44 protein-coding genes and 3 pseudogenes (2 of these 47 only partly in view) are annotated in these 57,671 nt (G+C 62.8%); 16 read left to right on the top strand and 31 right to left on the bottom strand.

The window, feature by feature from the left end:
- The 4 genes from rhmD to F6X37_RS06735 form a co-directional block, all read right to left on the bottom strand.
- Window positions 1-1,173, bottom strand: the 5' portion of a protein-coding gene (gene rhmD, locus F6X37_RS06750) for an L-rhamnonate dehydratase (protein ID WP_184066173.1). 6 nt of this gene lie to the left of the window's left edge; the window shows 1,173 of its 1,179 coding nt (coding positions 1-1,173); it begins with the start codon at window positions 1,171-1,173; the stop codon falls past the left edge of the window.
- Window positions 1,174-1,283: 110 nt separating this feature from the next.
- Complete coding sequence (locus tag F6X37_RS06745; protein WP_090810144.1) at window positions 1,284-2,036, bottom strand: SDR family NAD(P)-dependent oxidoreductase; 753 nt, start codon at window positions 2,034-2,036, stop codon at window positions 1,284-1,286.
- A 162-nt stretch (window positions 2,037-2,198) separates the two neighbouring features.
- Window positions 2,199-2,432, bottom strand: a complete 234-nt coding sequence (locus F6X37_RS06740; protein WP_187610756.1) for a hypothetical protein — start codon at window positions 2,430-2,432, stop codon at window positions 2,199-2,201.
- 144 nt (window positions 2,433-2,576) lie between these two features.
- On the bottom strand, window positions 2,577-3,194 hold the full coding sequence (locus F6X37_RS06735) for a copper-binding protein (protein WP_090806574.1): 618 nt from the start codon (window positions 3,192-3,194) through the stop codon (window positions 2,577-2,579).
- Window positions 3,195-4,141: 947 nt separating this feature from the next.
- On the opposite strand from F6X37_RS06735, the gene F6X37_RS06730 reads away from it, so the two are divergent.
- On the top strand, window positions 4,142-4,417 hold the full coding sequence (locus tag F6X37_RS06730; protein WP_090806576.1) for a hypothetical protein: 276 nt from the start codon (window positions 4,142-4,144) through the stop codon (window positions 4,415-4,417).
- A 118-nt stretch (window positions 4,418-4,535) separates the two neighbouring features.
- On the opposite strand, the gene F6X37_RS06725 is transcribed toward F6X37_RS06730, so the two are convergent.
- Window positions 4,536-4,844 (bottom strand): hypothetical protein, encoded by a 309-nt coding sequence (locus tag F6X37_RS06725; RefSeq protein WP_167368698.1) that lies wholly within the window; start codon window positions 4,842-4,844, stop codon window positions 4,536-4,538.
- A gap of 787 nt (window positions 4,845-5,631) precedes the next feature.
- Between F6X37_RS06725 and F6X37_RS06720 the strand changes: the two genes are divergently transcribed.
- The gene (locus tag F6X37_RS06720) at window positions 5,632-5,958 is read left to right on the top strand and encodes an H-NS family nucleoid-associated regulatory protein (RefSeq protein ID WP_184011295.1); all 327 of its coding nucleotides are present in this window, start codon (window positions 5,632-5,634) and stop codon (window positions 5,956-5,958) included.
- On the opposite strand, the gene F6X37_RS06715 is transcribed toward F6X37_RS06720, so the two are convergent.
- Complete coding sequence (locus F6X37_RS06715) at window positions 5,955-6,758, bottom strand: arsenate reductase ArsC (RefSeq protein ID WP_316251944.1); 804 nt, start codon at window positions 6,756-6,758, stop codon at window positions 5,955-5,957. The two genes, F6X37_RS06720 and F6X37_RS06715, sit on opposite strands and share 4 nt — an antisense overlap.
- 91 nt (window positions 6,759-6,849) lie before the next feature.
- Window positions 6,850-7,563 (bottom strand): J domain-containing protein, encoded by a 714-nt coding sequence (locus F6X37_RS06710; RefSeq protein ID WP_176078937.1) that lies wholly within the window; start codon window positions 7,561-7,563, stop codon window positions 6,850-6,852.
- 725 nt (window positions 7,564-8,288) lie between these two features.
- On the opposite strand from F6X37_RS06710, the gene F6X37_RS06705 reads away from it, so the two are divergent.
- The 3 genes from F6X37_RS06705 to F6X37_RS06695 all read left to right on the top strand — a co-directional run bounded on the left by F6X37_RS06705 (window position 8,289) and on the right by F6X37_RS06695 (window position 11,054).
- Window positions 8,289-8,504 carry a hypothetical protein gene (locus F6X37_RS06705; RefSeq protein WP_008917353.1) on the top strand — a complete coding sequence of 72 codons (216 nt, stop codon included), beginning with the start codon at window positions 8,289-8,291 and terminating at the stop codon, window positions 8,502-8,504.
- Window positions 8,505-8,707: 203 nt separating this feature from the next.
- A complete protein-coding gene (gene iaaH / locus F6X37_RS06700) occupies window positions 8,708-10,162 on the top strand; it encodes an indoleacetamide hydrolase (protein WP_187610755.1) in 1,455 nt (484 codons plus the stop codon).
- Window positions 10,163-10,265: 103 nt separating this feature from the next.
- Window positions 10,266-11,054, top strand: coding sequence for a CDP-diacylglycerol diphosphatase (locus tag F6X37_RS06695; RefSeq protein WP_187610754.1), 789 nt, complete (start codon window positions 10,266-10,268; stop codon window positions 11,052-11,054).
- Window positions 11,055-11,105: 51 nt separating this feature from the next.
- Here F6X37_RS06695 and F6X37_RS06690 read toward each other — a convergent pair whose 3' ends face one another.
- The 18 genes and pseudogenes from F6X37_RS06690 to F6X37_RS06610 all read right to left on the bottom strand — a co-directional run bounded on the left by F6X37_RS06690 (window position 11,106) and on the right by F6X37_RS06610 (window position 36,755).
- Window positions 11,106-12,770: a glycoside hydrolase family 44 protein gene (locus F6X37_RS06690; protein ID WP_187610753.1), complete on the bottom strand. Its 1,665-nt coding sequence runs from the start codon at window positions 12,768-12,770 to the stop codon at window positions 11,106-11,108.
- The gene (locus F6X37_RS06685) at window positions 12,748-13,923 is read right to left on the bottom strand and encodes an alginate O-acetyltransferase AlgX-related protein (protein ID WP_187610752.1); all 1,176 of its coding nucleotides are present in this window, start codon (window positions 13,921-13,923) and stop codon (window positions 12,748-12,750) included. The genes F6X37_RS06690 and F6X37_RS06685 overlap by 23 nt, the downstream gene beginning before the upstream one ends.
- Window positions 13,924-13,927: 4 nt before the next feature.
- The gene (locus F6X37_RS06680; RefSeq protein ID WP_187610751.1) at window positions 13,928-15,337 is read right to left on the bottom strand and encodes an MBOAT family O-acyltransferase; all 1,410 of its coding nucleotides are present in this window, start codon (window positions 15,335-15,337) and stop codon (window positions 13,928-13,930) included.
- A gap of 153 nt (window positions 15,338-15,490) precedes the next feature.
- Window positions 15,491-16,186 (bottom strand): cell division protein FtsQ, encoded by a 696-nt coding sequence (locus tag F6X37_RS06675; protein ID WP_187610750.1) that lies wholly within the window; start codon window positions 16,184-16,186, stop codon window positions 15,491-15,493.
- Window positions 16,187-16,236: 50 nt separating this feature from the next.
- On the bottom strand, window positions 16,237-16,887 hold the full coding sequence (locus F6X37_RS06670) for an SGNH/GDSL hydrolase family protein (RefSeq protein WP_090806600.1): 651 nt from the start codon (window positions 16,885-16,887) through the stop codon (window positions 16,237-16,239).
- 52 nt (window positions 16,888-16,939) lie between these two features.
- On the bottom strand, window positions 16,940-20,941 hold the full coding sequence (locus F6X37_RS06665) for a cellulose biosynthesis protein BcsC (protein ID WP_187610749.1): 4,002 nt from the start codon (window positions 20,939-20,941) through the stop codon (window positions 16,940-16,942).
- Window positions 20,942-20,998: 57 nt separating this feature from the next.
- Complete coding sequence (gene bcsB / locus F6X37_RS06660; RefSeq protein ID WP_187610748.1) at window positions 20,999-23,365, bottom strand: cellulose biosynthesis cyclic di-GMP-binding regulatory protein BcsB; 2,367 nt, start codon at window positions 23,363-23,365, stop codon at window positions 20,999-21,001.
- A gap of 82 nt (window positions 23,366-23,447) precedes the next feature.
- Window positions 23,448-25,835, bottom strand: coding sequence for a cellulose biosynthesis cyclic di-GMP-binding regulatory protein BcsB (gene bcsB / locus F6X37_RS06655; RefSeq protein ID WP_187610747.1), 2,388 nt, complete (start codon window positions 25,833-25,835; stop codon window positions 23,448-23,450).
- Entirely contained in the window at window positions 25,832-28,087 is a 2,256-nt protein-coding gene (bcsA, locus tag F6X37_RS06650) for a UDP-forming cellulose synthase catalytic subunit (RefSeq protein WP_187610746.1), read from the bottom strand. The genes bcsB (F6X37_RS06655) and bcsA overlap by 4 nt, the downstream gene beginning before the upstream one ends.
- Before the next feature lie 103 nt (window positions 28,088-28,190).
- Complete coding sequence (bcsR, locus tag F6X37_RS06645) at window positions 28,191-28,613, bottom strand: BcsR/BcsP family cellulose biosynthesis protein (RefSeq protein WP_187610745.1); 423 nt, start codon at window positions 28,611-28,613, stop codon at window positions 28,191-28,193.
- A 482-nt stretch (window positions 28,614-29,095) separates the two neighbouring features.
- A pseudogene (locus tag F6X37_RS36725) lies at window positions 29,096-29,290 on the bottom strand (hypothetical protein); the annotation flags it as partial.
- A gap of 91 nt (window positions 29,291-29,381) precedes the next feature.
- Complete coding sequence (locus tag F6X37_RS06640; protein WP_187610744.1) at window positions 29,382-30,521, bottom strand: mannitol dehydrogenase family protein; 1,140 nt, start codon at window positions 30,519-30,521, stop codon at window positions 29,382-29,384.
- A 25-nt stretch (window positions 30,522-30,546) separates the two neighbouring features.
- The gene (locus F6X37_RS06635; RefSeq protein WP_187610743.1) at window positions 30,547-31,557 is read right to left on the bottom strand and encodes a zinc-binding alcohol dehydrogenase family protein; all 1,011 of its coding nucleotides are present in this window, start codon (window positions 31,555-31,557) and stop codon (window positions 30,547-30,549) included.
- Window positions 31,558-31,670: 113 nt separating this feature from the next.
- Complete coding sequence (locus tag F6X37_RS06630) at window positions 31,671-31,985, bottom strand: L-rhamnose mutarotase (protein ID WP_090806617.1); 315 nt, start codon at window positions 31,983-31,985, stop codon at window positions 31,671-31,673.
- 57 nt (window positions 31,986-32,042) lie between these two features.
- Window positions 32,043-33,059 (bottom strand): aldo/keto reductase, encoded by a 1,017-nt coding sequence (locus F6X37_RS06625; RefSeq protein ID WP_187610742.1) that lies wholly within the window; start codon window positions 33,057-33,059, stop codon window positions 32,043-32,045.
- A gap of 114 nt (window positions 33,060-33,173) precedes the next feature.
- Window positions 33,174-34,118 (bottom strand): ABC transporter substrate-binding protein, encoded by a 945-nt coding sequence (locus tag F6X37_RS06620; RefSeq protein ID WP_184066235.1) that lies wholly within the window; start codon window positions 34,116-34,118, stop codon window positions 33,174-33,176.
- A gap of 68 nt (window positions 34,119-34,186) precedes the next feature.
- The gene (locus F6X37_RS06615) at window positions 34,187-35,215 is read right to left on the bottom strand and encodes an ABC transporter permease (RefSeq protein ID WP_090806623.1); all 1,029 of its coding nucleotides are present in this window, start codon (window positions 35,213-35,215) and stop codon (window positions 34,187-34,189) included.
- Window positions 35,208-36,755, bottom strand: a complete 1,548-nt coding sequence (locus tag F6X37_RS06610; protein ID WP_262419829.1) for a sugar ABC transporter ATP-binding protein — start codon at window positions 36,753-36,755, stop codon at window positions 35,208-35,210. The genes F6X37_RS06615 and F6X37_RS06610 overlap by 8 nt, the downstream gene beginning before the upstream one ends.
- A gap of 244 nt (window positions 36,756-36,999) precedes the next feature.
- Between F6X37_RS06610 and F6X37_RS06605 the strand changes: the two genes are divergently transcribed.
- The 5 genes from F6X37_RS06605 (at window position 37,000) to F6X37_RS06585 (ending at window position 44,553) form a co-directional block, all read left to right on the top strand.
- Complete coding sequence (locus F6X37_RS06605) at window positions 37,000-37,740, top strand: FadR/GntR family transcriptional regulator (RefSeq protein ID WP_090806625.1); 741 nt, start codon at window positions 37,000-37,002, stop codon at window positions 37,738-37,740.
- Between the two features lie 465 nt (window positions 37,741-38,205).
- Complete coding sequence (locus F6X37_RS06600) at window positions 38,206-39,510, top strand: ATP-grasp domain-containing protein (RefSeq protein WP_090806627.1); 1,305 nt, start codon at window positions 38,206-38,208, stop codon at window positions 39,508-39,510.
- Window positions 39,511-39,520: 10 nt separating this feature from the next.
- Window positions 39,521-42,220, top strand: a complete 2,700-nt coding sequence (locus F6X37_RS06595; RefSeq protein ID WP_187610741.1) for a CoA-binding protein — start codon at window positions 39,521-39,523, stop codon at window positions 42,218-42,220.
- A 198-nt stretch (window positions 42,221-42,418) separates the two neighbouring features.
- Window positions 42,419-43,717: an MFS transporter gene (locus tag F6X37_RS06590; protein ID WP_184066240.1), complete on the top strand. Its 1,299-nt coding sequence runs from the start codon at window positions 42,419-42,421 to the stop codon at window positions 43,715-43,717.
- Between the two features lie 53 nt (window positions 43,718-43,770).
- Complete coding sequence (locus F6X37_RS06585) at window positions 43,771-44,553, top strand: substrate-binding domain-containing protein (RefSeq protein ID WP_187610810.1); 783 nt, start codon at window positions 43,771-43,773, stop codon at window positions 44,551-44,553.
- A gap of 40 nt (window positions 44,554-44,593) precedes the next feature.
- Here the strand turns inward: F6X37_RS06585 and dctA are convergent, their stop codons facing one another.
- Both dctA and F6X37_RS06575 read right to left on the bottom strand, forming a co-directional pair.
- Window positions 44,594-45,916, bottom strand: coding sequence for a C4-dicarboxylate transporter DctA (dctA, locus tag F6X37_RS06580; protein ID WP_187610740.1), 1,323 nt, complete (start codon window positions 45,914-45,916; stop codon window positions 44,594-44,596).
- Window positions 45,913-46,881 carry a LysR family transcriptional regulator gene (locus F6X37_RS06575; protein ID WP_187610739.1) on the bottom strand — a complete coding sequence of 323 codons (969 nt, stop codon included), beginning with the start codon at window positions 46,879-46,881 and terminating at the stop codon, window positions 45,913-45,915. The genes dctA and F6X37_RS06575 overlap by 4 nt, the downstream gene beginning before the upstream one ends.
- An 841-nt stretch (window positions 46,882-47,722) precedes the next feature.
- Between F6X37_RS06575 and F6X37_RS06570 the strand changes: the two genes are divergently transcribed.
- Window positions 47,723-49,870, top strand: coding sequence for a molybdopterin-dependent oxidoreductase (locus F6X37_RS06570; protein WP_187610738.1), 2,148 nt, complete (start codon window positions 47,723-47,725; stop codon window positions 49,868-49,870).
- 386 nt (window positions 49,871-50,256) lie between these two features.
- Complete coding sequence (locus F6X37_RS06565; protein WP_187610737.1) at window positions 50,257-50,568, top strand: hypothetical protein; 312 nt, start codon at window positions 50,257-50,259, stop codon at window positions 50,566-50,568.
- 6 nt (window positions 50,569-50,574) lie between these two features.
- Here the strand turns inward: F6X37_RS06565 and F6X37_RS06560 are convergent, their stop codons facing one another.
- From F6X37_RS06560 to F6X37_RS36715, 4 genes and pseudogenes are all read right to left on the bottom strand, one after another.
- Complete coding sequence (locus F6X37_RS06560) at window positions 50,575-51,468, bottom strand: methyltransferase (protein ID WP_222944776.1); 894 nt, start codon at window positions 51,466-51,468, stop codon at window positions 50,575-50,577.
- 273 nt (window positions 51,469-51,741) lie between these two features.
- A complete protein-coding gene (locus tag F6X37_RS06555) occupies window positions 51,742-52,413 on the bottom strand; it encodes a SagB/ThcOx family dehydrogenase (RefSeq protein ID WP_187610736.1) in 672 nt (223 codons plus the stop codon).
- Between the two features lie 157 nt (window positions 52,414-52,570).
- A pseudogene (locus F6X37_RS36720) lies at window positions 52,571-52,767 on the bottom strand (MFS transporter); the annotation flags it as partial.
- A pseudogene (locus F6X37_RS36715) lies at window positions 52,765-52,908 on the bottom strand (nitrate reductase); the annotation flags it as partial. The pseudogenes F6X37_RS36715 and F6X37_RS36720, both read right to left, overlap by 3 nt.
- A 181-nt stretch (window positions 52,909-53,089) precedes the next feature.
- On the opposite strand from F6X37_RS36715, the gene F6X37_RS06545 reads away from it, so the two are divergent.
- The 4 genes from F6X37_RS06545 to F6X37_RS06530 all read left to right on the top strand — a co-directional run.
- Window positions 53,090-53,923 carry a class II glutamine amidotransferase gene (locus tag F6X37_RS06545; protein ID WP_187610734.1) on the top strand — a complete coding sequence of 278 codons (834 nt, stop codon included), beginning with the start codon at window positions 53,090-53,092 and terminating at the stop codon, window positions 53,921-53,923.
- 309 nt (window positions 53,924-54,232) lie between these two features.
- The gene (locus F6X37_RS06540; protein ID WP_187610733.1) at window positions 54,233-55,525 is read left to right on the top strand and encodes an NRAMP family divalent metal transporter; all 1,293 of its coding nucleotides are present in this window, start codon (window positions 54,233-54,235) and stop codon (window positions 55,523-55,525) included.
- A gap of 212 nt (window positions 55,526-55,737) precedes the next feature.
- Window positions 55,738-57,099, top strand: a complete 1,362-nt coding sequence (locus F6X37_RS06535; RefSeq protein WP_187610732.1) for a metallophosphoesterase family protein — start codon at window positions 55,738-55,740, stop codon at window positions 57,097-57,099.
- A 300-nt stretch (window positions 57,100-57,399) separates the two neighbouring features.
- Window positions 57,400-57,671, top strand: the 5' end (the start) of a protein-coding gene (locus F6X37_RS06530) for an EAL domain-containing protein (protein ID WP_262419826.1). Its footprint extends 1,975 nt past the window's final position; 272 of the gene's 2,247 nt are visible here — the first part of the coding sequence; the start codon lies at window positions 57,400-57,402; its stop codon lies beyond the right edge, outside the window.

The raw sequence follows: 57,671 nt of genomic DNA, 5'->3' as shown, positions 1-57,671 counted from the left end.
CTGATAAGGCCGCACCAGCGCGCATTCCGGATTGAGCCGCACGCCAAAGCCAGGCGTGTCCGGCACCTTCATGCGCCCGTTCACCGGCACCGGCTCGTCGAGCAGCAGCGGATTGAACATCGGCACGACCTCGTCGGCTTTCGGCGCCATCATCAGAAACTCGGAGAACGGCGAGTTATGGCGCGTGACGACGAAGTGATAGCTATACACCGACGACCCATGCGGCACCACCATCACGTTGTGCGCATCGGCGAGCGCGGAAATCTTGATCAGCTCGGTGATGCCGCCGCACCAGCCGACGTCGGGCTGGATCAGATCGCAGCACTGCATCTCCAGCAGCATCCGGAAGCCCCAGCGCGTCGCCTCGTGCTCGCCGGTCGACACCATCATGCCGCGTGGCACGTTGCGGCGCAGTTCGGCGTAACCCCAGTAATCGTCGGGAGGAAGACATTCCTCGACCCATTTGAGGCCGTATTCGTGCGCGCCTTGCGCGAGCCGCGTCGCGTAGCGCAGGTCGAGGCTCATCCAGCAGTCGTACATCAGCCAGAAGTCGTCGCCGACGCGCGAGCGCATGTCGGCGAGCTTGTCGAGGTTTTGCCTGAGTCCGTCTTCGCCTTCCGCGGGACCATGCTGCAACGGCAGCTTGCCGCCGATGAAGCCCATCTCCTTCGCGAGATCGGGCCGCGCGCCGGTCGCATAGAACACCAGCTCGTCGCGCACCGGACCGCCCAATAGTTGATACACGGGCTCCTTGCGAACCTTCGCGAGCAGATCCCACAGCGCGAGATCGACACCGGAAATCGTGTTCAGCACGACGCCCTTGCGCCCGTAGTACAGCGTCGCGAAGTACATCTGATCCCACATCTTCTCGATGTCGGTCACCAGCTGCCCTTCGAGAAAACGCGCGAGATGCTTTTCGACGATGAACGCGCCGATCTCGCCGCCGGTCGTCACCGCGAAGCCCACGGTGCCGTCGCTCGCTTCGATCTCGACGACCAGCGTGCCGAGCACATTGATGCCGAACGACTGGCGGCTCTGGCGGTACTCGGGATAACGCGCCATCGGCGTCGCGATGTGATCGTCGATCCAGTGTCCGCCGGCCTGGTCGTGATAGTCCGCGCCGCCGCCGCGAACGATGAAGGCACGCACGTGCCGGATGGTAGGCATGGCCATGAAAGGGCTCCGTGAGAGAGGCGTCGAAGCGGCTCGACAACGCGCGTTCGACGCGTGTGCAATACGCTGCCGGACGTGAGCACTGCGTGAGCAATGCGCGAGCAGCGCGCTCAATAGGTGGCGCGGCCGCCCGACAGGTCGAATACCGAGCCGGTGCTGAACGCGCAGTCTTCGGAAGACAGCCACAGGATCAGCGACGCCGCTTCTTCCGGCAGCAGGAAACGGTTCATCGGAATCTTCGACAGCATGTAGTCGATGTGCTGCTGCGACATCGAATCGAAGATTTCGGTCTTGGCCGCGGCCGGCGTGACCGCATTGACGAGGATGTTTCTGGTCGCGAGTTCCTTGCCGAGCGACTTGGTGAGCCCGATCAACCCCGCTTTCGATGCGCTGTAGTGCGAAGCATTCGGATTGCCCTCCTTGCCCGCCACCGACGCGATATTGACGATGCGGCCGTAGCCCTGCTTCAGCATCTGCGGCACGACCGCGCGGCAGGTCAGGTAAGGGCCGATCAGATTCACGTCGATCACGCGGCGCCACATGTCGGGCGCAAGCTCCCAGGTCGTGCCGTTGCCGCCGGTGATGCCCGCGCAGTTGATCAGCACGTCGATCGAGCCGTGCCCGGCGACCGTTTGCGCGGTGGCCTGCTGAACCGCGGCGTCGTCGGTCAGCTCGACCGTGATGGCGCTGACCTTACCGAGTTCGCTCAGCTCGCGCTGGCTGCGCGCGAGCCGTTCGCTGTCGACGTCCCACAATGCGACCGACGCGCCCGAGCGCAACGCCCGCTGCGCGACCGCGTAGCCGATGCCACGCGCGCCGCCGGTGATGACGACCGTGCGCCCCTCCAGATCGATCCGATTCATTGCTGTGCTCCTGTAGGCCGCCGTGCGGCGTGCCATCGAGTTGTTGTATATCGCTGCAGTCAATATACGGGCGGTGCGATGCGCCAACAATTCGACTATTCGCGGGGGCGATAGCAAAAGTGGATCGGCAGCGGGAGCGGGCGCTAAAGGGAAGCGAAGCGGCTAATCATCGGCAGCGACGAAAAGCATCGAGACATACAGAATGGTCGACACGACGATGATGCCGACGCCGACCAGCACCTTGGTCTGGTCGAAGTTGATCCCGCCGATGAGCGCTATGCCGATCCCGAACACCGACGATAACGTGCCGAGCGCCGCGAGGCCCACGTGTATCTTGCTGCGGACCAGCCGTTTGCGCTCCGATTCGGCAGTGGTTTCCGTTTCGCTCTGTTCCATTCCCCGCTCCTTCGCGCGCGACGCGATGACCATCGTGAAACCTGAGCCGCAATGGCCGGCGCTGCGTCGAACCGCCGGTTGCGGTTCGACGCAGCGCACCTCGATACGCTTCAGCGTAGTTTATTTAAGCCTTCTCGATCGCCGTTATTTGACGTCCGCGCCATTGCGCGACACCGACGCCGCGATGGCCGAGACGAACACCGCGCGCACCGAATCGCCGACCTTCAGTTTCTCGAGCGCAATGTCCGGCGCCACGTCGAGCGTTTCCGTGCGCGACGGCCCGCGCAGCGTGATCGTGCGCTTCTTGCGATCGATCTTGCGCACCGTCGCGACGACCTCGATGCGCCGCGCCGATGCAACGACACCGTTGGCCGCGGGCTGCGTGACTTCGGTATCGATGCGCTGGCGGATTCCGTTCGGCGCGAGTTTGTCGACGCCGACCAGCACCGCCTTCTTGTACGCAATCGTCACGACGTCGCCGACATGCAGCTTGCTGACGTCGGCGGCTTGCGGATTCACGTCGAAAGTTTCCTCGCCGCCTTGCGGGCCGCGCAGCGTCACGCTGTTCGTCGCGGGATCGATCGCGACGACGCGCGCCTGAACGTGCAGCAGCGCGGCGGCGCCAATTGCCCGCTGTTCCGGCGCGGACGCGGCCGCGTTGTCCTGTGCCAGCGCCGGACCCGCCGCGGCGACGCAAACCACCAACGCAACCGCGATCGCCTTCACCTGCATGAGCCCGGAGTCCGTTGAATTACAAGCCATGAAATGCTCCTTTTGATTGCGTCGATGTTACGGCAAATGTTTTGTCGCAGATCGCGTACTACGCTTAGCACCGGCAAGTGCAGTCGCTTCGAATAAAAAGAAAAACGGACTATTAATCGCCTTTATCGGACGGGGTTACGCTTTCTGAAACCAATGGCGGTTCCTTTCTAATGCGTCGATTTGTCCCGGAGAGCCAATCGCGAAAAGCGCGTGCTTCTCCATGCGATGCAATCGGTATGGGGAGTCGTGGCGGATGAGCTTGCGCAAGGAGCCGCGCGGCTTTGCGCATGCGTTCCCGCGAGCGTCAGCGGAGGGGTAGAGAGCTAGCCATAACATATTCCTCGCAACGAGATGGACTACTGGGCGACCCAACGTGAGCGGGTCCGGAAATTGCCGAACGTTATGACTATTTCAAACGGTTTCGGGGATGCTAGCAAACGTGCAAAGGAATGGCAAGACAAGTGGCTGCGCATCGCCATTCCCGATTAATCGGGTTTGCCGCGTCAAATCTTTTATGACGGTGGGCAATTCATTTGCCATAAAAAATATGATCGCTGCAATTCGCTGAGCTCAGATGCCCGGCGACGCCGTCCTCGCTCTGACTCTGTCCGGTTGCCTGACAACAGTCGAATCGGCGCATTCGATATGCATTGAAAAGCGGTGGGCGCGGGGCAGATTGGCAATCGCCGAACGACTCCGCACAAACCCTTAATGGATGATACTGAAGCGATTACGCATCGCTGCGCGACGAATACAAAAAATTGTCGTCAATCATTGGAATACTGCGAACACGGCTGTATTGATCGAGCGAATTTTGCCGTCAAGGCAACGAAAAAGGACGCCTGAGCCGATGGCCACAGTCATGTGGGCATCACAGGCACAGCCTTTGCTGAAGCTCGCGTCACCGTCTAACGCACACACATTGATTTATCGAAAGGACACCACACATGGTCACGACTCGCCCCTGCACCGCCGCCTGCGTCATCGACGGCCTCCTCGTCACGCTGACGTTCTATCCGGACAACGGCGTGTTGCGTATTGCCGATTCGTCCGGCGCCTGTCTAAGAGAAACGCGCTGGCATGGGTCATGGCGCGCTCTGCTCGAAGAGTTCCGCGGCTACTACGAAGCGGCGGAAAACGACGCGGCGCGCGGCGTCGACGATATCGTCGCTCGCCTCGGCGAGCGCTGCGCTGATGCCCAGCGGGAATTGGCATCCGCGTGAAATGGCATGCGCTTGCGATCAAGCGCGTAAAAGGCGGCGGCGGCAGCGCTCGGCACCTGTTCGTTGCCTCGCGATCCGGGGTCGTTCCCGGCGCCCCGCTGCCGCTCGCGAACTCTGGTCATTGACCGAAATAAGTCTTGCACTCCGTGCTGAACGAGCATGACTGGCTGCGCCGGCCTCCCGCTTGCGACTCGCCCGCCGGAACACCACCATACGACGCGTTGCGTATGCCCTGCTCACGCGGGTCCCAGTTCTGACCGAACGACATGTCGGTCGTCGCCTGCGCCGATTCGTCCGCATCGTGCTCCATCATCGCGCGACCCGACACGGCGTGCTCCGCCTGGCCGCTCAACTCCTCGGCGATGGCCGTTCTCGGCGCGAGAAACAGAACGGCGGTCGCGGCAATCATCAATATACGTACTCTCATTTCCGGACTCCTCGAATCCGGCGCAGCAGCGTTCGTCCTCCACAAGAATTGATCCGCGAACAGCCAACCTGCCCAATCGGGCCGAGGAACGGGTCGATGCCAATGCGCTACTGCTGCGACGGGTCACCGAACTAAACAGATGAAGAATTACCGCGCTTGCAACCGATACTCGACGCGTTCCCGAGCGTCGGCGGAATCGGCGCGCACAAGGCGGCTGTAAGTCTGCATTCGCAGCTTGTCGTCCTTCTTTTATAGTTCGCGCACCCCGGAATTCAATCCAGGAGCTTCCAGCAGTGTCGCCAATCGTCCACACCGTTCGATAAACCGCATTCACCGACAAATTCAACGTGAACTAAGCGTGCTTTGCTCGCGCATTGCGCTATCATGTTGCTACAACGCACAAAAAGCGAACCCGCACATCGACGAAAGTCCGGTGAAAGACGGACAGCGTGGAATGACTCCATCCATTCGCAATCATTGCATCGAGACACAGAGTTTTTCATAGCGAACGTCAGGCTTACCGGCCTCGTTCGTCGCGTTGCGACATGCTGAAATATTTGCTGATCGAGACTCTCGGTTCGAGGGTCAGTTGTTCCAGCGGCCGTCTTTGTCCGAGGCCGTATTGCAATTCGGGGAGCAACGTTTTTTAACCCGGCACATGGCATTTCCGTCAATCGACAACCCCACCGCGGGGCGGCCCCATTCAGTCGGGCTCGATGCTTCGCAGCTTTTTCCCCGCAATCTGTCTTCGACAGCACGCTGCACGTTTTAGAAGGACGAATATCCTATGGACGAAAGGAAGCGAGATAGCATGATTGCCTATCTCCGCCATCGTATGGAAGAGTTTGGTATCAGACCAGAAGACCTTGCCGCAGCGCTGGCGACCGAGTCATTGGCCAAAAAGGCTGAGCGCTATCGCAATGCGACCGGAGACAGCTGGGACGGCAATGGCGAAATGCCGCAATGGTTGAAGCAGGCTATTAGTGCCGGCCAGAGCATTGAGCATTTCGAATTGGCCGCAAAACCGGCGCCCGCGCCCCAACCGAAAAAACAGGTGGACTGGTCGAACGACCCGTTCGCCGGCACGCGGCTCGGGCGCCCGAATAACCGCTAGGTGCAGGCCGCCACGCTCGAAGGCGCGGGCACAATGGCTGCGGCTTCGAAACGAACCGCCGTGCCACGCACCGGTTTTGCGCCACCGCTTGCCACATTGACGGCATTCACCGTATTCCCCGCATTGACGGCATTCGCCGCATCGACGAGATTCGCGTGATTCGAGGCAGGCTGCGCATATTGCGGCAGCTCGATAAGCGCGCTGACCTGCCGGACGATCTGCCAGAAGGTCTTGTCGAAAAGACAGGCCTGCTCGTCAGCGGACCCGTGGCCGCCCGCGAGCGGATCGGTAATGGTCCAATAGACGAACGCCGGTGCGCCGGGAAATACCGGCGCGTGCAGTCCGCCGACGAATTCGTCGAGCGCGATCACGATATCCATGCGCGGCGCCCATTCGCCGGTGAATTCGAGCCAGCTTTTAGGGCTCAGCACCGCGCGCCCGGAAATGCCGGGCCGCAATTGCGCGACCGCGAGTGGATGAAGGCGCGCGGCCGGTTCAGGGCCCGCGCTGAACGCGTCGAACCGGTGCCCCGCCAGTTCGCGCAGTAAAGCTTCGGCAATGATGCTGCGGATCGAATTATCGCGGCAGAGAAACAACACCTTATATTTTCTGGACACGCTTACCCCGTACCGATGTTTTTTATTGGCCTCTGGGCGGAATTGTGCCGCTCCAGTCTTGCGCCCCCGTGACACTACGGCGTCTTTATTATTTGCGCCTCGGGATTCGCACCAGGTATCTCGACTCACGGGCACAGAGCACAACTTTGCGAACGATGGGCAGTGTACCAGTGTCCGGCCCACTGTTTCAGCACCCTGTCAATATTTGCCAGATCAACCGACGCTGCCGCCGGTCCGGCACGATGGGCCTGGCCCGGTCGCCGTCGGCGGCGGGTCAGAACTTCAGGCTGTTGAGGAACTGAAACCACAGGTTGCCGAGCGCGCCGGCCGGATGCATGTCGCTGACGGTTTCATCGCGCTTCGCATGGTTCTCGCGTCTGGAAGGCTGCGTGTCGTGAGGGGCGGTTTGCGAGGCCGCGCCGGTGTCTTGCGCGCGGTCCGCCAGTTCGGGCTCGGACGCCTCGGCTTGCGCCGCTTGCGCGCTCTTCGCGGTCTTTCCCGCGCGCTGGGCGTTTTGCGCGGCGTCCGCCTCGTCGCGGCGCGCGGCCTGCAACGCCGCGACGCTGTCGGCGATCTGCGCGGCGCGCTGCGGTTCGCATTGCCGCCCGAGCAGCACGCCGAACAGCACGTCGCGATTGTGGCCCTGGTCGGCGAAGCGGATCGCGATCGACACCATCTCGGCATACGCGGCTTCGTCGGCCGCGCGCGCCGCTGCCTCGCGCTTCGCCTGCGCGCGTTGCCGACGCGTGTGCTGCGCCTCCCACTCGCGCATCTGCTCGGTGTAGACCGCGTCGTAGACGTTGCGCTGCTCGGCATCGGACAGGATCGCGTACGCGTCCTTGATTTCCTGGAACGCCGCGCGCGCCACGTCCTCGGCACCGTGGTTGCGGTCCGGATGCCACTTCATCGCGGCTTTCCGGTAGGCCCGCTTGATTTCGTCGTCGGTGGCGTGCGCGGGCACGCCGAGCGTCTCATACAGGGTTGCCATGCTGGACTCGATCTCGCGAAAAATCACTGCGGGCATCGTAGCATGCTAAAAGCGGCGTCATCGTGACCCGGCGTCCACGCAAGCACGCGCATGCCGGCATTGCCGCGATGGCACGGCGGCGCATTGTCCTCCAACGGCCCACGAAAAAAAGGCCCCACCACTTGCGTAGCGAGACCGAGTCCCATGTCTAAGGAGATGTCATGGAGGAGACGAGCCCATCTTACCGTCAGACCCGCACGCGCCCAACCAACGGTTCGCCATATGCTTATCGGCCGCGCGCTCACGTGCATTGCAAAGCGCCCGCCGCGTCGAGCCATGCGACTGCGAGCCTGGCCTGCGCACCGAGCCCCGCCACCTCCATCGCCGCTGACGGTCGTCCCGCGCGCGTCCTGCACGCGGTCTGAATACTCCCCAGGCACCGTGACGCCGCCGCAATCGCGCGCGGCGCCACGCTTTGCGCCGAGCGACCGTGCGCCACATAACAGACACCGTGCCTCCACGCGAATAGAGTCACCGGACACAGCGACTTCGATCCAATCCGGGCTTCTGATTACCACTGCGGCCCCGCGCTGGTTTGCTTTCGACGAAAGATTGGTTCAACCGCTGCAGAGCGCGCCCTACGCTTGACCTGCCCGCCGCTTCACTCACCTATGGCAACGACAGGGCCGCGCCACACGCATTGGTATTCCGCACGACATTCGCGGGCACACAGACAAGTCAAGATCATGAACTCACACATCCGCTACAAGGGCTACGAGGTCGAAGCGGCAACGCAACTGCTCCCCAACGGATTATTCGCCGCCAATCTGACGATCGAGCAGCGCGACGAGAATACGCGCAAGGCTTATTCGTTCGACGCGCTCGACTACTTCTTCGACGAAGAGCATGCGCTCGCCTACGCGTCGGACTGGGGGCGTATGTGGATCGATAATCACCAATAAGGCGATCCCGGAGCGCATCGATGTCGATGACAGCGAGCACGACAAGCGTTGCGCATCGCCCGGCATCGGGTTTGAGGCGGATGTGCCAGAATAGGCGAACCCTTGCGTTCGCTGTCTGCCCGCGTGACCTGTCCGCTACTTCGACGGATGCAGTCGAAACTCGCGCCGCCCGCGACGCACCCATCGATACGGAGACGCCGGTCATGACATGGACCGTCGACGCACAGCTCGCGCTCAGCGCGACACAAGCGGTCGAGGCGCTGCAATCGGGCCGCCTCAAAGCCGCCGACTACGTCGCCACCCTGCTCGCGCGCGCCGCCGCGCTCACGCACCTGAATGCGCTCACCACGCTCGACTTCCACGGCGCGCTCGCCGCGGCGCAGCGCATCGACGCATTGCCGCCGGCTGAGCGGGCACGTCTGCCGCTCGCCGGTTTGCCGATCGTCGTCAAGGACAACATCAACACCGCAGGTCTACCGACGACGGCCGGCACGCCCGCGCTCGCGGGCTTCGTGCCGAACACCAACGCCCCATCGGTGCAACGCCTCGTCGACGCGGGCGCGATCGTGCTCGGCAAGGCCAACATGCACGAACTCGCGTTCGGCATCACGAGTACCAACCTGTCCGCGCACGCGGGGCCGGTGCGCAATCCGTACGATCCGTCGCTGATACCGGGCGGCTCGTCGGGCGGCACCGCGGTGGCGATCGCCGCGCGCATCGCGCCCGCCGGACTCGGCACCGACACTGGCGGCTCGACCCGCATCCCGGCCGCGCTGACCGGCACCGCGGGCTTGCGTCCATCAGTCGGCAATGGCGGTGCCGAGCGGCGCTATCACGACCCCAACGCGGTGGTGCCGATCAGCCATACGCGCGATACCGTCGGGCCGATGGCACGCAGCGTCGCCGACCTGGCGCTGCTCGACGGCGTGATCACCGGCGACGGCGCGTTGCCTGCGATTGCGCTCGATGGCTTGCGCATCGGCTTGCCCGCGCCGCTGTGGGATGCTCTCGAGCGACAGGTCGAGGACGTCGCGCGCGCCGCACTGCAAAAGCTCGAAGCGGCGGGCGTCACGTTCGTGCCGGTCGCGATGCATGAGTTGGAGTATCTGAACGGGATGGTCGGCGGTCCGCTCGCCATTCACGAAGCGCGCGACGACGTGCTCGCGTGGTTGGTCGCGAATCGGGCGCCGGTGCAAACCGTCGCCGCACTGGCCGTGCGCATCGCGAGCCCGGATGTGCGCGCGATCTACGACGACGTGCTCGCCGACGTGCTCGGCTCGCACTACTCGGCGGCGCTCAACTACTGGCGACCGCGGCTGCGGAACTACGTCGCCGCGACGTTCGCGAATGCCGGTCTCGACGCGCTGCTGTTTCCGACGACGCGGCTCGTCGCGGTACCGATCGACGATCTGAACGGTTCGTCGACGGTCACGATCGACGGCGGCCCACCGATCGATACGATGGAAGCGTTCCTGCGTAATACCGACCCGGCCAGCACATCCGGCATTCCGGGGCTGTCGCTGCCGGCGGGTATCAGCGCGAGCGGGCTGCCGGTCGGCCTCGAACTCGATGGACCGCTCGGCTCGGACAGGCGCCTGCTGGCCATCGGTGTCGCGTTCGAACAGGTACTGGGAACGTTGCCCGCGCCGGTGCTTTGAAGCCCGTGTTTCACGTGCGCGCCATCAGGTTTGTGCTTTAATGCCTGCGCGTTGCAGCCCGCATTCCGACGCTTCGCCCGCCCGAACCTCCCCCTAAGCGACGATGACGAACCCCGCCACCGCCCTCTCATCTCGCGGCCTCGTACGCCGCGTCGTTCACTTGAGCGCCGTGCTCGCGGTCGCTTTCGCCGCCGGCGCCTGCGCGCGCCTCGCGACGGTCGATTCCAACGCGCTGTGGAAGATCGTCGACATCCGCTGCGTGCCGTCGCAGCAGGCAACGGGCACACCGGGTCAATGCACGGTCGTCGATCTCGACAAACGCTACGTCGTCCTGAAGGACATTCTCGGCCGCTCGCAGTTTCTGCTGATGCCGACCGATCGCATCACCGGCATCGAAAGTCCGCTGATCCTCGCGCCCGATGCGAAGGACTACTGGCGTGACGCGTGGGATTCGCGTCATTACGTGCAGCAAGCGGTCAAACGCGAGTTGCCCGACGATCAGCTCGGCCTCGAAATCAACTCCGAATCTCGTCGCTCGCAAAACCTGCTGCATATCCACATCGACTGCATGCGGCGTGAAGTCAGCGCCGCGCTCGCCGATCACGCTCACGACACGCCCGGCGAGTGGCGTTGGCAGACGCTCGATGGCGAGCGCTACAGGATCATGCGGGTGAACTCGCTGAGCGGCGCCGACAACCCGTTCCGGATCGTCGCCCGCGACAATCCTGATCCGGCGACGATGGCCACGCAAACCATCCTGGTTACCGGCGCGGGACCGTCCGCGGCTCGGGATGGCTGGCTGATCGTCAACAGCGGTATCGACATCGAAGGCGGCAGCGGCACGGCCGAAGGGCTGCTCGATCACGCGTGCCGCGTCGCTGACGATCATTGAGCGTTTGCCGAACACGCAGAATTGGCCCGCACCAGCATGCGAGTAACGGAGTCATTGCCGGCCCGCGCCGTGCAAAACCAGCAAGGTTACGGTTTTCGGCGGCAGAGTAAGGTGCAATTGGCCGCTCGCATAGTCGGTGTCGTGCAGACGGGATATGGCATTGTCCATGAGTTGCCAGGTCTGGGCTTTGCCTTGAATCACATCAAAGTTGTTGATCGCAATGGTGGCGTCAGCCGGTTGATCAAGCTGCTTGTTGATCACCACGATGGTCATGACGCGGTCGTGATCACGCACGGCGGCAAAGGACGAGACCCGATCCGGGTCGGGCTGCGTGTCGGCGATGCTGGTGGTGCCGAAGCCCGAGCCCTGGCCATCGTAGTTGCGATAGAGCTTGATCGCCTTGTAGACCGGCATGTCCCGATTCAATGTGCCCCAGCGCGTGGCAATGTCCAACCCTTCCCGGCCAAAGATGCCCAGCACGTCGGCCTGGGCCGTGGCGCCGTTCATGGTCGTATCGCCGCCCCAACTGTATTCCGTCAGCGCGATCGGCGTACCCGCGTAGTAATAGCTGTCGACCCACCGCCGCATCAACGGAATCAGGGCCACCACGCTATTGATCCAGGTCGGATCCTTGTAGCTCGTATCCCACAGGTCGCGCGTGGAGCGGTTACGGGCGAGTTCAATGGCAGGCGTTTCAGCCGTGGCCGCATTCTGGTTTTCCTTGAATTCTCCGCCCTGTGGGTAAAAGTGCAGGCTGAAAACGTCGACAGGGCGGCCGGCCTGCTTCCATTGCGTGAGCAGCCATGGGACGTAATCCATGCCTCGCGTTTCGTTTTCCCTGTCCGGCGGATTGCCCTGACCGTGCGCGGCGAAGTACTGCTGATCGAAGCCGCTAAAGCGATACCCGGTCCAACCCCACTCTTCCGGTGCCACGACCCGCGCGCCCGGGTCTGCCGCCTTCACGGCGTGCGAATAGGCGATCACCTTGTTCGCTACCTCGCTGGCATGGGCGCCGATGGGATGCATGTCGCGATGGTTGAGTTGCCACAGACTCGGCTCATTGTCCATCAGGTAGTAATGCACACCGTCAGAGCCGGCACTACCGGATCCACGCGTGAGTTGCCTGACGCGCTCCTGCTGGCTCTGCGGATCGTCCAGCAACGAAGCATCGTCCGGGTCGTTCCTGATAGGGGTGCCGTCGGGTGCGATGCCGTTGCCCGCGTCAGACAAACCGTGAGCGTCGACACTCTGCTGCTTGCCGTACCTGTTGACCGAAAAACTGACGAGCGGCTTACCGTCCTTATCGAGTCGCGCTACCCTGCCGATCATCGGGATGGTCAGCATCGGTAAAGCGTGTCCGTCACGGGTAAGCGCCGCGAAACGGTCGTTATATTGGTAGATGTCTTTTGGATCGGTCGGCAGGCTTTCGAAAAACCAGTCCTGGCCCGTGTTGTGTGCGTCGACCCGCCAGTTGTAAGCCGAAGCGGCGTTGCCGCCCGAGCGGTTGATCGGCACGCGCAGATCCCGCAGGATTTCCGCCGTCCCGAAGTTCAAGCCATAGATGAGCGGGCTGATTGGATGCCGGTTGGCCGCGGCATCCACCGTAATGATCACCGGCAGCGGCGCAGCCATGGGCAGATCGGCGTATAGCAGCGCGCCCGCCCCTAGCATCATCGCCATCAAGCTATGGCAGTTAAAGTGTGCTGGCTTCGACATGCGGAGTCCGTGAGTCTATGGCGCTGGATTTCGGCACGACGACCGTATCTTCCGCTTCGAGCGGCGACTGCAGATCCCGTTCGTCCAATTCCCAAACGACGAGCCTGGGCGGTGTCTGAGCATAAGCCGGACTCGCGAAATAGGCGCGCGCCGAGCCGCCGAACTTGCCGCCCTCGCGTGCGAAATTACCCACGCCTGTTCCGAGTGCCAAAGCGAGCTGAGGCACGAAATCGGACGTCGTCGAATAAGAAGTGCCGATCACGGCGATGCCAGGCAGATCGGCATCGCCGAACAGATCGTCGGCTGACGCGGCCGCCTGAGCCTGAGGAATGTAGTCACGGCTGGCCGCAATCTCAGGCCTCGGCTGCCAGGACGGCGGCAAATCATCCAGGCCGGCCAGACGCACAAGATCGCCGGGCCGCCGGCCGGGAGGCTTGTCTGTGACGCGATAGTCGGGCTTACTCGAACCCAGCGGGACCCCCATCGCACGGATGCGCTGCGCCACGGCCTGCGCCGCGGCACCCGCGCCGTCCTCGGTCCAGTGCGTGTCAGTCCGAAAAAAAGCGCCGCCCGGCGCGCCACGCAGCGCCGCACTGAGATCCAGCACCTGCACGCCGTCAGCGGTCAGACGCGAGGTCCAGTCAGCGAGACGCGCACCCAACGAAACCGGACGATACAGACTGCACAGATGTTGCGGCTCGATACGCGACTTGTCGGGCACCACGACGACCAGCAACGCGATACCGTGCCTCGCCAGCTCGCGCTGCACGGCGGCCACCGTGTCCGCGCGCGTGGCGAGATGACTGTCGCTATCGGCATATACGCTGAGTTCGTCGCGCAGGAACAACCAGCCCGGGCAGCCCTGCCGCACGCGCGGCCCCAGATCGTGCAGCGTCAACCAGCCCAGCGCACGCTGCGCGCGCGCCGCGTCGGCGGCGATCGGCGTATCGGCCATGCGATTGGCGAGTTCTTTCGATACCGCACCGTCCAGAATGCCGGCCCGGGTCACGGCATGAGGCAACACCGATTCGGTCGTCGACGCGAACCTGAGATTGGAAAGCAGGCCCGCGAACAGGAAGACCATCAGGATGACGGCAGCGATCTTGCTGGCGCGCGAGGCGGGTAATTGAGGTAGCGGCTTGGGATCTTCCATGGCGTCAGAACTGGAAGTAGAGGAAAGGCACCGCGCCGCGCGCGACGATCAGACCGAACGACAACAGAAAACCCGCTAGCGGCCACCCCGCCTGCCATAGCTGCCGTAGCGCCGTGTCGGGAAGGCTATCCCAACGCTGTTGCCAGAGCGGCAGCAGCACGCACACGATGCCCAACCCGGCAGCCAGAGCGTGCACGGGCCGCAGCAGCACGAGCGTCGCGTCGCTCAGGCCGATGCCATTCAAACCGAACTGGCCGCGATACATGGCGAGCGCGGCAGGAAAACCCGCCGCGCGAAACAGTGTCCACGCGAGCATGACGAAAACCAGCGTCAGCACGTGCGATAACCAGGACGGCATGGTCGGCATATCGAACCGGCGCCAGAGGCGCGCGACCATCAGGGCGATGCCATGAGCGAGGCCCCACAGCAGGAAGTTCCAGCTATCGCCGCCGTGCCACAGGCCGGCGATCGCCATGGTCAGCAACAGATTGCGGCAGGCTTGCCACTCACCGTGGCGGTTGCCGCCTAGCGGGATGTACAGGTAATCGCGTATCCAGCTCGACAACGACAGGTGCCAACGGCGCCAGAAATCCTGAATGCTGCTGGCAAGGTACGGATGGTTGAAGTTCTCGGGAAAGCGAAAGCCCAGCATCTGCCCCAACCCGATGGCCATGGCGCTGTAGCCCGCGAAATCGAAGAACAACTGCAGCGTGTAGAAACCGCAGCCCAGCCAGGCGTCGGCCAGCGTGGGCGCGTGCGACGAGAAGATCGCGTCGACCATCGGCGAGAGTGTGTCGGCCACCAGCACCTTCATGCTCATGCCGACCATGAGCCGCCTTGCGCCGGCTGCAAAACCGTCCCAGTCGACCTCGCGCGACACCAGCTCGCGCCTCACCCACGCATAGCGAATGATCGGCCCCGCGATCAGATGCACGAACATCCCCTGATAAGCGCCGTAACGGATCACGCTGCGATCGGCCGCCACCGTGCCGCGCTGCACGTCGATCAGATAGGAGATGGATTGCAGCACGATGAACGAAAGCCCGATGGGCAGCACGACGTGTCGCCAGGGGATGGACCCTGCATGGCCTGCCCCCAGCACACTGTCGAGACTATCGACCACGATGTTGGCGTACTTGTACCAGCCCAATATCAGGACGTTGACGACGATGAACACGGCCAGCCAGCCACCGCGTGCACGCTGGTTCGGCGCCCTGTCTATGACCATGCCGCCGAACCAGCCCCAGAAGGTCAGCGCGATGAACAGCAGCAGAAAGACCGGGCTCCACCAGCCATAGAAAAGCCAGCTGCAAAACAGCAGCACGCCATTGCGCCAACGCGCGGGCAACGCGACGTAGATCGCCAGAAAGGCCGGCAGAAACAGCGTCAGGAATTCGAGGGACGCGAAAACCATGCATCGTTCTCAATCGAAAAAGATATCTGGACCGACGCGCCATCGCGAAACACACCGAACCCCGCTCTGCCCGTCGTAACCAGATGACAAACGGGGACCAGCGGGAAATCGGCGATGAGCGGCGTCGCTTTCAAGGAGGAGGCGCAAATGCGATCAGTGGCTCACCGCGTCGTTCGCCATGAAGATGCGCGAATGCGCCCCGCCCGGCACGAGCAACACCGTATAACGCTGCCCCGCCGCGAGCGTACCCAGGCTGAGCGGCTGCCCCACAGGCTGGCCGCCGCAGACCAGCTGCACCGAGAGGGCGACCGGGTTGACCTGGCGCCGCCTGGCTTGTCCCACAGCCACGCCGTCGAGCAGCACGATGTCGCGACCCGGCACTTTCAGCGTGGGTGTCGCGCAGCCAGCGTCGAGGTTGTAGAAAGCCACCGAAGCTTTGAGCGCATTGAAGTCGTCGGGTTTTTCGCGGACCGTCACCGTATGCAGGCCACCCGCTTTATCCGCGCCATCGAGCGCAACGATGCTGACGAACTCGCCAGGCTGCACCGTCGCCGATACGTCCTGGTGCGCGCTACCGGCTCTCAGTGTGCCGGCCACCGGTTTGCCGGCGGCGATCGGAAGGAAGTGAGTGGCCGGGTTCGCGGCGTCGAGCGTCAGACGCGCTTTCGACCCCGCCGCGCTCACGTCGACCGGCCCCGAACCGCCATCGACAAAACGCACGAACGACGAGTCCTCCGCGGGACCGGTCGGGTATAGCGGAATTTCTGCGGCCATGGCCGGCTGCACGGACAAACCGAGACCGGACAGAGCGAAGCCGGACAACAACAGGGAGGAGAGGAAATTTTTCATTCTTTTCTCGAACGGGAAACCTGGGCAGGCGCAACTCGAAGCCCGACGCGTCATTTCTGCGGAACGACAGGCAGCTTGACCAGTGCCTTCATGATGTCCGTGCCCCAGTACTTGTAGCCGGTCGTCGTCAAATGCTGACCATCGACCGTCGCCCATTCGCCCGGCCTGGAAAACGTGAGCGAGTCGATGTACTGACACGGCGCGACATTGGCGGCGAGGAAAGACGACAGCTGCTTCACACGGGCGAAGCTCTTCTGATACTTGCCGCCCTCGGTGCCCCAGACCGGCCCTACCCAGACGCAAGCCGTCTTGTTGGCGGCCAGGTCTTGCGTCAGCGCCGTGACCTGCTGCCAGGCCCAGGCCTTCGGGAAATCGTCCTTGCCGTATCCGCCGATCGTGTCGCCCTGGACGATGATGACGAGCTTGGCCTTGTTCGCGGCGATCAATTGATCGACGGGTTGGGTCTTCGCGTTGTGGTCGATGACCAGGGGCGCCTTGCCGTTACGCTCGGCGCCACCGCATGTGCCGGGCACGGACTTCACCCAATCGCCGGGAATACTGCCGCAGACGCTGTAGGTATGCACCTGCGCGCCAGCGGCGATCAACTGATCCTGCAACGTATCGATGAGATAACCGGGTTCGCTCAGATGGCTATCGCCGACTATGAGAATGCTGAGACCAGCAAGTACGGAAGCAAGCATGACTCTTCGACTCCTGAAAAATAATCAATGTCCGATCGATCAGTATGGCGGGCTACTGATCGCTGTAATGCGACTGGTAAGGGATGACCGGCATATCCAGTGCCTTCGTCTGCGGCGCAAGGGTATAGCGCAGATACAGGCCCGCCGCCCACTGCCGGTAGCTGGACGCGTTGTTGGCGCCCACCGAGGCTCCGCCAGTCAGATGATTGGTGAAGCGGTATTCGGCCGTGGCCAGCAGGTTGTAGCCGAAGCCGGTCGAGGACTGGTCGGGATGGATCGCGCCGTCGGCGAGGCCAATGGTCGAAGCCGCTGAGACTGCTGCGGCCTGCAACCCGCTGTCGGTCGGGAAATACGCCGAGCCGGCCTGGTGGTAGTACTGCACGCCGACGGCCGCTTGCAGCTTGTAGGTCCAGCGCTCCGAACGCTGCGCCCACGTGAGCGGCAGGTTGAACGCATAGAACCGCTGCGGGCTGAAGTAGCCGCCGTTGCCGTAGGTGAAGTTGTTTTCGTTGTGGTCGTAGATCATGCCGCTCAGGTTCACGCCCGCGCTCAGCATGCTGTTTTCCGTGCGCAGCAGGTACCAGTACGTCCCGGCGCCGACCTCGGCACCGACGTTGGACTGGACGTTATGGCCGTCCAGGTATTTCGCGGAACCGTAGCCGTAGACGCCGTAGTCCTGATTGTCGAGGCCGATCGCACCATGCACGCCGGTGGCAGTCACGCCGCCCCAGCTCAAGCCGGATCGCGAATCGGTCGAGCCAGCAAAAGACGTGATGCTGTCCGTCACGGCGCGGCGCGATACGCCCACGTTGAACCAACTGCCCTGCCCGGCATCGATGGAGTTCCTGAACATCACGCCGCCAACGACATTGGTGTACTTGAAACCCAAAGGCGTGGTGCCGATGTCGGCCATCCAGTTCCCAGTCTCGTAGCCGAGACCCAGACCGACGCCGTAGGCGGTCTGTTTGCCCGGTGCGGCGACCTTGCCGGCCTGCTGCGCCCGGGTGGCGGCCGGGCCGCCGCCGAACTGACTGGCGCTGAAGACGTCGGTAGCCAACGTGCCGCCCTCGAGTTCAACCGGCGTGACGCGAATGGAAAGCTTGCCGTTGTCGACCGGCAGCACCCCTTCCAGAGCTTGCTGCACGCTCGTCAACTGACCCGTACCGGGTGCTGCGTTGTTCGACGAGACGAACAGCCCACCCCTGACTTCCGGTGAACGCTGCGCACGGAGGTCGCTGAGTTCATTACGCATTTCCTCGAGCGACGGCGAACCGTCCTGAGGCTCGCTCACCGCGACCGTGTCTTGCGGCGCCAGGCCGCCGACCGGCGTGCCCGCCACGGTTGGCAGAGCGGATGGAGCAGAGGACGAGCGCTCGCGCGCAGCCGTGGATGTCACGGTCGAGGCAGTCGCGCTCGCCGCGGTAGCAGCCGGAGCAGCAGCGGGCCCGAAACCAGGCTTCTGGTTCGCCGGCACGCTGTCCGGCGCCGCGGGTTGCGGGGCGAACGTTTCGGCAGCGGGCAGGCGACGGTGGCGGTCCTGACGACGGTGAGCGTCGTCGTGGTGGACAAAGGGATTGCCCGCCACGTGGACGTCTTGCGCCTGCACGCCGAGCCGCTTTTCCTTGGCGGCAATGGCGGATTCCAGCAGCGACTGCGCTTCGCGGGTCTTGCCCTGCATGACGTAAATGCGCGCGGCGCCGGCCAGCACGTCGGGATCGTTGGGCGCCTTCGCAACGGCCTCTTTCAATGCCGCATCGGCAACGCTGTTCTTGCCGGCCTGCACTGCCGCCATCGCGACGCCCAGTTGCAAACCCGGATTGTTGGGGTCGTTGACGAGCGCCTTCTGGTAAAGCAACAGTGCCTGGTCATACTTGTCATCGGCGGCGTACATGCGCGCGAGCGCGGCCGTGGCGAGGCTGTCGTTGGGCCGCTTCGCGAGGATCGGCGCCAGCGTGTCGTAGGCCTGCGCGAGGTCACCTTGCTGACGTTGCTGGTCAGCCAGTCGCACCGTGTAGAGGTAGTTCAGCTCGTCCAGTTGCCGGCGCTGGTCCGCGGTCAGCGTCTGGCCGTGCAACTCGCGCATCGCGAGCCCGGCCTGGACATACTGGCCGGTCTTGAGCAACAGGCCCAGATAAGCCAGTTGCACATCCGGGCCGCTGCCCTTCAGACCGTTAGGCATCAGCCCGTGCATCAGGCTCATGGCGCGCGGCGTGTTGCCCGCGTCGACATACGCCTGCGCCAACGCGCCCACCTTGGCCGGGTCTTGACCCGCCGCGGGTTCGAGCCGCGCCAGCATACTGCGCGCATCCTCCAGATTGCCTTCGAGCGCCGTTTGCGAGGCTTGCGCCACGACCATCTGAAAATCGATCTGCTGCGCCGTCGCAACCATGTTCGGCGTGCGCGAGGCGGTGGAGATGCGCGTCATCGTGTCCTGCGCGCGCGTCCAGTCGCCCATCTGCATGGCCAGCAGCGCGCTCGCATAGAGCGCTTCGGGATTGTCCGGGTTCGTGACGAGCAGGCCGTCGACGAGTTGCTTCGCTTCGTCGGCATGCCCCTGTTTGAGATCGTAGCGCGCCAGCTCCAGACGAATCCACGGGTTGTCGGGCGCGCTGCGCTGGGCGTCTTCCAGAATGTGCCGGGCCGTGCTCAGATCGCCACGCTGCGCGGCGGCATCGGCCCGAGCGGCGGCGACGGCGGCGCGCAGCCGATCGAGCCCGCCGATGCCGGCCTTCTGCTCGGGTGACATGCCGTCGATCAACTTCTGGGCCTCATCGGCGCGTCCCGTCTGCGCCAGGATATCGATGAGGCCGCTCGCCGCCTCGCGGTTATCGGGGCTTGTCGCCAGCACGTCGCGGTAGCCCTTTTCAGCACGCGTCAGATCGCCCTGCGCCGCATCCAACCGGGCCGACGCATTGCGCCCGCCCGGCTCGGCTGGATCCAGCCGCAGCGCCTGATCGAGTTCGCGTCGCGCGGCGGCGAAGTCGCCCACGTTTTGCGCGCCCTCGGCCTGGTTCACCAGCAGCCAGTAGCGCGCGGAATTGAGGGCCTTGGCCCAGTTCGCGCCCGCGCCCGGACGCGACACCGCCCGCGACAGCAGCGTCTGCGCCTGCGCCAGGTCGCCTTGCTGCATGCGCACGAGGCCCAGTCCCCCCAGCGCATCCGTGCTGTCGGGTTTGTCACGCAGCACAGCGGAAAAGGACTGCTCGGCCGTGGTGATGTCGCCTGACTTGAACGCGGCGAAACCGCGTGTCAGTCGTGCATCCACGACCGGACCGGCCGCTGCGAGCGAATGCGGCGCCAGCATCTGATGGCGTATTTCGTCGTCGTCCGGATGCAGCTTCAGATAGTCTTCAAACCACGATCTGTTTTTCGGCGTGGGCGTGACCCAGGTCAGCACGGAGCGCCAGACTTCGGTCGCTTCGCCGCCGATGTCCGGACGAGCGGCAAGCTTTTCCAGAAGGGCGACACCCGCCGCGCGATCCTGTTCGTCGCGCACCATATGCTGGGCCAGCGGCAACATGGTGTTCGGATCGTTCGGCGTCTCGGCATTCAGGCGCTCGAGGCCCTGGATGGCCTGATCCACACCGCCATCGGTATAGCCCAGATAGCTGTAATACTCTCGCGCCACACTGCCCTGCGGCGCTTTACCGCCCAAGGCCTTGTTATATTCGGCGATGGCCGCCAACAACGCGGCCTGATCCTTCTGGTTGACGGCGTCTTGCGCCATCTGGCGCGCCTTGGCGAAGGTGGACTTACCCGGTTCGACCGCGAGGCGCAAGCTCTGCTCGAGCAGCGGCACGAAGCGGCTGCCCGGCGCAGCCGCACGAAGTCTGGCCAGATACCCGTTCGCCGCCGCGAACTGCTGCTTGCCGACGGCGATCGTGCCCATCCCATACAGCGCCTCGGGCTGCTTCGGGTCGCTCAGCAGCAGTTTCGACCAGGACTGCGCGGCCAGATCGGGCTTGTCATGCGTTTGCCAGTAGCGGCCCTGTTCCAGCAGCATGTTGGACGTAGCATCCTGCGCCCAGCCCGGGTGGCCGACCGAGGCGACCATCAGTCCGAGAATCCAGGCCCGGTTGCGGCTGCGTCTGACTACCATGACTTTCCTTGATTATGATTGTTGCTGCCGCGATGCCCGCAGCCGCTCACGGGCTTCAGCGTCGCGCCGGGCCTGGCGGCGCCGCAAGAACGAAAACAGACCAACCGCGATCAGCACGAGCGCGATGATGCCCAGCGCCTTCAGCACCCACGCGAGCGACAGGCCGAATGAAGCCAGCCACCAGTCGAGGCCGCGCCAGATGCCGAGATGCCCGACGTAGTAGGTATGCTCGCTCACGAGCGAATCGACTTCCGTGCCGCGGATGGACACGAGGCTTCCCTGGATGGGCTGCTTGCCCGAGTTCGGCGCATCCAGCAACGCGGAGACCGCATCCGTCAGGCCGTCGGGCTGATTGCTGGCCAGCATGACCACGCTGCGGCCCGCTTGCTTCGGCGATTCGAAGCCTGCGAGCACGGCGCTCACGCCCGGCCCCGACCAGGCCAGCGACAGGCGGCGGGGTTCGGCGTCGAGCCGCGGGTTGGCATGGAACCAGCCCAGCACGCGACCCGGCAGATCCGATACGGCGAACTGCGCGCCGTGGTCATACGCCGCGGGCATGGTCCGCGCCCAGTCCTTGAGCCAGGCTTGATCCGCACCCGAGGCGATCACGAGCAGATCCTTGTCGGACGGCATCGCGTCGATGCGCTGACCGCGCAGCACGGTGACGCCGCGTGCCGGATAGCCGGTCGAGTCGCCCATGCGGCCCATCACCGCCAGATACGTGCTGTATTCCGGTGTGCCCGCGTTGGGGCCCAATACGACGTCCGTTCCGGACAGGTCGGCCATGCGCGTGAACGGGAAGCCCGCCTGGGCGAACGAGGCCAGGTTCGGCATGGCGATGTAGTGCGGATACTGTGACAGATCGATCGTCGATTCGGGATCGACCGCGCCGCGCACGTTGTCGATGATGATGTCCCGGCACTCGCCCTGCTTGATGTAGTCGTACATGTAGCGGAACTGCAACTGGGTATTCGGCTGCAACAGCGCCTCCAGCGGCACTTCCAGTTTCGCCTGGCGCGGCAGGCTGCTGTCGGGCAAAACTTCACCCCGCAGCTTGCTGCCGCCCTCGAGCCGTTCGAGCGAGAGCAGCGGAATCGACTTCATGAACTGGTCACTGACGCTGAACAACAGCGACGAATTGACCATATAAGGCTGCGGCGTATAGCGGTAATGCAGGTCGATCCGCACGTTGGGTGCATGCCAGCCGAACAGGTCGGGCGGCACGCGCATATTGATGCGGATCAGATCGGGGCTGTAGCCCGACACCTGCAATTGTTTGCTATCGACGAGTTCGCCCAACGACATCGGACGGTCGGTGCGCAGCCAGCGCGGCGCATCGTACGGCTTGCGCGGCGCGAGCTCGGCGAACCGCGTGATGAGCGCGCTCGAACCCGACAGCGTCTGGCTGCCCGTGACCAGCGCGTCGGCGGCCTGCTTGAGTTCCTTGCCGTCACGGCCCATCACCAGCAACAGCTTGCCGTTGGGATCGTTGGGGTTGGTCACGACGGCGAGAGTCGGACCTTGCAGCGGCGAGTCCGCCAGGCTCGCTTGCGCCGCGCTGTCGACGATGACAACCGCGTTGCCCCTGGCAGGCACGGTAGAGATCGATACCGGGAATTGCGCGCCGCGATATTTCGCCAATGCGCCGAACCACGACGACACGGCGCCGGCCGCTTCCAGCGCGGCCGTATCAGGATTGCCGGCGAACACGAACGGCAGGTTCAACCGGCGAATATCGTGCTCGTCGAAGAAGGGTCGCGGCAGGCGAGCCAGATCGCCGGCCTGCGCCAGCGGCTGGGTGTCGATGCTCAGCGTACTGTCGTTGCTGATGTTGGCCCACAGGCTCGAATGCAGCGGGTCTTCGCACTGGTTGGTGTAGTGGCCGATCAGTTGCAGACGCAGCTTGCTGTTCGCGGTGAACAGATACGGCGGCAGCGTGATAGTGCGCTGCAGGTTGGTGCCGGACGTGTTTTTGGGCACGTCGATCGATGCCGCCACCTGATCGTTGACCAGCACATTGATGTGCGACAGATCGGGCAGCAGCGCCGGCGAATAGGCATAGCGCAGGTTCAGTCGCGCACCTGTGACGACCCGATCGTCGCGCACGCCGACCGGCAGCGTATTGCTGCCGTCGACGCCGCGCAGGTTGAGCGCGTATTGCGCGCCGAGTTGCTGCAGCGAATAGGTCACCGTCGAAGAAGCCGCGGTAGCGGCTCCGGCGTCCGGCGCGGACTGCAGCGGCGCCGCGTTGCTATCTGCCGTTGCCGGCCCCGCGGACGGGTTGGCCGCGCCACCGGCCGAAGCCGACGCGTCCTGCCGCGCAGCGGCGGCAGCCGCCGCTGGTTGCGCGGCCTGGGTTAGCGTCGATGTGACAAACATACAACCGAGCAACAGTGCCGGCCATACTGGTTGCGCAGTCATGCAACGCGCAAGGCGTGCCCGGGAGATGTCAGGCCGTCTTCTAAACATGAGAACCTCTTCGTCCTTCTTCACGTTGCGATGTCTGGGGAATATCCAGGTCTAATCGATTCAGGGCACGCCGGTGCAGAAACACGCCGCCGAGCAAACCTATGAGCACGACGCTGGCGAGCGTCGCCACGAGCAGCAGCAGGATGTGGCTCGCGAAGAACCATTCGAGCGCGAGCCCAGGCGGCAAGGACCCGATGAAATAGCTTTGATCGTTGCTCAGCGTGGTGAGCGTGCCGTCATGCACGACCACGAGGCTGCCGCTGATCCTGTCGTCCGGACGCTTGCTGATGAGGTAGCGGTTGGCTTGCAGCACATCCACGACAGCGTCGAGACCGTCCGGCGTATTGCCCGATACGACCACCGCGCTGCGGCCGCGAGCCAGCGGCGACTCGAGTCCCGCCAACATGCCGTCATGGTCGTCGCTGCTATACAGTGCGGCGATGGCGGCCTCGCGTTCAGCCTGCGCATGCCCACCCGTCAGCTTTTCCCACCACGCGGCGATCCAGCGGTCCGATGAAGCAACCGGAGCGAAGAAGCCGCGCGGCAGATCATCACGCCATGCTTTGAGCAAGGGCTGGTTATCGCCCGACGCCAGCACGAGCAGGTCCTTGCGACGCAGCGCGTCAACCTGCGCTGGATCGCCCACCGTCACGCCCAGCACCGGATAACCCGTGGTTTGACCCATGCTGCCCATCAGCGTCAGGTAAGCGGAATAGTCGCCAGCGACCGGCTGTGCGGGCAGGATCACCGCCGTCTCGGACAGATCGGCCATCCGCGTGAACGGAAAGCCTGCGTCTGCGAAGGCGCGCAGATCCGGCATGGCTGCGTAACGCGGCAGTTGGGAAATGTCGATCGTCGAAGTCGGATCGATGGCGCTCAGGAGCGGGCCGCCGGGCACGTCCTCGACGTGGTCTTGCGGCGCTACGGACTCGTAGCGATAGTCGAATTGCAGCGTCGTCAACGGCGGCAGCAGATAGGTCGGAACGCGTATCACCGCATAACCGTCCGACGCGTCGCCTGTCAGCGGCAAGGTCTGCAGGGGCGTGTTGCCGGCCAGCACACCGAGCTCCGAGCGCGTTGACTCCGGACGGGCCGTATAACGGTAATGCAGGTTCAGCACCGCGCCGCTGTTGTCAAAACCGAACAGACCCGGCGGCAGACGCAGGTCCACATTGATCGCCCCAGGGCGAAAGCCCTGCACCGTCAAGCGGTCCGCCGCTAGCATCTCGCCCAACTGCACCGGGCGGTCGCCCGGCAGCCAGTTGGGTGCGTCATAAGGCTTGCGCGGCACAACGGCAACCGGGGCGTCGAGCTTGACCCGAGAGCCCGACAGCGTCTTCGCGCCAAGCACCAGCGCGGTCGCGGCCTCGCGGATCTGCGCGTCGTTGCGGCCCATGACCAGCAGCAGCTTGCCGTTAGCGTCATTGGGGTTGGGCACGATGGCCAGCATCGGCCCTTCCACCGCAGGCAGGGTCAAGCCCGGCACCTCGCCCGGCAGCGCGAGCACCACCGCATCTCCATGCGCGGGTATCGCACCCAGGCTCGCGGAGAAGTGCGCACCGCGATAGCCCGCCTGCGCACCCAGCCACGAGGTCACGATACCGGCCGATTCGAGGCGCTGCGCGCGAGGCGCTGGCGGCAGCACGACGGGCAGGTCCACCCTGCGCAGATCGCGCACGTCGAGGAACGGCGCGGGCAGTTGCGACAGGTCACTGGACAGGGTCGCCGGAACCACGGTCAGTTCCAGCGCACTGTCCGGCCCGGGCTTCAGCCACAGGTCGGAACTCAGCGGATTGTTGCCCTGATCGCTCGCCTTGCTATGCGCGATCAACTCGAGGGTGAGCTGGTTGAACCCGGACAGCAGCGACACCGGCAGATCCACAGTGATATGCGCCGGCGTCCGCGGCGCCGGTTCGGGCAACGCTACGGTCGCCCCCACAACGCTGTTGAGCAACACCTTGAGATGCGAGAGCGTAGGCAGCAATGTGGACGAGTAACTGTAGTCCAGCACGAGCCGCGCGCTGACCACGCGCTCGTCGCGGCGCAAACCGAAGTCCATGCCCGCATAGGCATCCTCGCCGAGCAAGGTCAATCCCTGCTCCGCGTTTTGCCGCAGCAGCGGGATCCGGTAGGTATACGCGTCGGCCGGCGCCGCCGCGCTGAGCTCCGGGTGCGGGCTTTGCCGCACGGCATCGACCGGGGCAGCCGACGCGGGCATCGCCGGCATAGACGCCCGCGATGCGAACGACGCTGCCGACGCAGCGGGCACCGTCGCGGCCAGCACGTCGCCCGCTCCGAGCAACAGGACCGAACACAACACCGCGCCCAACCGGCGCGCGCTCGTCAAGGAGCGCAAAAGCGACAGGTAGCCGACACTCACGATTGCTTTGTTCCCAAGTCGCTTGCCGGGTCTGCGGACGAACGGCCAAGGCGCTCACGCCCACCCAGGAACAGATGCCGGAACAACTCCCCGAAGCCGCGCATGCCGATGCCGAGCACCTCGAACAGGCTTCGCAGCGGCCTGTCGGGACGATAGCTGCCCCATGAGGCGATCCAGCTGTCGGCGCGCGAAAACGTCGCCCCTATCCAGGCGCGCTCCTGAGCGATCGTCAGGGTCGGAAAACTCACGCCGATGGTGCGTCCGCGGCACACCTGCACTTCGGCCGGGAAAACGTCCTCGTAGTCGTCGCGCAACACCGCCACCGTGATGCGATCGCCGTGCTCCGGCAACGGTGCGCCCTCAGGCAGCACCAGCCCCAGACCACCGTGCGAATAGTCGCTGGTCTGACAGTCGATGCGAGTTCCGTCGGCGTGAATCACGGCGGCCGGCAGTTCGATCTGGACCCGCGGAGCGAGACGCAACTGTCTCGATTCGCTCGCTACGCCCGCGGCCGCGCTGAGGTTCATGATGTTGTAGGTTACCCATACCAGGTTGAACAGAATGCTCGTCGCTTCGGGCCAGCCCGGACTGCGGATCAGACCTGCGACACCCACCATGAATCCGGTCAGATTGATGAGCAGCAGAACGATGTAGGGCCGGGCCATCGCCCAGTCCAGGAAGGACTGACGGATCACCCCGCCCTTGGACGTCACGTTGAAGCCTTTGCTGCCTGGAAAGAGTACGGCTTGCAACGCGGGCAGAATCACGTACCAGGCCAGTACCGTTTCGTAGACTTCGCTCCAGAACGAATGTCGGAAACGCCCTTGAATGCGCGAGGCGCCGAGGCTCGAAATGACGAGGTGCGGCACGACATAGGCCAGCACCATCAGCGCGGAAGCATGAAAGACGTGCGCGCCAAAGAACAGATACGCCATCGGTGTGATCAGAAACACGATGCGCGGCAAGCCGAAGAAAAAGTGCATCATCGCGCTCAGGTAACACAGACGCTGTGGCAGTGTTAGCCCTGCGATCAACAGCGGGTTGAAGCGACGGAATATTTCCGCCATGCCTCGTGCCCAGCGTATGCGCTGACCGACGTGACGCCCCAGACTCTCGGTGGCGAGACCCGCTGCCTGAGGGATGGCGAGATAGGCCGTGTTGTAGCCCCTCGTGCTCATCTTGAGCGCGGTGAGCGCATCTTCCGTGACACTTTCCGTCGCCACGCCGCCTACATCCTCCAGCGCCGAACGCCGCAGCACCGCGCAGGAACCGCAGAAAAAAGCGGCATTCCACAAGTCGTTGCCGTTTTGCAGCACGCCGTAAAACAGGTCACCCTCGTTGGGCACCTTGCGGAAGGTTTCGAGGTTGCGCTCGAACGGATCGGGCGAGTAGAAGACGTGCGGCGTCTGCACCATGGCCATCTTCGGATCTTTCAGGAACCAACCCATGCAGACCTGCAGGAACGAGCGCGTGGTGACGTGATCGCAGTCGAACACTGCGATGTACTCGCCGCTCGTCCTGGAGAGTGCCGCGTTGAGATTGCCTGCTTTGGCATGCGCGTTGTCCGGCCGGGTCAGATAATCCACGCCAGCCTGCTCGCAGAATTGCCGGAATTCGTCACGACGGCCGTCGTCCAGCACATACACGCGCAGCTTGTCGGCCGGCCAGTCGAGCAGCGTGGCGGCCAGCACCGACTGCCGCACGACCTGCAGCGGCTCATTGAACGTGGGAATGTACACATCCACCGTCGGCCATGCCGAGCTATCGGCCGGCAATCGCGCAGGCCGGCGATGCAGAGGCCAGAGCGTCTGAAAGTAGCTGCACAACAGCATGAGCACCGCGTACCCTTCGGCCAGCAGCAGAAGGCAGCCAAAGGTCATGTCGAGCGAGGTGGTAAAGGACAGCGTCTGCGTCAGGCGCCAGTACAGGTAGCGCAAGGACATAAACACCGACAATGCCACCAGGGACACCGTGATGATCCTGCCGCGAATGCGGTTCAGCAGAACCGCGACGACCATGCAAAGGATGCCAAACGTCCATTGCTTCGACGCGGCCAGATTGACCGTCATGGCAGAAGTGAACAACAGCGCGGCCAATAGCGTCACTGCCAGCCGCAGCCAGTTCGACGCCCATAGCGGTGTCCCCGCTTCCAGAAGTTTGTCGTCCCAACTTCCGGCATCGTCACTCTGGTCCGTGTTGCGCGTTTGCCGCCGCTGCTCCGTCTTGCTCAGCGTACGTTTGATCTGTGCCATGGAAAGGTCTTCTAGCGCGTGCGCCGGTTCGGCACGACGCGCAGGTTCGCGGCCACCGTGGTTTTAACCAGGCCGTCATTGACGGAAAAGACTGTGACGAAGTTCATGACGTCTGGCGTTGCGGAACACCTTCTTGAGGTTCACTCCGTTCCCGCAGGCGCGCAAACACGGCGCTCAGAGAGTCCGGCTGTTGAGGAGCGGCGACAGGTCCGGGATTGAACTGAAGGACCGGCTGTTCGGGGGCGGCTTGCAATACCGGAAGAGATCCGGACACGGCAGCGGGGACGGCTGGCGCAATCAGCTGCGGCGGCGCGGCGGGGGCCACTTCAGTCACATCGGTGGGAAGAACGGCTTCAGCCTCGCGAGCCGAGTCGTCCCGGGTCGTGTCCCCTGGCGACGAGGTGGTCTGCATGGACCAACGCCCACGCGAACCTTGCACCTGCTCGATTCTTTCTATTTCTTGATAATGCGACGGGCTCACGCCCAACATCTGGAAGAGATTCGAAATGTCTGATGCACTGCTCATACGCCATCCCCGTCGAACTGGCCATATTGTTTGTTGCAGACTGCACCGCGTACCATCGGGCAATCTGCTGTAATTTTTACTTACCGAATAAGGAAACCATTATTCGTTACATCATTGCGTCCGCCATAATAATTTCCAAACCGTGAGGCGGCACCGTTGATAACTCGCCCTTTTTAGAGACCTCTTCAGGAGAGCCGCGCCCAAGTCTTATTTTTCAGCCAAGGCAACCGAGGGCCCCGCCGCTGCGGTACGAGCGTGTAACTCATGAGATACCCTTGCGCTCAGGATGAGCGGCGCGTATTGTACAGCGGAACTTAATGCGTGGACCCAAATAATTCCTATCTATATATCGGCTATTCCAGAGCAAAGTTAAGCGTTTTAATTGTTAAATATGGTCAGTCAAACGTTTGCTTTTTATTGGGCGTCCGATTATTCCCGAATTTGCGCTGGGAATCGGTTTGGAAAAGCGCGCCGTGGTGTTACGGACTGTCTTCGCGCCCGAGCATCCACACCCAATGCGGGTTGACGTCGAGCAGCAGCCGTGTCGGCACACCGAGCGCGCCCGACAGATGAGCAACCGACGTGCATACGGTAATGACCAGATCGAGATTGCCGACGAGCGCCGCCGACTCGTCGAACGACTTCAGCTCTTTCGTGCAGTCGACAACATCCAGTCCGTCGGACGCCGCGTTACGAGGGCCGACGTCGGAAATGTAACGCGGGACCGGTCGATAATCGCGTCGTACGTCTATCAGGACGTGAAGAACGTCAAGGCAAACGACATGCGACGCGCTCCAGCATCGCTCGTATTCGCAGCGGTCCAGGCTTCACGCCGAGTTTGTCGGCAAGTTGCACGAGCGGCAGAAAACGCCGCTGCAATTTTTCTGTGTGATTCTGCGCGATGTCCGCTATCCGGTGCTCAAGAAACGGATTGAGTAGGCGCTCGCGTAACTCGACGAGATAGGCGAGAGCCTGCTCGCGCTGACCGAGGACCGCAAATGTCGGGAGCACATCTTCCGCCCAGACAGTTTCCAGGCTGGCGCGTAGTATCGGGTCGTTGATTGCCTGACATACGGTCTCGTCAACCGGTCTGCGGTCCTCTAGCCACCGCTCCGCCAGATAGCTGTGACCGAGATTGAGCAGGAACAACTTCAGGCGCTCGAAGTGCTGCAGATCGTCAGTCAAAACGATGTTTTCATGAGTGCAGGGTAGAACCAGCCCCGGCTGCTGCTCAATCGCCCAGAGCGCATACGGTTCGGCAACGGCGCCCACCGGTTCGATCGCCTGCGAAACGATGCGGTCGACGAGCGAATTGGCCCATATGCAATGCGTTCGAAGGTAGGTAGTGAACGGCTCCGGCAGCCGCCACTTTACCGCGAGAGTCACGACAAGTTCGCGCAACGTATCGCCGTTATTGACCACGAGTTCGCATGGAAAAAGGGAGAGCGGCGCATCAGGGTTTCGTTCCCAACGGGCATGAAGCAACACCAGCAGCTTGGCCGGAAAGCTCTGTGGCACGCGCTCCGGATGATTCACGAGCGTCGCGGTATCTCGGTCATCAAGCCGGAATCCCCTGTCTCCCGTATTGGAAACAATCACTTCGACGTGCTCTGCCACGGCGTCTCGCACTTGTGCCCAATGAGACTCGGCGTGCCATGCTGCGCGCACCGCGTTGCCGCTCAGCATCTCGTCCACCAGCACGCCGTGACGCATACCTCGAACCCGTACCGGATATCGCCCGCCCTCTGCCAGCGCTGCAATACGCTTCTGACTGGACTGGCTGCTGGTTGTCTGCACGACTGTAATGCCACCGAGCGCGGCACCCCGCGTCATGGCTTCCGAAACAAACAGGTCGACATGCGCCTGAAGAAAGCGGCTAGTGCCGAACTGGAGAATTGGCTGGCTCATGGCAAATATCCGATATGCGTCAGAGTCAGCATTCGATGATGGCTTTCACTACACCTGCGGACGGTTCGAGCAGTTTCGAAAATTCGGCAGGAACATCGGCAAGCTTCATCCGGTGCGTGTTGAGTGCCGCATCGGGCACCTGACCGCCACGCATGGCCCTGAGCACAGTTTCGAAATCTTCCGCGGTCGCATTGCGGCTTCCGATCAAGGTGGCTTCGCGCTTGTGGAACTCCGGATCGGAGAAAGTGATCTTGTCTCTCACCACGGAAATCAACACGTATTTCCCGCCGTGCGCAATAAACTCAAAGCCGCGCTCCATGGCAGCCGGATTACCCGTCGCATCGAAGACCACATCGAAGAATTCGCCGTCGGTGAGTTTCGCCAGCTCGTCGACGTCGGTATCACCGATTTGCACAGTAGCCGCCACTTCAATTTTCTCAGCGCAGAAGTTGAGACGATCGAGCCGTGTATCGAGCGCCGTCACCGTGGCCCCGCGCAGACGTGAAAAGATCATTGCGGCCATACCGATCGGACCTGCACCGACCACCAGCACGCGCTGTCCCGCCTGAACGTCCGCGCGACGAACCGCGTGCGCGCCAATGGCGAGAAACTCGATCATTGCCGCCTGATCGAGCGTGATTCCTTCAGCCTTGTGAACGAACTGACGCGGCAAACTCAGATACTCCGTCAATGCGCCATCACGATGCACGCCCAATACCTGAATGTTCACGCAGCAGTTCGTTTTTCCGTTCCTGCAGGCAATGCACTGACCGCATGACAGGTAGGGCATCACGTAGACCGGGTCGCCGGCGTCCAGGCCGGAATCCGTGTCGGCTTCTTCGACCGTGCCCGACAGTTCGTGTCCCATCACGCGGGGGTAGGCGAGATATGGCTGATTGCCGGTAAAGATGTGCAGGTCGGTGCCGCATACGCCGACGCGTCGCACGCGTAGCAACACTTCGCCGCGATCGCGCGGTGGCCGTGAGCGCGTCTCAGCGCGTAGTACGCCGGGAGTTTCACAAATAATAGTGAGCATGAGGTTTCCTTTTTCAGCTACAGAACCCGCGAAGCCATAGTGCGGTTTCGATGCGAGCCCGGTTAATTTGTTTCTTCATGGCGAGGTCAAACGAGTGCCGTGTCGAGACAACGCTATTCGAGGTAAAAGACCTCTTCCATCTGTGCCCAGTGTTCCGACGGCGCACGACTCACCAACGGTTTCTGGCACGGGCTGCACAGGCTCCACCAACGTTGTGTTTCCGGGTCGCTCGCAATCTCGGCCATATCGCTTTCATAGTCAGTTCCGACGTATTCCCAGTAACCAAACAACAGGTTCTCGGGCTCCCGCAGGAAAATCGAGTAGCGGGTGACATTCGAGCGTTTCAGGCGATCGAGCACCGTCGGCCACACCTGCGCATGCAAGCGTTTGTATTCGTCGATGTGCTGCGGATCGATACCGATGACCATTCCCATTCGTTGCACTACGTTCTCCCTATTAATGGTGATGTGCGTCGATACACAGGCTCACTCGACCACCTCGGGCACAGGTGCGGTGTCCGCGATCAGACCGTCCGACTTCAGCTCCTGCCACAATCCGGCTGGCAGCGCCTGCTCAAACCACGCGACGTTCTGCTGGAGTTGTTCGACACTGCGCGCGCCCACCACGCACGACACAACCGCAGGATGCGCAAGCGGAAACTGCAGTGCCGCGGCGGGTAGCGGAACCTCGAATTCGCGGCAAACCTCAGCCAGCCGGTTGACGCGCGACACGACACCGGCGGGGGCGTCCCCGTAATTGAACTTGCCGTTACCTGCCAGCACGCCAGAATTGAACACACCGCCGACCACGATCGAATTCCCATACCGTACGCAATTGTCGAGAAACGGCGCGAGACAATCCTGCTCGAGGAGGGTATAGCGGCCCGCCAGTAACGTCACATCGAGTTGTAATTCCTGCATGGCTTCATGCGCGACCTGCCACTCGTTCACGCCGAGGCCGATAGCTTTGACCACTCCCGCGTTGCGCAGCGTGTCGAGCGCGCGGAAACCGCCCCCTTCTGTAAGCTGTTTCCAGAATTCGACGTTTGCATCCCCATGTGTCATTCGACCGATGTCATGCACATACAGCAGATCGATCTGCGCAATACCGAGACGCTGCTGGCTGTCTTCGAAAGACCGCATGACGCCGTCGAAGCTGTAGTCGTAGTGCGGCCGGAAAGGAAGCGGCTCAGCCCAGCCGTCGTCGCCGCATTGAACAGTCGGATCCGGCCGAAGAAGCCTGCCGACTTTCGTACTCAGCACGAACTCATCGCGTGGCCGCGCTGACAACGCGTTGCCCACGCGGCGTTCCGAAAGCGTGTACCCGTAGAACGGCGCAGTGTCGAAATAGCGCAGACCGAGCGACCATGCTTCGTCCATCAGCGCGCGCGCCTGTTCCGGCGGCATCGTGCGATACAAGCCGCCAAGTTGCGAACAGCCCATACCCAGTGCGCTCAGTTGCACCCCGGCACGCGACACCTCACGCAGATCACTTGCTTTCATCAGGAATTCCGTTTCCAGGCATTCATTGCTGGATGTTCAACGCTTCACAGCGCGTCTTGAGTAGCGCTGGGCTCAAGGGCGGACAACGCCGTCTGGCGTCGTCCGCATCGCGCTTCAATACAAGACATTCTTCGCGGCGGGCTGATCGATGTTGTCCTTCTCGACCATCACGACACCGGTATCCAGTTGCTTCGTAACCGGCTTGTGTTCGATGACATCCACCGCCGTTTTGACACCCTTGTAGCCCATCTGATACGAGCCCTGGACAGCGATGGCCTGGATGGTTCCGTCCTTGATGAAGCCCTGGAGGTCCTGGTTGCCGTCAAAGCCGATCGCGACGACCTTGCCGGCTTTCCCGGACTGCGCCAACGCGCGCCCCATTCCCACAGCAGTCGGTTCATTTGCACCGAAGATGCCCTTCAGATCCGGATTGGCCGACAGCACGTCGGTCGTCTGATTGAGCGCGGTTGCCATCTGCGACTGCGAGTAGAACGGTCCGACTACCTGCAGCTTCGAGTGCTGCGCGAGATACTTCCGGAACCCACCCACGCGGCCAATCTCGGAACCGGCGCCGGCGACGTACGACATCACAGCGACTTTCCCCGTCTGTCCGACACGGTCGATCATCGCTTTCGCGCACAACTCACCGGCCTTGGCGTTATCGGTCGAGAGAAACGACTGGTAATACTGCTTGCCGGAATCGGACACGAGCGAATCGATCAGGACGACCGGAATTTTTGCCTCCCAGGCCTTCTTCATTGCCGGGATCAGCGCGTCGGGATCGGACGGCGCGAGCACGATCGCCGCGACATGCCGGTTCACCGCGTTCTCGACCATATTGACCTCGTCCGCCACGGCTGACTCGGTCGCCGGTCCCTGAAACGTCATCGTGTAGCCGTTCAGCCCTTTCATGCCCTCCGTTGCACCCTTTTGCACGTTCTGCCAATAATTCGAGTTGGCCGTCTTGACGATCACGGCGATCTCTCCGCTCGCCGCATTCGCGTGGGCCGTCGCTGCGGTCAAAAGTGCGGCGGCCAATGCCAGATACATCTTTCTCATGTCTCACTCCTTGGGTTGGTGATTGCACTGCTTTGTTGGACTTCTCGAATGGCTTCATTCGATGTGCTTCATCGACGGTTTCTGACCTGGTCGATCCAGACCGTGCCGAGAATGACCAGTCCGATGATGATTTGCTGGATGAAACTCGATACGCCGTTCATGTTCAGGCCATTGCGCAGCACGCCGATCACAAACGCACCGATGGCCGTACCGGAGATCGTGCCTACACCGCCCATCAGGGACGTCCCGCCAATCACGGCGCTGGCGATCGCATCGAGCTCGTACATGACGCCTTCGTTCGGTTGCGCCGTGACGAGGCGCGACATCAGCACACAACCCGTCAGACCGGCGAGCACGCCGGACAGCACATAGGTAAACAAGGTGACGCGGCGGACATTGACGCCGGAGAGCCGCGCGGCTTCGGCATTCGATCCGACTGCGTAGATGTGGCGGCCAAGCGAGGTGCGCGTCAGCATGATCGACACGGCCACCGCCAGCACGACCATGATGATCACGGGATACGGGATCCCCGGAAATACCGTATCGGGGAACCCGTCTGCCCCGATATGCGAGATGCGGAACAATGCGCCATTTCCGAGTTCGCCGAACGCGTCGCCGAGTCCCGAAACCGGGCGCGCGCCAGTGATCTGAAGCGCGAGACCACGCGCGACCAGCATCATGCCGAGCGTGGCGATAAAAGGCGGCAGACCCATACGCGTGACGCACAGGCCATTGACGAATCCGCACAGGCCGCCCACCACGACGCCGCCGAGCATGCCGAGAGGAATCGGCACGCCGGCCTTGACGAGCAACGCGGCGACCACACCGGACAGCGCGAGTACGGAACCCACGGACAGGTCGATTCCGCCCGTAATGATCACGCAGGTTGCCGCCACGCCGAGATAGGCAATCGACGTCACCTGCAAGGCCACTGTCATGCCATTGTCGACCGAGAAGAAAGCGGAACTGGTCAATGAAAAGACGGCCACCAGCATGATCAGACTGCCAAGCGCGGCAAATTTCTGAATCAGGTCGCGACGCCGGAGCTTCGCGCTGGTGTCGACAGTAGTGGCCTGTTCGGATGTTATTTCAAGCATGATTTCGTCCCGATGCGAAGTGCATGATTTCTTCCTGATTGGTGTGGCGCGTCTCCAGGATCGTGGCGATCCGGCCTTCGTGGAATACCGCGACGCGATCGGACATGCCGAGAATTTCAGGCAATTCCGAACTGATCAGCACAACGCCGATGCCCTGCGCGGCGAGCTGGTCCATCAGCGTGTAGATCGCGTATTTCGCGCCGACATCGATCCCGCGCGTGGGCTCGTCGAAAAACAGAATCTTCGATTTGCGAAACAGCCATTTGCCGATCACAACTTTCTGCTGATTGCCGCCGGACAGGTTGCGCGTGAGTTGATGGACCGTCGGCGTGCGGATCCCGAGCGTTTCGACGTAACGCTGTGCGATGGCCGCTTCTTCGGCGAAACGAATGAAGCCGGCGCGACCCGACACCGCCTCGATATTGGCCAGCGTGATGTTGGTCGCGACCGGCATCTTCAGCGCGAGACCGTCGCTCTTGCGGTCTTCCGACAGATACGCGATACCGTGGTGAATCGCATCGATAGGCGAGCGGATCGAGACGCGCTCGCTCCCGATATGAATCTCGCCGCCGTCCGGTTGGTCAGCGCCGAAAATCGCCCGTGCCACTTCGGTCCGGCCTGCGCCCATCAAACCGGCAAAGCCGAGAATCTCGCCTCGCCTCAGTTCGAACGAGACCGGCCCAAATGCCGGTGCGCGCGACAGATTGTCGACGCGCAGCAGCACGTCCTGCGACGGAACCGAGCGGCGCGGCGGGTACGCATCGTTCAGCGCCCGGCCGACCATTCGCGCAACGATTTCATCCATGCTGGTCGCCGCGAAATCGTCGGTTGAAATGTGGTGTCCGTCGCGCAGCACCGTAACGCGGTCGACAATCTGCTTCATTTCGTCGAGACGATGAGAGATGTAGACAATGCCGACCCCGCTCTCGCGCAACTCCTTGATGATCCGGAACAGGTGCATGGTTTCGGATTCCGTGAGCGACGAAGTGGGTTCGTCCATGATCAGCACCTGGGCGTCGAGCGAGAGCGCCTTGGCGATTTCGACCATCTGTTGCTGGGCGATCGACAGCGTCCCCACCAGCCTCGTGGGCGGCAACGACAATCCAATGCGGGCGAGCGCGCGCTGGGCGTTCCCATTCAGTCGTGCGCGATCGATGAACGGCCCGCGTTTGGGCTCGCGTGCCAGGTAGATGTTTTCCGCAATCGACAGGTGCGGCACCAGGTTCAGTTCCTGGTGAATGATCGCAATGCCTGCTTCCTGTGCCTCGAGTGAGGACGCGAACCGCCTTTGCATGCCGCGAAAAACGATCGTGCCGGCATCCGGCTGGTATTGCCCGCTGACGATTTTCATCAGGGTTGACTTGCCGGCGCCGTTTTCGCCACAAATTGCGTGCACTTCGCCGCGGCGCAATTGGAAGTGCACGTCCTCCAATGCAACGACACCGGGAAACCGCTTGCCCAGTCCGCTCAGTTTCAATAGCTCCGGGGGTTCCTTCGAAGCGAAGCCGTCCACCACGCGCGGGGCCAGGTCAGTGCTCAGATCTGTCACACGTGTCTCCTTCTTTTGTGTAGAGGCGCTGCCGTCGGTCAGGCCAATCTGATGCAGATTAAAGAATAAACGGCGATTTTGGTCAAGCCAATTTGCAAGATACTTCTTCTGGCCTTACCAAGGGCAAACCCGAACTGTTCCTGCAAAATGCGCTGAAAACCTTGTCAGGCTTGCGTGGTAGACTTTGATCGCCGGTCGACAGACGACCCGGGCCATTTATCCTTCCGGCAGCAAAATGAAACAGACCGAGCCAAAGCGGCTTTACCAATTGGTCGCCGACCAGATTCGCGGCCTCATCCACGGAGGGGATTTCCCGCCGGGGTCGAGACTGCCGCCGGAGCGCGAGTTGTCGCAGCAACTGGGTGTTTCGCGCCCGTCTCTGCGCGAGGCGTTGATCGCACTGGAAATCGGCGGCAGCGTCGAGACCCGCATGGGTTCGGGCGTCTATGTGCTCGAAACCGCAAACGAACGTGAAGGGTCACTGGCTGTATTAGGCGAAAGTCCGACGGAAATCATGCAGGCCCGGGCCGTCATCGAAGGCAGCCTCGTCGTGCTCGCCAGCACGCGGCTTACGACCGGCTCTCTGGACCGGTTGCGGCGCAGCGTGGATGCGATGCATCGCCTCGCCTCTGCCGGCAAATCTCCTGTGGAACCGGACCGGCAATTCCACCTGATCATCGCGGAAACGGCCGGCAATACGGTGTTGAGCCGGTATGTGGCCGATCTGTTTGACGCAAGGCGCGATCCGATCGGGGCGAGGATTAGCGAACTCGTCGAAAATACGGCCACATGGATGGCTGCGGTCGAGGAGCACGAAAATGTTCTGCATGCACTGCAAGCAGGCGACCCTATTGCTGCAGAAGCGGCGATGCGATCGCATCTGAAATCTTCTGAAGAGCGTTGGGTCGGAAGTGACATCAAGAAAGTTGCACCCAACGATGCCGACGGTAAAGCTGGCCGCGTGCGACTGGGTTGAGTTGCGAAGTCGACCGGTGTTCCTTCAGCTCGGCCAGTTCCCTGCGCAATCCTGAACATCGCCGTGAGGCCCACCATGAAAGCAGCACTTGTCGCCACAACGTAACGGCGTTCGACGATATTGATAACCGTTGAACATCAATGCTTCAGAAAATTGCACTTCTCGTTCGGGGCGTCTTGAGCAAATATCGATGCTCAAGAACTTCATAAACGCGTCGACAGAGAACGCATCGGAGACAGGCGCGAAACGCACAACAGCGTTTCGCCGCATTCCAGTGCAACCCGGTCACGGGTGCCGCCAACGGTAGCCGATGCCGATCTCGCATGACCCACCTCGCGTTGTGAATCCTGCCGCCGCTTTCAAGCGAGTCCACGGCAGACGAGCATTTCGCGCCTTGCGCAGCGAGCTACGCGAACTCAGTACCTGCTTCAATCGTCATTGCCTTGAATTTCAGGAGACACTCATATGCAGATCACCGGAATGTTGCACGGCGCGCGCCTATTGCAATTCGTCGGATTCCCGGCCAGCGAAGTGCTGGGGCCGAGCGCCAGCGAAGAGGAGATAAAGTCGCTGATCGACCGCCACGGGCAGGTCTTTATCAAGCCGGTATTCAAGGGCGGCGTGGGCAAGAAGGGCAAGGCCGGGTTGCTCGGGCGCGCGACAGATCTCAAGACGGCGCTCGCCGAGAAAGAGCGGCTGTACTTCGCCGAGCACGTCGTGGGTCATGTGAGGGCCAAGGCGAACGGCGTCACGTTCGAAGCAGGCGTACCGGCCAAACATGAAGTCTACTTCTCGATCACCGATTCCACCCGCTTTCGCGCTCCCACCATGACGCTGTCGCACGCGGGTGGCATGGACATCGAAGAGGTCGATCCAAAGCACGTCGCAATGGTGCCCTTTGATGCATTGACCGGCCTGAAGGCGTTCGTCGTCGCGAATGCGTTGAGCGAGATCGGCGCGCCGCGCGAAATCATTTCCCCGCTCGTGCAGCAATTGCCGAAGCTCTGGGAGCTCTTTCACGACTTCGGCATGACGACGCTCGAGCTGAATCCGATCCGCATGCGCGAGGACAAGAACGGTCGGCTCACACCCGTGGCCTGCGACTTCAAGTGCGGGTTCGACCGTGACGACCCGCGCTTCTCGCGCCTCGGCCTGCCTGCTCACCTGTTCGCTGCCGACTACTCAGACTTCGAGCAGGAGATCAACCAGCTTCGCACGCACCAGGGTCAAAGCGATGTCTATGTGATCAATGACAAGGGAACGATCCTCGCGCCCACGTTCGGCGGCGGGGCCAACTCGCTCGTCACGGAGATGTTGGGCGACGCAGCCATCATCTCTTCGGATTTCGGCGGCAATCCTCCCTACGAAAAAATGAAGGAAGTGGCGCGCATCTGCTTCCGACATTGGCTGAAGCAGTCCAACGTACTGTTCATCATTGGCGGCAAGTCCAACAACACCGATATCTACGAAACACTGCGCGCGATGGCCGATGCGCTACGCGAGCACTTCAGCGAGCACGGTCCCACCCCGCTTTATGTCGTCCTTGGGCGCGGCGGTCCAAACCTTGTTCGTGGCATGTCGGCACTGCGCGACACCTGTGATTCGCTCGGCCTTCCCTATCGCCTGTTCGGCTTTGACTCCGACATCAGCGAAGTGATCCAGTACGCACGGAAGGCCGATGCGTGGATGCAATCGGGAGGACGCGCGCAGGTCGCAGCGCGCATCGGCGCGCGTCAGACGCAACCGCAGGCGGATACGGCAAAGGCGTAAGGAGATCGACATGGTCAAGCAAGGCAATAATCATTTCAGGTATTTCGTCGGCATCCAGTCGCTTGCACAAATAGTCACGCGCGAGGACCGCGTTTGTGTGCTCAACATTCTGGGAGGCGAGTCGTCGGACGTGACGCCGGTGAGCCACGCGTTTTCCGGTGGGAATATCGTATTCGGCACTGCGCCTGGCAAGCGCGGGCAGGTGCTCGTGACGCCTGCCGGCGACATCCCCGTCTATAACAACGTGCGCGAAGGCCTCGAAGCCGGGCATCGTTTCAATTGCGGCGTCGTCTATCTGCCGCCGTCGGCCGCGCGCGATGGGGTGGCCGAACTGATCCGCGTCAATCCCGATCTGCGCAAGATTTTTATCATTACGGAGAAGATCTCCGTGCACGACGCCCGGGAAATTCGCGCGATGGGCCAGCAAGCAGGCATCGACATTTTTGGCGCTAACGGGCTGGGCGTCGCGGACTCCTGGCAGCGGGTGCGCATCGGGGGTGCGCTCGGCGGCGATGATCCCGGCGCAACTTTGCGGCGGGGCTCGATCGCGATCTTTTCCAACTCGGGCGGGTTTAGCACCACCATTGCGCAATATCTGCGCATGAGCGGCTGGGGTACAACGACCGTCGTATCGAGCGGCAAGGACGTCTACATCCACTATGCGGCGCCGGAGTTCGCCTTTGCCCTCGCCAACGACGCGCGCAGCAAGGCTGCCGTACTGTACTGTGAGCCGGGCGGCTACTACGAGGCCGACGCCACATTTACGAAACCCGTCATTGCCTGCGTGGTAGGCCGCTGGAAGAGTCGTCTGACGCGCGCGGTGGGGCATGCGGGCGCAATGGCGGGCGGCGCCGACGATGCTCTTGCCAAGGAGCGTTGGTTCATGGAGAAGTTCGGCGTCGAGCGTCTTTTTACGCCGGACGATCCATGCTGCTCGGCGAAGGGCGCCGTCGTGACAAACATCGCGCACATTCCCGCCGCGCTCACCGCAGTGATGCGCGCGAACGCGACGATGCCCGACTTTGAGCCGGAAGGCAGCCTCTCGCTCAAACCGTGGTTCGGCTCGGATCAGGGGATCGAACTGCCGGACGACCTCGCCCTGCCGGTCGTGGAAGCAATCGCGCCGTACAACGAACAGATTACGCGGGCGAACAGCCAGATCGGCGCAATCCCGCCGCGCCAACCCTTGAAGGACGCTTCGGGCGCCTCGCAGATGGACGCAAAAACGCAGGTGAGCAGCCTGCACGGAGTATCCATGCTCGAAGCAGCGACGCGCTCGCTTGAGGAGAACATCTGCCTCGCGCTGTTGCGGGAGTTCGGCGGGGCAAACGACACAAAGCTCATCGACGTGGCTGTTGGCGCTGCAGTGAATCTGCACGGGACACCAGAACTGGCGGCCGCCCAGGCTTCGCGCGAGGCGGGCAATGCGCCCAATGCCGTGCTCGCGGCCGCGGCGGCGATCGTCGGGCCGAATCGCCAGCGTGCTGCGCGCGAGGCGGCAGCACTGATGATCGACGGCTTCGCGACAGCCAGGCTCACGGACGCGTTCGACGAGACCTTTGATGTCGAGGCCGTCCACACCGCGGACACTGCAGCGCTGTTCTGCGATGAACCCGATCCAGAGGCGCAAGCCATGCTGGGCGGGCTCGCCTCGCGCGGCGTAAGTTCCGCAATCATCCGATGGCTGTCGTGTGGCCCGGGCCATCCGCGCCCGGAAGCAGTACTCGCGGCGATCACGACGACACTCGCCTGGGGCCCGCTCATGCGCAAGCGGATCTCCCGCCTGACCGCAGAAAGCTTGCCGTGGTGGACAAAGCTCTTCGGCACCATGATCGGCGCCTCGGCGGACGCCTCGCGGCACGGCCCGGACGGATTTTGCGGCTTCGCCACCGAAGAATTACTCGGCGAACGCACTCTGACGGAAATCGCCTTCGCAGCGCTGCTAAACCTGAAACCGACTGTCGACGACCTTTTCGCGTTCAAGACCCTTGTCGGTTTGCTGCTCACGAACGGACCCGGCGCCATTTCGGCGCAAGGCGCAAAGGGCGCAGTATCTGCCGATGGCCCGGAAAGTCCCGAACGGGTGCAGCTAAACAAGGCTCTGGCGGGGTTCCTCACGCACACTGGATATACGCATGGCGGCAACGGCTACGAAGGCATTGCGTTCCTCAACGAGGCGTTCCGCAGCAGCGGCCTTGAAGATCCGACCGATGCTCGTCATACCGTGGACCTCGAAGCGCTCGCCCGGCGCTCCGTCGAGCGATACGCGCAGTACAAGACGCGCCAGAAGCAGTTGGGGAGCCTCGATATTGCGAAACTTCCGGGTATTAATCATCCGGTCTTCAAAGACAAGCCGGTGAACCACGACCCGCGGGAAATCTTCATCGCCAACCTTTATGAAGCCCGCGGCGAGTACAACGCGTTTCATGCGTTTTACCGTGTGCTGGTGCAGGCTTTGTTCGACGCAGGTGTCTCGCGCAATGTCTATTGCGTCAATGTCGATGCCGTGATTGCCGCGTTGCTGTTGAAGATGCTGTGGCAGCCGCTCAAGCGCGGGGAGTTCAGCGAGGCGGACCTTGAAACGGCCGCGTTCACGATCTTCCTCTATCCGCGCATGCTGGGCTGCGCTGCGGAAATTGACGATCATTTGAACCGCGGACGCAATATGGACACGCGTACGGCCGCTTCCCAGTGTCGTTTCGTGGCCTGACCGCTGGCCTCTGATGGTCGCCGCCACGCGCTGGCGCACAGCTAACGCGCGGCGGCGAAAAAGCGGCGCCGATTGATAACCATTCGACATCAATCGTTCGGAAGATTGCACTTATCGTTTGATTGGCCACGGGCCAAAATTCCCGAACAGACAAAGAGCGGAACCACCGCATATCTCGGGATTTCAGGAGACACACTGATGCACCCCTCGCCCTCTACCCTTTCGCTGGGACATTCAAAGGCCGCGGCGGTTTTCCGCGTGACGGCCGGAAATTTTCTGGAGCAGTTCGACTTCTTTCTGTTTGGCTTCTATGCAACGCAGATCGCCAACGTCTTCTTTCCGGCCGGGAGCGAATTTGCCTCGTTGATGATGACGTTCGCGGTCTTCGGTGCCGGTTTTCTGATGCGCCCGCTCGGCGCGATCGTGCTCGGCGCGTACATCGACGACGTCGGCCGCCGCAAGGGGCTCATCGTCACGCTCTCCATCATGGCGAGCGGCACCATCCTCATTGCGTTCGTGCCGGGCTACGCGACCATTGGCCTTGTAGCGCCCGCGCTTGTGCTGCTCGGGCGGCTGTTGCAGGGCTTCTCCGCGGGTGCGGAGCTGGGCGGCGTGTCGGTGTATCTCGCCGAGATGGCCACGCCCGGCCGCAAGGGCTTCTTCACGAGCTGGCAGTCCGCGAGCCAGCAGGTGGCGATCGTCGTGGCCGCGGGCCTCGGCTTCGCGCTCAACCAATCGCTGAACGCCGCTACCATCGCGGCGTGGGGATGGCGCGTGCCGTTCTTCGTCGGCTGCATGATCGTGCCGTTCCTCTTCGTGCTGCGTCGTAATCTGCAGGAAACCGAGGAGTTCAAGGCTCGCCAGCATCGCCCGAGCATGAAGGAGGTATTCACGACGCTGGTCCAGAACTGGACCGTCGTGATTGCAGGCATGATGCTGGTGGCGATGACCACCGCGAGCTTCTATCTCATCACGGTCTACGCGCCGACTTTCGGCAAGACGGTCCTGCACCTCAGCACCGCCGATAGTTTGCTTGTGACGCTGTGTGTGGCCGTGTCGAACTTCGTGTGGCTGCCGATCGGCGGAGCCCTCTCCGACAGGATCGGCCGCCGGCCGCTCCTCATCGCCATGACGGTGCTCGCCATCGCGACCGCGCACCCGGCCCTGTCGCTGCTCGCTCACGCGCCCAGCTTCCTCAACATGCTGCTCGCCCTCCTTTGGCTCTCGTTCATGTACGGCATCTATAACGGCGCGATGATCGTCGCACTGACGGAAGTGATGCCGGCGCAGGTACGCGTCGCGGGCTTCTCGCTCGCCTATAGCCTCGCGACCGCCGTATTCGGCGGTTTCACACCGGCGATCTCCACGGCGCTTATTCACATGACTGGCGACAAGGCCGCACCCGGCTACTGGATGAGCTTCGCGGCAGCGTGCGCCCTGATGGCCACGTTTGCACTCTATCGCCGCCGCGCAGCGACACTGACTCCGGCGCACTGATTCGCGTCTCGCTCCGCATGCGGCTAAACACACAATCTGACACGACTTCGATCATGAGAAATCTGTTTCTGAAACTATGCGCCGCAGCACTGGTCGCAACCTCCGCTGTTGCGGCGAACGTGCAAGCCGCCGACCTGCACGTCATGAGCTCGGGTGGCTTTACCGCAGCGTACAAGGTGCTCGGCCCGAAGTTCGCATCCGAAACGGGCAACACGCTCGACACCGCGCTTGGTCCGTCGATGGGCAAATCGCCCGAAGCGATCCCCAACCGGCTTGAGCGTGGTGAGCCCGCCGACGCCGTTATCATGGTCGGATATGCGCTTGACGAACTGATCCGGAAAGGCAAGGTCATCCCCGGATCGCGGGTCGAGCTGGCCGATTCGCGCATCGGCATGGTCGTGCGCGAAGGAGCGGTGAAACCCGATATCAGTTCGGCAGAAGGCCTTCGGCAGACCCTGCTGCATGCGAAGTCGATCGCGTACTCGGACAGCGCAAGCGGTGTCTACATTGAGCGCGAGTTGTTCAGGAAGCTCGGCATCGAGGATCAGGTCAAGCCGAAGGCGAAGATGATCCCGCGGATTCCAGTAGCCTCGGTGGTGGCGAACGGCGACTACGAAATCGGCTTCCAGCAGGTGAGCGAGTTGCTGCCCGTCAAGGGGGTGACCTTCGTCGGAAAGATTCCTGAGTCCCTGCAGTCGGTCACGCGTTTCGCCGCCGGCATTCCCGTCAGCGCACAGCATCCGAAGGAAGCGAAAGCCCTGCTCGACTACCTCGCTTCACCTGGCGTACAGGCAGACGTCAAATCGACAGGGCTGGATACCGTCTCCGCTCATTGACGCAAACCTGAATGAAGGCTTGCCTCAGGCGGCCTTCCTGTCACATCCCCGAGGTATCTCTCGAGGTATCTCTCGCGGGATCCCCCGCACCGTCCGCGCCGCCTGGCGCTGCCGCCCCGAGCATTCGCGCAAGACGCGTACGATCGCAAGCACCCTCCCACATCGAAACGAAGATCACCGCGCAGGCGTTGCTGATCACGCTCGTCAGGGCGCGCGCCTCGGACATGAAGCGGTCGATGCCCACCAGTAGCGCCACCCCGGCGACGGGCAGATCGGGAATCACCGTCAGCGTCGCGACGAGCGCCACTAATCCGCTGCCCGACACACCCGCCGCCCCCTTGGACGTGAGCAACATAACGGCGAGCATCATCGCGATCTGCGGCGCGGAAAGCGGCACGTCGCACGCCTGCGCGATGAACATCGAGGCGAGCGTCAGATAGATCGCGGTGCCGTCGAGATTGAACGAGTAGCCTGCGGGCAGCACAAGCCCCACCACGCCCTTGTCGCAGCCGAGCGCCTCAAGCTTCGCGATCAGGCGCGGCAGTACCGGCTCCGTCGACGATGTCGCGAGAACGATGAGCAACTCCTCGCGCATGTAGCGCAAGAGCCGCCAAAGTGCGAAGCCGTGCAGCCGCGCGAGCGGAGCGAGCACCAGCGCAATGAACAGCAGGCATGCCACGTAGAAGGACACCATCAACATCCCGAGCGATCCGACCGAGCGGATGCCGAAGCGGCCCACCGTGAAAGCCATCGCGCCGAATGCCCCGAGCGGAGCGAGTCGCATGATCATCGCGAGGATGCGGAACAGAGCCTGGGCAATGCCGTCGATGAGCGCGAGCACCGGCCTGCCCGCCTCCGGACAGGAATTTAGCGCAAAGCCGAAGAGCAGCGAGAGCAGCAGCACCGGCAGCACCTCGCCCTTGTCGAAGGCGCCAAGCATCGTCTCGGGGATGACGCTCAGCGCAAATGCGACAAGGCCGCCCGGCTGCGCGTGCTTCGCATATTGCGCGAGGATGCTCGCGTCCAGATGGTTAGCGTCGATGTGCATGCCCGCGCCGGGTCGCAGCACGAAGGCCGTTACGAGTCCGAGCGCAAGCGCCACGGCTGTCAAAAAATAGAAGAATCCCAGCGCCTGAAAAATTGTGCGCCCGATGGCCTTCCCGCTCGCAAGCGACGTGATCCCCGAGACGATCGTGCAGAAAACGATCGGCGCAATCATCATCCTCACGAGGCCGATGAACCCATCGCTCAAGGGCTTGAGCAGCGGGCTCGCTTGCGACAAGAAGTGACCGAGCGCCATGCCGAGCATCATGCCCAGCAAAACCTGCAGATAGAGCGAACGAAGCGGTCTTGCCAACCTCATGATGCGGTTTTCCTGCCTGGCCGCTCTTTTGGAGACGTGTTATTGCCCACGGCATCGCTGGATGCGACGCCGCCGCGCTTCATCTCGACAATCGTTCTGTGAAACTCCTCCGCAGCCGGTGTAAGTGGACGTCCGCGGCGTCTCACGATTCCCACGCGCCGCTTCACCACCGGTTCGACGAGCGGCACGCTCGTGAGGATGGGGTGATCGCGCCCGGGCATGGCCATCGACGGCACTGCGGCGACACCGAGCCCCGCTTCGATTAAACCGAGCATGGTCGTTACGTGACGCGTCTCGCAGACGCTCGGCGCACGCGGCGCCACGGCCGACAGCGCCTGATCGAGCAGCAGTCGGTTGCCGGAAGTTTTGTCCACCGAGACGTACTCGTGCTCGTAAAGCTCGTTCCAGGTCACGCGTTTTTTGCGCGCGAGCGGGTGATCACGGCGGCAGGCGGCCACGAAGCGCTCCTGCAGCAGAACCTTGAACTCGACCTCGGACTCCTGGCTGCCCAGAAAGCTCACGCCGAAATCCGCCTCTCCGCTGATGACGGCGCCAAGCACCTCATTCGCGCTCATATCCAGCATCTTGACCCTGATGCGCGGGAAGCGGCGATGATAGCTCGCGACGGCGCTCGGCAGGAAGTAGTAGGCCACCGAAGGCACGCAGGCGATGGTGACATGTCCCAGTCGGCTCGAAGAAACATCGCGGATGCCGAGCAACGCGACGTCGAGATCATCAAGCAGCTGCTCGGCGCTCGGCGCGAATACCCGGCCGACGGTGGTGAGCGTGACGCTGCGCGTGGTGCGCTCGAATAGACGCACGCCGAGTGCTTCCTCGAGCTTGTCGATCCGGCGGCTCAAGGCCGGCTGCGAAATGCTCACCGCCTCGGCGGCCTTGCGGAAGCTTCCCAGTTCCACTACTGCTCGAAACGCCTGCAAGTCGTTCAAGTCGAAGTTGATACCCACGAGTCATCCTCCACATCCTGGATGCGGCTATTTTGCATGAAGCAGCTCAAAGCGCCCATTGCGAACCACGCCCGTTCGCTCGGCCCTCCGGCGGTACTGCAGACGTGAGGCGCGACGGGCCGGTTTCACGGACTCAGCCGTCATTCATATGAGAGACGCGGGCATCGCCCTCTGGCCGACAACGGGCGAAAGCACGGCGCGCCAAAGTCGTGTGAGACAGCAGCAGGGCGCTAGAAAAGCGAGGCCTCTCGATGACAGTGTCGGTCGATACGCATCAACGCGACGGAGCGCTAAGCACCAGCGCCACCGCGCAGGCAGGTGCGAAAGCGGCACCAGCGCCTGACGATGACATGACGCGCGCAGAGGCCATCGCGGGAAAGTTGATCGGGAAGAGCGATAGCTTGGGCTCTCATGACGCCGGCGAGGATTGAGTTCGACAGCGCAGAGGCGCGGCCAATTGTTCAATGCCCGGCTGCACTGGCTGGTGCAGCATTGCGTCGGGTCCATACATGCACGAAATAGCCCAATATAGATCTGACCTCTCATCTTCGTGAGGGCGTGCTTCTCGCGCGACGGGCCGTCGCGAGGCCCGATGTCCCTGCCGGGGCGCGGCGTGCCGGACTTGCGGGCAGCGGCGCTCGCAACAGGTCGCCGGGCTATTTGCCAAAATGTGAACGTCGTTTATAATAGCGAATGAATGGCCGCAACCTGGCGGCTCGATCTAACGCTAGTCGTATGCGGGTGCTCTGTCATCGCGCAGGTATCCGGCACGGCTTTAACCTTTACGCCGAAAGTTGTGGGTGGTTACGAGGTGTGGGCCACACTACACAAGGAGCTCGCCGTGCCACGCGAAGCCGTCACCGCCTGCCGCATCTGCGCCGGCAACTGTTCACTGCGCTTGACCCTGGACGACGCCGGACGCGTCGTTGCCGCGCGCGGCGACCGCGACAATCCGCTCACGCGCGGCTACGCCTGCATCAAGGGTGCGTATCTGCATGAGGCGCATAACAGCGCCGAGCGGCTCCTGCACCCGCTGAAACGGCAGCCCGATGGCAGTTTCGTGCAGATGCCGCTTGACGTGATGCTGGCCGAGATCGCGGCGCAACTCCAGGCACTGATCGAGCGCCACGGCGCCGATGCGGTCGCAGCCTTTCGCGGCACCATGAACTACTCTAACCTCGCCGCCAATCATATGTTGCCCGCCTTCCTCGCGGCGCTGGGTTCGAATTCGTTTTTCTCTACAATGACCATCGACCAGTCGGCCAAATGGGTGGCATTTGAGCGACTGGGCGGCTGGGCTGCCGGCAAAGATCCGTATGCGCTCGCCGACGCGCTATTGTTCGTCGGCACCAATCCGCTGGTGTCGCTATCCACGTTCAACTTTGCATTGCAGAATCCGGTCAAGCAGCTCCACGAAGCGAAGGAGCGCGGCCTTAAGCTGGTGGTGATCGATCCACGAGAGACCGAGACCGCCCGCCATGCCGATGTCTTCCTGCAGGTGCTGCCGGGCGAGGACCCGACCGTCCTGGCTGGCCTGCTGCGCATCATTCTGTGTCGCGGCTGGCACGATGCCGAATTCTGCGCGCGCTACGTCAAGGACCTGCGACGACTGGCGCGCGCGGTCGAGCCGTTCACGCCCGAATACGTCGCCCAGCGCGCCGGCGTAAGCGTCGAAGGGCTCGAAGCCGCCGCTGCGGCCTTCGCGGAACCCGTGCGGGAGGCCGGCGGCCTGCGCCGCAAGCGTGGCTCGGCCGCGTCGGGAACCGGGCCCAACATGGCGCCGCACTCCAATCTGGCCGAGCATCTGGTCGAATGCCTCAACGTCGTGTGTGGCCGCTTCGCTCGCCCCGGCGACCCTGTACCGAACCCCGGCGTAGTCGCCCCACGCTACCAGCGCCGGGCCGAAGTGATTGCGCCACGCCGTTCCTGGGAATCCGGCTGGAAGAGCCGTGTCGGCGGCTATGGCATGCTGTTCGGCCAGAAGATGAGCGGCACGCTGGCCCAGGAAATCACTACGCCTGGCGCCGGCCAGATCCGCGCGCTGTTGGTCGACGGCGGCAATCCAGTCGATGCCGTGCCCGACCAGCGCCGTATCGCCGATGCGCTGCGCCAACTGCAACTGCTGGTATGCATCGAGCCTTTCATGACTAACACTGCGCGGCTCGCGCACTATGTGATTCCACCGAAGCTGATGTTCGAGCGCGCCGACCTGCATTCGCGCGACTACGAGTCCTACATCATGTTTCAGCCTTACGCACAATACTCGGCCGCCGTGGCGACGCCGCCGGAGGGATCCGAAGTCGTGGACGACTGGTTCGTATTCTGGGATCTGGCGCGGCGCCTGGGCAAGACCATCATATTCGACGACGTTCCGCTCGATATGCGCGCAGCGCCGACCACCGAAGAGCTGCTTGCGATCCTGGTTCGCCACGGCTCGATCTCATTTGACGAACTGAAGCTGTACCCACAAGGGAAAGTCTACGAGATCGAACCGATGATCGTGCAGCCCGGCGAGCCAGGGAACGCCGCGCGCTTCGACGTGATGCCGGACGATGTCGAGTGCGAACTGGCGGGCGTACTGAACGAAGCGGGGGCGCCGCCGGGGTTCACGCATCGCCTGGCGGTGCGGCGCGTGCGCGACGTGCAGAACACCATGTACCACCACCTGCCCGCGGTCCGCCGACGCATGCCGTTCAATCCGGCCTTTGTGCATCCCGATGACCTGGCTGCTCAAGGACTGACCGAAGGCCAGTGCGTGGCCGTTGTTTCGCCGCATGGCCGCATTCGAGCCATCGTCAAAGCGGACGCCGCACTGCGCCGAGGCGTCGTGTCCATCCCGCACGGCTGGGGACCGATGCCCGACGAGGAGCCCGAGACCTACGCCGGCGCCAATCCAAACCAGTTGCTCAGCACTACAGTTGGTCTTGATCCGATCAACGCCATGCCGGTAATGAGCGCGATGCCGGTACGCATCGAAGCGGTAGTCTGAATCGCAAGAGAGAACCCCGTTCGAATCGAACGATTTGTTTCCGAGCGCGACGATGCAGCTACCCGGCCGTCCTGCTGAATCCGCCGCTCACGACCGGACGCTCGCGCCGCTGCTGTGAGTGGCCGCAGCGGGTCGAGATGGAATGGACACCGCCCTCCCTCCGGGGAGGACCGTGCGCGTTTTCCAGCCGCACGATGGATATTCTTCGAGCCCGAACTGCGAGAACATGGCCGCGCCCCGCTCTAGCAATGATGCGCAGCGCCGGCGACACGTGGCGCGCCGCTTGCTTCGTTCACAGATGCAGGCGAGAGGGGGGTGGTTTTCCCCCAATGGGGCCGCAGATGGACGGTCGAGCTTCGGAGAGCGGGATACGAATGAGGGTGACAATGGATAGCGTGCAGTGGGAGTACGGCGATTGCGTGGTGCTGATCCGCGCACTGCGCAACTGGGTTGACCGCTACTGCCCCGCCGACTGCGCGCGGGTCAAGGCCGAGATCAGGCAGCTCATCGACATGGTGGAACGGGCCGGACCGCGCGACGCGATGTTTCACGGTCGTCTCGATGCGGCCCGCTCGCTGATCGTGCTCGGGCGACTGTCGGACGCGCTGGACTGTGTCGATACGCTACTGCGGGTCGTGCAACAAACTGAGCGCAGCCCAACGCGTCGGCCGATTACCGCCCGCGGCTGGCGCCCGTAGAACACGCTAAGGTTTGACGAATCTCAGCGTCATGCGATCCGATTCACCGATTGCGACGTAGCGCGAGCGGTCGACGTCACCGCCCGCATAGCCCGGCGGCAGCGACCATACGCCATGCGGATAATCTTTCGTATCTCGCGCGTTCGCGTTGATTTCGCTGCGTTGCGCGAGCACGAAGCCGGCCGCCTGTGCCCGGTCAATCACGAAAGCTTCAGTCACATATCCGGTTTCGATCATCTGCTGTACCGTCGAGCCGGGCCGGGCGCGATGTTCTTCCACACCAAGTTCGCCCCCGTGCTTCAGCGCGTCATGGAACGCACGCAGATTGGCATCGAGCTGCCCATCCTTGATCCAGTTGTGAATGTTGCGAAAAGTAAGCACGCGATCGAACCGCTCGTGTGCATCGAAGCCGAAAAACTGGCCCGCGTGCAATGTGCCGACCACGACGTTCCCGTAGATTGCGGGGGCGCCCGCGAGCTTACGCAAATACTCTGCATCGATTGACCGGTCTTCCGAGGCCAGGTCCGCGGACGTGCTCAGATATTGCGCTTCGTACAGGTGACCCGCGTCGTGCAGATAGGGCGCCAGAATGTCCGTGTACCACCCGCCGCCCGGCGCGATCTCCAGCACGGTTTGCGTCGGACTCAGATCGAAGAAGCGCAACGTCTGCGCCGGGTGACGATAGACGTCGCGCGCCCGCGCGGTCTGACTGCGTTGCGGATTGGCGACCGCCAGGTCGAGCGCCTTCGCCTCGGAAGCTTGCGAAGGTGTGACATGACCGCTCAGCTGTGAGGAGGAAACGCATCCGGCCATGATCGTCGCGATCACCGTCATCGCGAAACGGACAGCACGACGCTTCGAATATTCCACCAGGGTCGAGCGCACGAGAATCGGCTTCATAGGCACCACGCGGAGTTGACATGGCACACACGATACCCGCTCCTTCGAAGTTCGTGTTTGCCGCACTGCTGGCCGGTGCATCGATGTCCGCGCAGGCCGTCGCGCCGGGAAGGACCCCAGTCCTCGAGCCCGCGTGTCAGGGAGCGGGCGATGCCTTGTAGGTGTCTTCTATTGCCGTCAGCGTATCGAACGCGAGGTCCAGGTCCTGTTTGAAAGTATCGAGCACCTTTCGTTCGCGGGTGGGGCGCGTTCATTTCATTCTCGCGCAATGACTTAGACCGGAAAACCTACCGGGATCAGATAGACGACGGTCTGGGCGTGAGGCAGGCCGAGCTTGCGCGCCGCCGGAGCTCCGTCGACGGCGCCCACGGTCACCGCGACGAGCCCAAGCGAGACGACCTGGAGCAGCATGTTCTGGGTCGCGTGCCCGACCTCGAGATCGGCATACAGATTCGCTCTCCCGCCATACCTCGCGCTCAGCCGACTGGGGTCGGCGGCCACCACGAGCAAGGCCGGGGCCGCCTCGACGGACGCCTGGTTGACCGCCAGTGCTCTCAGCTCGGGGCGCAGGTCGTGGGTCGCCCGCGTCTCGGCCCGGTGGCCATCAGGCAGATAGTGCATCACCTCCGTGGGGGTCACCACGTAAAGTTCGAGCGCGTACAAAGCGCCGGCCGCCGGAGCCGCGCGCTTGCCGTCCGAGCTGGTGATGCCCTGCCCGGCCCACAGCAGTTGGCCAATGGCCTCGACCGGCAGCGGCTTTGGCGCGAATCTGCGCACGGACCTGCGCTTCTCGATGGCTTCTTCGAGGGACATCGTGCCTTTGAGGTTGGGCTTGGGCAGATCGATCTGACCGGTGAATTTCGCCTGGCTTGCCTGCGCGAGGCCGGTAGAACCCTCGGCGAGCGCGCCTGCGGCCAGCGCAACCAACAGTTCACGGCGTTTCATCGGCACCTCCATCAGCAAGAAAGCAGGCTGGCTGGCAGAGCCTGCAGCCTGCGCGAATCTCAGTGCTGCACATTTGCCGCCTCGTCTTTTGCGGGGGGAGGTCCGTCGAGCGGCAACGGCGCAGTCGACCACTCGCGCGGAGCAAACACGAACACTGCTAAGCGACGGAACCCACGACCGCTGTGCGCCGCACTTCCGACAGGTAGATCAGGATCAGCGAAACCCGGACGATCCCGTACAGGAACATGAAACAGGTGGAACGCACCCTGAAAAAATCCAGCAGGATGCCGAAGATGATCGGCAGCAGGAATCCGCCAAGGCAAGCCCGACGATCCCGGTGACGACGCCCATGGAGCGAACTATCTTGTCGTGCTGCCAGCGCTGGCGGTAAGCATCCTCCCATTGCCGGTCTTCATCCGTGACAGCACCATGACCATCCGAGAACTGGGGACGGGGGGCCGTGAAGTAACGTAACCTGTCCAGAAAGTGGCTCATGCGCGTCCTGCCTCTGTCAGATCAGGCCGGCGCAAGCTCAAAGCGATGCCCGGCACGCAAGCACCTAAACGCCATCTGGCATAGTGACAGGTACGGTGTCTGCCTCAATCGGACTTTGGTCCTACAATCGCCGCCCGCGGGTGGTGTAGGGTTGTCACGCGCAACCGACAGGAGAGCAATCATGTGCCGCTGGCTCGCTTATACCGGCAATCCGCTTCAGCTCGAAACCGTGCTGTTCAACGCCCGGCATTCGCTGATCGATCAGAGCATGCATTCCCGGCTCGGCGCCACCACCACCAATGGCGACGGTTTCGGGATCGGCTGGTACGGACATCCCACTGACATTCCGTTTCGCTACCGCTGCATCCAGCCCGCGTGGAGCGACCGCAATCTACGCGAGGCCGCGCGGGCAATCCACTCGCCGCTGTTCGTCGCGCACGTGCGCGCGGCGACCGACACGCCGTCGCAGGAAACCAACTGTCATCCGTTCCGCCACGGCCGCTGGCTGTTCGCGCACAACGGCCTGGTGCGCAACTATCCGGCGGTGCGCCGCGACCTGATGGTGAAGATCGAGCCCGATCTGTTCCCGTCCATCGAAGGCTCGACCGATTCCGAGGTGCTGTTTTTTCTCGCGCTGACCTTCGGGCTGGAGCTCGCGCCCGTCACCGCGCTCGAACGGATGGTCGGATTCGTCGAAGCCACCGGCCGCCGGCATGGCGTGGATGAACCGCTGAACATGACCGTCTGCGCGACCGACGGCGAGCAGATCATCGCGGTCCGCTACTCGAGCGAAGGACAGTCGCGCTCGCTGTTTCACAGCACGTCGTTCCGTCATCTGCGCGAGTTGTATCCCGACGACGAGCGCATCAAGACGGCCGGCGAGAATGCGTTCCTCGTGTTGTCCGAGCCGCTCGCGGACTTGCCGGGCTTTTGGGAGGAAATTCCCGAGAGCACGGCGGTGGTCGCGCGCGGCGGCGAGATTGGGCAGTATGCGTTCAAGCCGCGACTGGACTGAGCCGCGCATGGACTGAGTCGCGTCAAGCCAATCGTGCTCGAAGACTTGCCTGACGCGATCGACGAGATCCACTTGCGGACGAAGCCTCTTGCGCACCATGCGTGACGGTGTCCGCCGGCACGGCCCAAAGTTCGTTACTCCCGTTTAGAAACCCGCATTTCCGCGCACTGTCAGCGGAGGCGCCTTGCGCATCTTCGCCGGTGCGCTCGTCGAGCGCGTCCATGATGTGCAGCCTCCCGAAGCCGCGCGACGCTGGCACGAACGCCCGGGCCCGCGACTTGCTAAACGTTGCCGCGAGGTGACACATATATGAACGACGAAGAATTGATCGAGCCGGAATCCGCCGTACGCGATTCCGTGGAGCGATCCTGGATCAGACGCCTGGGCCCTGGCCTGATCACGGGCGCCGCGGACGACGATCCGTCAGGAATCGGCACCTATTCGCAGGCCGGCGCGCAGTTCGGATTCAACCTTCTTTGGGTGATCCTGATCACGTATCCATTGATGACCGCAATACAGCTGGTGAGCGCACAGATTGGCCGGGTAACCGGCAAGGGCCTCGCGTCCAACATACGCGCGCATTATCCGGCATGGCTGCTGTACGGCGCGGTCGCCCTGCTCGTCATGGCAAACGTGATCAACATCGCCGCCGATCTGTCGGCGATGGGCGCCGCGGCCGGATTGCTGCTGCCAGGTCCGCAGCACCTTTATGTCGTCGGCCTCGGGACGCTCTGCGTCGTTCTGCAGATTTTTGTCCCCTACGACAGTTATGCGCGCGTTCTGAAGTGGACCGCCCTCTCGCTTCTCGCGTACGTCGCGGTCGCATTCATCGTTCCGATCCCGTGGGGTGAAGTCGCGCGCGCCGTTGTGTTGCCGCGCATCTCGCTGACGTCGGACTATCTCACCATGGTCGTCGCGGTGCTGGGCACGACGATCAGTCCGTACCTGTTCTTCTGGCAGGCGTCGCAGGAAGTCGAAGAAATGCGCTCGGCACCGGAACAGGCGCCGTTGCGCCGCGTACCGCACCAGGCGCCCGCGCAGTTGCGAAGGATCCGTTTCGATACGTGGGTTGGCATGGGGGTGTCCAATTTCGTCGCATTCTTCATCATGTTGACGGCGGCGGCTACGCTGCATCTGCATCACATCGACGTGAAAACCTCGGCCGATGCCGCGCGCGCGCTCGAGCCGTTTGCCGGGCGCTTCGCTTACGTCCTGTTCGCGCTCGGCATCATCGGAACCGGCCTGCTCGCGCTGCCGGTCCTCGCCGGCTCGGCCGCCTACGCCGCCGCGGGCAGCTTTCGCTGGCGCAGCAGTCTCGCGTTGCATCTGACGCTCGCGCGTGAATTCTATGCGGTGATCGCACTGGCCATCCTGGGCGGTGTGGCCATCACCTTCATGCATTTCGACCCGATCCGCGCGCTGTACTGGAGCGCGGTGATCAATGGCGTTACCGCGGTGCCGATCATGGTCATCATGATGCTGATGGCGCGAAGCCGGCGGGTCATGGGACAGTTCGCCGTCAAGGGCGTGCTGGCCTGGGGAGGATGGCTCGCAACGCTCGCGATGGCGCTGGCGGCTGTGGGCGTGTTCGTGCCGTCGTAGCAGACGCGTGCCACCGCGAACCCGGCTTTCGCACGGAACAGCGGTGCGCCGCAATTCGGGCCGCACGGGTCGCGCAACGGCAAGCGGATCTGAACTTCCCCGTTTCAGGTTCGTCTGAACGGTGCATCCGGCCGGCGCCAGCGCCGTCACATGCTGACGGTTTGCCGACAACCGCGTGGCCGCTCCCGTTCGACGATCAAGGAGGATTGCAAATGCCGAAAAAGCGTTCAGATGAATCGTCAGCCGCACGCGGCAACCGCAGCGACAGGATTCTCGCCGCGCCCGTTTTCTCGCAGCCACAACCCACGCCGGACCCGCAAACTTTCGTGGTCAGGCACGCATCCGATGCCGCAGCCTACAAGGTCATCGACGAACTGAACCGCGAGCACAAGCTGAAGGCGCTGCCGTTTCCGCCACCGCGCGGCGGCACCGAGCCCCGGCTGACGTTTGCGGAGGTGGTGGACAACAACCAGAAGCTCCTCGATACGATCAGCGCGAACGGGCAGATCGTCTTTCACGCCACCGGCGATTGCGGCAGTACGAAAGGTCCGGTCACCCAGAATGAAGTTTCGGACAAGATGGTCAGCGACTTCGACGAAGCCGATCCCGCCGAGGTGCCGCAATTCAACTTCCTGCTGGGCGACATCGTCTACAGCTTTGGCGAAGCGCAGTACTACTACGATCAGTTCTATGAGCCGTACCGCAACTATCATGCGCCGATTCTCGCCGCTGCCGGCAATCACGACGGAATGGTTTCGCCGTTGCAGCACGAGAAGAGCCTGCAGGCGTTTCTGAGGAACTTCTGCTCCGACTGCTTCCAGGTCTCTCCCGATGCGGGCAATCTTTCACGGACGGCGCAAATTCAGCCAGGCGTTTTCTTCACGTTCGAGGCGCCGTTCGTGCGCATCATTGCGTTGTACAGCAATACGCTCGAGGACCCAGGCGTGATCGCGGACCGTCACATCGGCAACAGCCAGCTGAAGTTCCTGAAAGCGGCGTTATTGCGGGTGAAGAAAGAGAACTATCGAGGCGCCCTGCTTTTCGCGCATCACCATCCGCCCTATGTGGCGCGCGGCCGTCATGGCTGGAGCGTCGCAATGCAACAGCAGATCGATACTGTTTGCAATGAGGTCGGTATCTGGCCGCATGCCGACCTCGCGGGACACGCGCACAACTATCAGCGCTTTACGCGAACCCGCTCCGACGGCACCCACATCCCTTACATCGTTTGCGGGAACGGCGGTCACGCCGTACAGCGACTCACCACCAACGGACAGCCGCCCCTTCGCGCGCCGCAGCTGATCCAGGCTGCGTCGAAAGACACGGATGCCGTGGTCCTCGAAAGCTACGACGACCGCAACTTCGGCTATTTACGGCTCGTCGCCAACGCGAGGCAACTGCGTATCGAATACCATCCCGCCGTTGACGGACCCAACACGAAGACCCCCGACGATCAGGTGACCATCGATCTGGCCACCCGGCAGGTCGCTCACTACGTGGCTCGCGACTCGGGAATACCCGCTCTTGCGGAGCGCATTCGTCGGTTCGCGCAGGTCAAGCCCCACCAAGGCTGATGGGCGCGCAATCCGCCCCCGATCTCATGCGAACCGCGGTTCCCGCGCGTTTCCCCGCATTAAAGATTGGTGACTTCCTACCGTAATAATAAAAGTGAGGCCGGCTCGCAGCGTTCGAGCCGTCGCTCAACCCGGTAGTCGGAGAACAACGTGAGATTCAAAGCGGCTTCGTGCCCTAAAGAAACCAAACCGATTGAGTCCCGGGTCGATAGCGACGCACATGCCAATGGCTGGTCAGCTCGCAACCAGCAGTTTCTTTCCTATTTCCTGTCGCGGTACGGTCAACGCAGGACCATACCGTTGTCGAGTCTCTGCATTGCCGTCGTTGCCGGCGTTGGCATCGGTGCTCTTGTGCATCAGGCGGCCGGTGAAGCGGCGATTACCCTACGTGTCGCATTGTCGATGGTGTCGGGCGTTGCCGGCCTCGCGATCGTTCGTCGCAAACTCGGCCTGGATTACGCGCGGCAAAGCGCCGCCACCGCACTGGCGAGCGGGCTTCTGCACGCGAATCGCGACTGCCTGAAGGTGCTCGCTACCGACGGAAAAATGCTGCGGGTGTCGGAGCATGGCGC

The organism is Paraburkholderia sp. 31.1 (assembly GCF_014397645.1).
Classification (GTDB): Bacteria; Pseudomonadota; Gammaproteobacteria; order Burkholderiales; family Burkholderiaceae; genus Paraburkholderia; species Paraburkholderia tuberum.
The sequence above is the reverse complement of the archived record's forward strand: the minus strand, read 5'-3'. Positions and strand labels throughout refer to the sequence as shown.

Excerpts from the sequence above, each read along its gene's own strand:
- dctA (WP_187610740.1), bottom strand. The coding sequence starts at position 45,916 with ATGAGGTTGGCAAGACCGCTTCGTTCGCTCTATCTGCAGGTTTTGCTG.
- F6X37_RS06565 (WP_187610737.1), top strand. The coding sequence starts at position 50,257 with ATGGATAGCGTGCAGTGGGAGTACGGCGATTGCGTGGTGCTGATCCGC.
- F6X37_RS06725 (WP_167368698.1), bottom strand. The coding sequence starts at position 4,844 with ATGAGAGTACGTATATTGATGATTGCCGCGACCGCCGTTCTGTTTCTC.
- F6X37_RS06690 (WP_187610753.1), bottom strand. The coding sequence starts at position 12,770 with ATGTCGAAGCCAGCACACTTTAACTGCCATAGCTTGATGGCGATGATG.
- F6X37_RS06535 (WP_187610732.1), top strand. The coding sequence starts at position 55,738 with ATGCCGAAAAAGCGTTCAGATGAATCGTCAGCCGCACGCGGCAACCGC.
- F6X37_RS06615 (WP_090806623.1), bottom strand. The coding sequence starts at position 35,215 with ATGCTTGAAATAACATCCGAACAGGCCACTACTGTCGACACCAGCGCG.
- F6X37_RS06625 (WP_187610742.1), bottom strand. The coding sequence starts at position 33,059 with ATGAAAGCAAGTGATCTGCGTGAGGTGTCGCGTGCCGGGGTGCAACTG.
- F6X37_RS06720 (WP_184011295.1), top strand. The coding sequence starts at position 5,632 with ATGGACGAAAGGAAGCGAGATAGCATGATTGCCTATCTCCGCCATCGT.
- F6X37_RS06735 (WP_090806574.1), bottom strand. The coding sequence starts at position 3,194 with ATGGCTTGTAATTCAACGGACTCCGGGCTCATGCAGGTGAAGGCGATC.
- bcsB (WP_187610748.1), bottom strand. The coding sequence starts at position 23,365 with ATGTTTGTCACATCGACGCTAACCCAGGCCGCGCAACCAGCGGCGGCT.
- F6X37_RS06595 (WP_187610741.1), top strand. The coding sequence starts at position 39,521 with ATGGTCAAGCAAGGCAATAATCATTTCAGGTATTTCGTCGGCATCCAG.
- F6X37_RS06590 (WP_184066240.1), top strand. The coding sequence starts at position 42,419 with ATGCACCCCTCGCCCTCTACCCTTTCGCTGGGACATTCAAAGGCCGCG.
- F6X37_RS06600 (WP_090806627.1), top strand. The coding sequence starts at position 38,206 with ATGCAGATCACCGGAATGTTGCACGGCGCGCGCCTATTGCAATTCGTC.
- F6X37_RS06695 (WP_187610754.1), top strand. The coding sequence starts at position 10,266 with ATGACGAACCCCGCCACCGCCCTCTCATCTCGCGGCCTCGTACGCCGC.
- F6X37_RS06675 (WP_187610750.1), bottom strand. The coding sequence starts at position 16,186 with ATGAAAAATTTCCTCTCCTCCCTGTTGTTGTCCGGCTTCGCTCTGTCC.
- F6X37_RS06740 (WP_187610756.1), bottom strand. The coding sequence starts at position 2,432 with ATGGAACAGAGCGAAACGGAAACCACTGCCGAATCGGAGCGCAAACGG.
- F6X37_RS06555 (WP_187610736.1), bottom strand. The coding sequence starts at position 52,413 with ATGAAACGCCGTGAACTGTTGGTTGCGCTGGCCGCAGGCGCGCTCGCC.
- F6X37_RS06640 (WP_187610744.1), bottom strand. The coding sequence starts at position 30,521 with ATGAGCCAGCCAATTCTCCAGTTCGGCACTAGCCGCTTTCTTCAGGCG.
- F6X37_RS06745 (WP_090810144.1), bottom strand. The coding sequence starts at position 2,036 with ATGAATCGGATCGATCTGGAGGGGCGCACGGTCGTCATCACCGGCGGC.
- F6X37_RS06585 (WP_187610810.1), top strand. The coding sequence starts at position 43,771 with ATGAGAAATCTGTTTCTGAAACTATGCGCCGCAGCACTGGTCGCAACC.
- F6X37_RS06630 (WP_090806617.1), bottom strand. The coding sequence starts at position 31,985 with ATGGTCATCGGTATCGATCCGCAGCACATCGACGAATACAAACGCTTG.
- F6X37_RS06670 (WP_090806600.1), bottom strand. The coding sequence starts at position 16,887 with ATGCTTGCTTCCGTACTTGCTGGTCTCAGCATTCTCATAGTCGGCGAT.
- F6X37_RS06560 (WP_222944776.1), bottom strand. The coding sequence starts at position 51,468 with ATGAAGCCGATTCTCGTGCGCTCGACCCTGGTGGAATATTCGAAGCGT.
- F6X37_RS06685 (WP_187610752.1), bottom strand. The coding sequence starts at position 13,923 with ATGGAAGATCCCAAGCCGCTACCTCAATTACCCGCCTCGCGCGCCAGC.
- F6X37_RS06730 (WP_090806576.1), top strand. The coding sequence starts at position 4,142 with ATGGTCACGACTCGCCCCTGCACCGCCGCCTGCGTCATCGACGGCCTC.
- F6X37_RS06665 (WP_187610749.1), bottom strand. The coding sequence starts at position 20,941 with ATGGTCGCCTCGGTCGGCCACCCGGGCTGGGCGCAGGATGCTACGTCC.
- F6X37_RS06540 (WP_187610733.1), top strand. The coding sequence starts at position 54,233 with ATGAACGACGAAGAATTGATCGAGCCGGAATCCGCCGTACGCGATTCC.
- F6X37_RS06620 (WP_184066235.1), bottom strand. The coding sequence starts at position 34,118 with ATGAGAAAGATGTATCTGGCATTGGCCGCCGCACTTTTGACCGCAGCG.
- F6X37_RS06680 (WP_187610751.1), bottom strand. The coding sequence starts at position 15,337 with ATGGTTTTCGCGTCCCTCGAATTCCTGACGCTGTTTCTGCCGGCCTTT.
- bcsR (WP_187610745.1), bottom strand. The coding sequence starts at position 28,613 with ATGAGCAGTGCATCAGACATTTCGAATCTCTTCCAGATGTTGGGCGTG.
- iaaH (WP_187610755.1), top strand. The coding sequence starts at position 8,708 with ATGACATGGACCGTCGACGCACAGCTCGCGCTCAGCGCGACACAAGCG.
- F6X37_RS06705 (WP_008917353.1), top strand. The coding sequence starts at position 8,289 with ATGAACTCACACATCCGCTACAAGGGCTACGAGGTCGAAGCGGCAACG.
- F6X37_RS06545 (WP_187610734.1), top strand. The coding sequence starts at position 53,090 with ATGTGCCGCTGGCTCGCTTATACCGGCAATCCGCTTCAGCTCGAAACC.
- F6X37_RS06710 (WP_176078937.1), bottom strand. The coding sequence starts at position 7,563 with ATGGCAACCCTGTATGAGACGCTCGGCGTGCCCGCGCACGCCACCGAC.
- F6X37_RS06635 (WP_187610743.1), bottom strand. The coding sequence starts at position 31,557 with ATGCTCACTATTATTTGTGAAACTCCCGGCGTACTACGCGCTGAGACG.
- bcsA (WP_187610746.1), bottom strand. The coding sequence starts at position 28,087 with ATGGCACAGATCAAACGTACGCTGAGCAAGACGGAGCAGCGGCGGCAA.
- F6X37_RS06605 (WP_090806625.1), top strand. The coding sequence starts at position 37,000 with ATGAAACAGACCGAGCCAAAGCGGCTTTACCAATTGGTCGCCGACCAG.